We start from the raw sequence: 57,671 nt of genomic DNA, 5'->3' as shown, positions 1-57,671 counted from the left end.
TGCACTTGCGCACCCCGTAGCTGATCGCCTCGGACGGCGGCTTGGCGATGCAGGGCAGCCCGACGTGCGCGAGCGCCTCCTCGAGCTCCGCCTCCTCGGTCACCAGACGCCACCGCAGGTTGGCCGGGTCCCCGTCGAGGGCGGCGCGCAGCAGGTGCTTGTGGTTGGCGGCCCGTACGGCCTCCAGCCCCTGCGAGGGCAGGCCCAGGTGCTCGGCCGCCCGGGCCGTGGCCTCGGTGTGGTAGTCGGAGAACGACATCACGCCGTCGACCAGCGGGGCGCCGGAGCCGTCGGTGAGCGCGGCGGCGATGGCCCGCCAGTCGTGGGTGTCGACGTGCAGGACCCGGTCCACCTGCGACAGCGGGTGCTCGCCGAACGGGCGCCCGCCGGTGTACCAGTCCTCGCCCTGGACCAGCAGCCAGATCTCGGCGCCGTGGGCGCGGGCCGCCTGGATGCCGTCGTAGAAGGCGGCGTGGAGCATGGACTCCACCAGGGCCAGCCGCCTGCCCGCGAAGCCGGTGTACGCGCTCGCGCTCATGCCCGCAGCCCCTTGAAGTGCGCGGCGACGAGCGAGACCACCTCGGCGACGGGGACCTGGCCGGGGTCCTCGCCGGCGACGACGATCCGGTCGAACAGCTCCTGGACCACCAGCGTCTTGGCATTGGCCACGTCGGCCTCGCCGACCCCCGCGTCCAGCAGGAGCAGCGAGAACGCGGACGTGGTCCCGGACCCCTCGTGGACGCCCAGCTTGGGCCGGTTCACGGTCTCGGCCGGCAGCAGCTCCGCCATGGCGGCCCGCAGCACCCACTTGTCCCGGCCGTACCGGCGCTTGAGCCCGGCCTCCAGGCCGGTCAGCAGGTCCAGCACCTCGCGGTCCCAGTACGGGTGGGTGGACCAGTGCCCGGCCGCCGTCGAAAGCACCGGGCTCATCTCGTTCAGCCCGTCGAAGGTGGCCATGTCGTGGGCGACGGCCGTGTCGAGCTTCGGCAGCCGGTCCTCGCGGTGCATGCCGCCGAGCGGGATGTCGGCCCCGTACCCGGTCAGCACGCGCCGGGCCGGACCGTCCAGGCTCCGGTAGAGGGCGGTGAGCGGCAGCAGGTACTCGATCACGTCAGGGTCCAGGGACTCGGCGGCGTGGATCGTGTGCGGCAGCTGCGCCAGCAGCTCCGCCACCGGGATGGTGATCTCCCGGTGCTCCGAGCCCAGGTGGTCGGCGACCACCCTGGCCTGGGGGAACTCGTCGGAGGTGTCGGTGCCCATGGAGAGCGTGTCGAGCGGGCCGGCCACGGCCGCGTCGGCGAGGGCCGCGACCCCGGAGGAGTCGATGCCGCCGGAGAGCACCACCAGCGGGCGCTCCGTGCCGGCCAGGCGGCGCTCGACCGCCGTGCGCAGCGCGGTGCGGACCTGCTCGACGGCCGTGTCCTCGTCGACGATGCGCCGGGACACCGGCGGCACCCACGTCGGGTGGGCGAGCACCGAGCCCGAGGCGATGTCGATCTCCAGGACGGTGCCGGCCGGCACCTGGTACAGGCCGGGCAGCCGGCGGATCCGCCGGGCCCCCGAGATCGGGAAGCCGAGCTGGCCGTCGGAGGGCGCGGCGAGCACCTTGGCCTCGGTCGCGGCCAGCACGTGGCCGGGAACGGGCCGGGTGTACAGCGGTACGGAGCCGGCGTGGTCGGTGGCGAGCAGGACGCGCTGCTCCTGGCAGAGCACCGCCGCGTACCGGCCGTTGAGCAGCCGGAAGGCGTGCAGCCCGTACGTCTCGAACAGGCCCAGGACCAGTTCGGCGTCGGAGGCGTCCGCCCCGGCGGAGGAGGTGGGGACGGAGCGGATCTCGTCGCGGTTGTAGAGCTCGCCGGCGAGCCACAGGGCCGCGTCGGCGCCGTGCGCGACCGCGCCGTCGGCGGAGGCGCCCGGGTGGACCAGGGTCGCCTCGACGGTCAGGGAGCGCAGGCGCCCGGTGGTACGGGTGTGCCGGCCCCGCGTTGCGAAGGCCGCCGTGGGGCCCTGGTCCCCGCCCGTGCGGGCAGAGACCAGGAAGCCGTAGGCGGCAGGGAATGCCTGCTCAGCCATGTCAGACCTTCAGCGCCCCGAAGCCGCCGGCGCTGAAGTCGTAGTTGACCGGGACCTCGATGAGGTACGGGCGGCCCAGCTCGGCACCCTTGCGCAGGGCGGCCAGCAGCTCCTCGCGGGTCGAGGCCTTGGTCGCCTCCACGCCGTTGGCCTGCGCCAGCTGGACGAAGTCCACGCCGGTGAACTTCACGGCCGGGTCGTGGCTGCGGTGGTGGCCGATGTTCTGGTACAGCTCGATCAGGCCGTTGGTGTCGTTGTTGACGACGACCGTGACGATCGGCAGGTTCAGGCGGGCGATGGTCTCCAGGTCCGCGCTGTTGGAGTGGAAGCCGCCGTCGCCCGCGATGAGGAAGGTCGGCTGGTCCGGGCGGGCCATCTGGGCGCCGATCGCGGCCGGGATGCCGTAGCCGAAGCTGGAGCAGCCGGCCGAGGTCAGGAAGCCGAACGGCTGGTCGGCGCGGGCGAACAGCACGCCGTAGTGGCGGAAGAAGCCGATGTCGGACACGATCGTGCCCTCGCCCGGCTCGGCGATCTCGGCCATGACGGTGTTCATGGAGTCCATCACCTGGTGGACGCGCATGCCGTCCTCGTAGTGCTTGGGGTCCGCCAGGAACTCGGCGATGCGCTCGCGCAGCGGCGCGATGTCGTGGCGGTCCTTCGCGGCGAGGTCGCCGGTGGCGGCGTCCAGGTGCTGCACGAAGGCGAGGACGTCGGTGACGACGTCGACGTCCGGGCGGTAGATCCGCGGAACCGGGTTGGCGGTGGGGGAGATGCGGACGGTCTTCTTCTCGATGCCGCGCTCCCACATCGAGGGGCGCAGGTCCTCGGCGTAGTCGTAGCCGATGGTCAGGATGACGTCGGCGGGGCCGAAGAGGGTCTCCAGCGCCGGGAACGACAGGATGCCGTCCATGTAGCCGGTGACCGCGCCGTAGTTCAGCTCGTGGCCGTGCGGGAGCACGCCCTTGGCGATGTACGTGGTGATGACCGGGATGTTCAGGCGCTCGGCGAGGGCGCGGAGGGCCGGGACGGCACCGGCGCGGATGGCGGCGGCGCCGACCACGAACACCGGGTTCTTCGCGTCCTTGACCATCGCGGCGGCTTGGTCGGCGGCCGACTCCCAGCCGGGCTGCACCGCGCCGATCGGCTTCCCGGGGGTCCGGGCCGGGCCGTGGTCCTGGGTGATGTCGATGCCCTCGGAGGAGCCGAGGAGGTCGACGGGCAGGGAGATGAACGAGGGGCCGACCGGCTCCGTCATGGCGGCGAAGACCGCGGAGTCCACCAGGTCGGTGATCTCCGCCGGGCGCTCCAGCTCGACGGCGTACTTCGTCATCGGCTCGGCGATCTTCACCAGGTCGAGGCACTGGTGGGTGTCGTTCGGGAAGATGTCGTGCGACTCGGACTGGGCCGCCAGCGCGATGACGGGGGAGCGGTCCAGCATGGACGTGGCCATGCCGGTCGACAGGTTGGTCATGCCCGGGCCCAGCGTCGCCCAGCAGGCCTGCGGGCGGCCGGTGATGCGCGCCAGGACGTCGGCGGCGACACCGGCGGTGAACTCGTGGCGGGTGAGGATGAACTCCACGCCGTCCTGCTCGTCGAACAGGATGGAGGCCGCCTCGCGGCCGACGACGCCGAACACCTTCTCGACGCCGTGCTCCTTGAGGCGCTTGAGAAGAGCGTGGGCCGCGGTCGGGTGCTCGCTGGGGCCGGTGGATACGCGGGACATGTGAAACCAGTCTCCTGTCCGAATTTCGGTGGGGCGGGCCCACCTTGGGCTGCCGATCTCTTTTCGGGCTCTCGTCCCGGTATCCGGGAGCGGACGGAGAGTGACCAAAGAGCGGAGCGGACCAGGATCCATGCGTGAGAACAGATGTTGTGGTAGATGACTGGCCAACTCCCGAGCAGGCGCGGGACGTCGGCTGGGAGGCGCTGGCGGGCGCGGAGGACTTCTTCCTCACCCCGCCCTGGATGCGGGTGCTGCACGACTCGTCCGGCGCCCGGATGCGGTACCTCACCGCCCGCGCCGGCGGTGAACTGCTCGCCGGGCTCCCGCTGGTGCTGGCGACCGGGGAATCGCCCTGGTCCCTCGGCCGCACCGACCTGCTGATCGCGCACTGCGCGGCCGAGGCGATGGCGGGGGCCGCGGAGGTGTCGGCCGCCTTCGGCGACCTCGACCGGCTGATGCCCTCGATGATGCTGGGCGGCCGCCACCTGGGCCGCACCCGGCTGCTGCTCGGCCCGGGCGCCGACGCCGACACCGCCCACCTGGTGCTGGAGCGGGCCGAGCGCACCGCCGCCGCAGAGGGCTGCCGCTCCGTGTGCTTCCCGTACGTGGACTCCCGCGACACCCTCCAGCAGCAGGTCCTCGCCGAGCGCGGCTACACCTCGCACGTCTCGGGGGAGTTCGCCACGCTCACCCTGCCGGGGCGGGACTTCACCGACTACGCGATGAGCCTGCCGGCGGCCCGCTCCCGCCGGGTGCGGTCCGAGCGCCGCCGCATCGAGGCCTGCGGGGCCGAGATCACCCTCGCCCCGCTCGACCCGGCCGACATCCCCCGCCTCGCCGCGCTCGAGACGCAGCTCTTCGCCAAGTACGGCATGGCCGGCTGGGACCCGCGCCGCTCGGAGGCGGTCCTCGAGGCCGCCCACCGGCAGCTGGGCGAGCGGGCGCTGGTCTCCAAGGCCGTCCTCGACGGCGAGATCGCCGGCTTCGGGCTGATCCTGGCCCACGGCGAGGACTGGTTCGCCCACCGCGCCGGCTTCGACTACGCCGCCCAGGCCCGGGCCAGGCTGCCGCTGTACTACGAGCTCCTCTACTACACCGTCGCCGACCGGGCACCGGCGGCCGGCGTGCGCCGCGTGCACTACGGCATCGGCTCCACGCAGGCCAAGGCCTCCCGAGGCTGCGCCCTCTCCCGCCAGTACCTCTACGTCAAGGAGCTCCCCGCATGACCGGCTGGAACGCGGCGATCGGAGCGGTGGTCAACCCGTCCACCCGGCGCGGAGGGCGGCTGGAGATGGTCGCCTCCGCCGACGTCGACTCCCTCGACCCCGCCCGCACCTACTACGTGTGGTCCTGGCTGCTGCAGCGCGCCCTGAACCGCACCCTGATGGCCTTCGGCACCGACCCGGAGCGGGCGGAGGTCGTCCCCGACCTCGCCGAAGGGCCGGGCGAGGTCTCCGCCGACGGGCTGACCTGGACCTACCGGCTCAAGCGGGGCATCCGCTTCGAGACCGGCGAGGAGATCACCTCCCACGACGTCGCGTACGCCGTGGAGCGGGTCTTCGCCCAGCACGTCCTGCCCGGCGGCCCCACGTACCTCACCGACCTCCTCGACCACGGCGGCTACCGCGGGCCCTACGAGGGGCAGCGCTGCCCGGCGGTCGAGCGGCCCGACGACCACACCGTCCGCTTCCGCCTCAGGCGGCCCTTCGCCGACTTCGACTACCTGATGGCCCAGCCGAACACGGCTCCCGTCCCCGAGCACCGCGACACCCGCGAGGCGTACGGGGCGCGGCCGGTCTGCTCCGGCCCGTACCGGATCCACCGCTACGAGCCCGGCCGCCTGCTGCACCTGGTGCGCAACAGCGCCTGGGAGCGGAGCACCGACCCCGTCCGGCCCGCCCTGCCCGACGAGATGACCGTGGCCTTCGGGGTCGAGGCCAACGAGATGGACGACCGCCTCCTCGCCGGCGAGTTCCACGTGGACGTGGAGGGCCGCGGCATCCAGCACGCGGCGCGCGACCGGATCCTCGCCGACCCGGCGCTGCGGGCCCAGGCCGACAACCCGGCCACCGGCTTCCTGCAGTACATCACCGTGCAGACCGCCGTCCCGCCCTTCGACAACCTGCACGCCCGCCGCGCCGTCTTCTACGCCGCCGACAAGGCCGCACTGCTGGACGCCCGCGGCGGGGACGGCGTCGGCGGCTCCCTCGCGACCGGCCTGATCCCGCCCAACCTGCCCGCGCACAGCAGCCAGGACCGCTACCCTTCGGGGCCCCGCCTCACCGGCGACCTGGACGCGGCACGCGCCGAACTCGCCGCGGCCGGACTGCCCGACGGCTTCGAGACCGTGATCGCCACCCAGCCCGGCAAGTTCGAGCTGGTCGCCCGCACCCTCGTCACCAGCCTGGCCCGCGTCGGCATCCGGGCCCGGGTGGAGGTCCTCGACACCGCCTCCTACTACCGCACCGGCCTGGGCAGCCCGCAGACCGTCCGCAGGCTCGGCCTCGGCCTCGGCGTCACCGACTGGGGAGCCGACTACCCCACCGAGTACGGCTTCCTGGCCCCGCTGGTCGACGGCCGGCAGATCAAGCAGGGCGGCGGCAACTTCAACTTCGCCGAACTCGACGACCCGCTGGTGCGCACCCTCATCGACGAGGCCTGCACCACGACCGGGGCCGCGGCCCGCCGAGCGGTCTGGCGCCGGATCGAGAAGGCCGTGATGGACCGCGCCGTCATGCTGCCGATGGCCCACGACCGGACGCTGCACTACCGCCACCCCGCCCTGACCAACGTCTACGTCCACCCCGCCTTCGGCCTCTACGACATCCAGGCCATGGGAGTACTGCGATGAACCTCGACCTCACCCCCCTCGACCCGGCCGACCGCAGCGCCGTCGACGACGTCTTCGAGCTGCGCACCCTCGTCCACCGGGCCGACACGCCGCAGCTGCCCGCGCCCTGCTTCGCCGACTTCGGCGGCTCGCTGATGGTCCCGCCCCCGGCCACCAGGGTCGAGGAGTGGGCGGGGCGCGACGCATCCGGGCGGTGCGCGGCCTCCGTACGCCTGGAGTTCCCGCAGGAGGAGAACACCGAGGCGGTCACCGCGGCCGTCCTCGCCGTCCACCCGGCCCTGCGCCGGCAGGGCGCCGGGCGCCGCCTGGTGGAGTTCGTACGGGAGCGGGCCGAGGCGGCGCAGCGCTCGCGGATCCTCTTCACCGCCGACTCCGGCCCCGCGGGGCCGGACGGCGGCCCCGGCACCGCCCCGGCGCACCACCTGGCCGCGGCCGTCGGCGCGCGGCCGGCGTGGACCCTCGACCACCTGCGCCTCGACGTCGCACGCGCGCCGTTGCCGCAGCCGCTGCCGGAGGCGATGTCCGTCCGGTACTGGGGCAGCGAGGTCCCCGAGGACCTGGTGGAGCAGGCCGCCCGGCTCGAGGCCGCCCTCTCGGCCGCCGCCCCGACCGGCGACCCGGGATGGGAGCCGCAGCCCGCGGCGATCTCCCGCATCCGGGACTTCGAGCGGATGCGGATCACCCGCGGCCGGCGCGCCCACCAGTGCGCGATCCTCGACGACGCCACCGGGCGGATGGCCGCCTGGACGGCGCTGTCGATGACCCGCGCCAACCCGGACAACGCCCTCCAGGCGATCACCATCGTGGACCCCGCGCACCGCGGCCGCGGGCTCGGCCGCCAGGTGAAGGCCCACAACCTCGCCCGGGCCCGCGCCGCGGAGAGCGAGCTGGCCCACGTCGACACCTGGAACGCCTCCGGCAACGCGCACATGCTGCGCGTCAACGCCGACTTCGGCTTCGTGCCGGCCGGCACCCGGTGGGCCTGGGAGCTGAGCACCGCGCGATGACCCCCGAGTTCGGGCGGCTCCTCGCCGCCCACACCGCCTCCCAGTTCGGCTTCCGGATCGCGCAGACCGCCTTCCCGCTGACCGCACTGGCCGCCTGCGGGGCCTCGGCGGCCGAGGCTGCGGCGCTGATGGCGGTGCAGACCGCCGGGTTCCTGCTGGTCGGGCTGCCCGCCGGATCCTGGGTCGACCGCTGCCGCAAGGTCCGCGTCCTGCTCGCCGCGGACGCGGTGCGCTGCGCCACCGCCCTGTGCGTGGCCGTGGCCTGGGCCGCGGGCCGGCTCGAGCTGGGGCTGCTGTACGCGGCCGCGTTCACCGTCGGGGTGGCGTCGGTGTTCTTCGACGTCGCCGCCCAGTCGGCGGTGCCCGCGCTGCTGCCCGCCCGGGACCTCGTCGCGGGCAACGCCCGGCTGTCCGCGGCGGAGTCCGCCGCGGCCGTCCTCGGCCCGGTGCTCGCCGGCGCCCTGGCCTGGCGCGCCGCCCCGCTCGGCTTCGCCTTCTCCACCCTCGCCTATGTTGTGTCGGCCGCCTGCCTGCTGCCCACCATCAAGCCCCGCCCCCTCCAGCCCCGCCGGCGATTGAGGCGAGGGGGCTCCGGGGCGCAGCCCCGGGACACGGAGAAAGGGCGGGGCGGGGAGGAGCTCCGCGCAGCGGCCCCGAACCCCAACCCGGCGGCGGCACGAGCCGGAGTCCGGCGGGACGTCGCCGAAGGCCTCCGCTTCGTCGCGGCCCACCCCACCCTGCGCCGCATCGCCGCCGCGACCGGCCTGTTCAACGCGGCCTGGTCCGCGGCGGCCGCCCTGCTGCTCGCCCTGATGCTCGGCCACGGCCTGTCCCGCACGGCCGCCGGCGCGGTCATGGCCGCCCTCGGCACGGGCGGCCTGGCCGGCTCGTTCGCCGTACGCCGCCTCGCGCAGCGGCTCGGGGCCGGCCGGTCCATCACCGCCGGGCTGATGCTGCCCGCCCCCTTCGCCGTCCTCGCCGGCTTCACCGGCCGCGTCCCGGTCTGGGCCACCGCGCTCGCGCTGTTCGGCGTGGGCGCCGGAGCGGTGGTCTACAACGTGGCCCAGATCAGCCTGCGCCAGTCGGTGACCCCGCCGGAGCTGCTCGGCCGGGTCAACGCCACGATGCGCACCCTGGTGTGGGGGATGATCCCGCTCGGCGCGGCCCTGGCCTCCGCCGCCACCCGCATCGCGGACCCGGCCGATGTCGTCCTCGCGGGCGGCGGCGCGGCCGCCTGCGCCTGGGTGCTGCTGCTGCGGCTCTCCGAGAACCGGACGGAGAGTCCGGAGAGAGGAGCGGAGCCTAGCGTGGGCGGCACCGCGCAGGACGTCGTGGCGTCGTCCCCGCGGTGAGCCTCCCCGGTCCGGACCAGGACGGGGAGCAAGGCCGTCCCGGCACTTCCACAACCCCCGGTGGAGTGCCGGGACGGCCCTTTTCACGTCTCCGCTAGCGGGCGGAGGCCAGGGGCAGGGTGAGCGCCGAGGCCCCCGGGTCGAGCGTCACGCGCGTGCCCGCCGGGTACCGCAGGGTGTGGTCGCGGTCGGTCGAGGTGAGGACGATCCCGATGCGGTGGCCCGCCGGGACGATGTGCTCGGTCGGCTCCAGGTCCCAGCGGAACGTGTACGCCTTGCCCGGCTCGACCGGGCTCTGCCAGGCGGGGCTGGTGCGGTTGCGGACGTCCGTCCACCCACGGGTGATGATCTTGAACGGCCTGTCCTCGCGGCTGAACTCCTTCAGCGGACGGCACCCGGTGTTGCCCGGCGCACTGTCGCCGAAGCACCAGTTCTCCTGGCCGGCGTTCAGCTTCACCGGGTAGTTCGCCGGACCGTAGTCGACGAGGAACGCCGACAGGTACGGGGAGGGGCCGTCGACCCCGGCCCGCACGGTGATCCTCGGGGTGCCGGAGATCCGCGCGGCCTCCTTCAGCGGCTCGGTCAGGTACGCGAGCCGCGCCGGGTCCTCGCCCTCCGGGGCCGCGGCCAGCTGGTCGCCGCTGCGCGCCGGGTCGTCCGTCCAGCCGCGCGCCTGCGGGCCGTGCAGGGAGCCGAGCTTCAGCGTCCGGTCGAGCGCGCCGCGGGCGGGCCACTCGCGGTACGCGTCCCACGCCCCCGACGGGCGCTGGACCTGCACCCGCGGTTCGGCGTCGGCCCCGGAGCGCAGGCCCATCAGCTCCTGGTCGAACCACTTGTGGACCGAGTCCAGCCAGGCCTGGCGGCGGATGTCCAGCGGGTCGTCGTGCTGGCCCTGCGTGAGCCACAGCCGGGACTTCACCCCCGAGCGCTGGAGGCCCGACCACAGGTCGAGGCTCTGCTTGGGGCGCACGTTCCAGTCGTTCAGGCCGGCCACGAGGAAGACCGAGGCGCGGATCCGGTCGGTGCGCGAGCGGAAGTCGCGCTCCCGCCAGAAGGCGTTGAGGTCCCCGTTCTCGTGTCCCATGCGGGCCTGCACGTCCGCGACCGCGCGGGCGCAGGCCTCGGGCCGGTCGCGGGTCAGGACGAGCTTCACGTGCATGTCGGCGTCGTTGCCCGGGTAGCCCTTGGGGCCGACGTTCCCGCCGTTCGCGCGGTAGTAGTCGTACCAGTCGGACACCGGCAGCATCGGCACCACGGTCTTCAGGCCGCGCACGCCGGTGGTTGCGGTGGCCAGCGCCAGGGTGCCCTTGTAGCTGGTGCCGGTCATCGCGGCGGTGCCGGTGGACCAGCCGGTGGCCCTGGCCTCGGTGCCGCTGTCGTCGACGGCCGTGGTGGCGCCGGCCCGGCCGTTCAGCCAGTCCACCACCTTCGTCATCGCCTTGACCTCCTCGGGGGACACCGTGCCGGGGCAGCCGGTGGAGCCGCCGGTGCCGAGCGTGGAGACCGCGAGGGTGGCGTAGCCGCGCGAGACGAAGTAGTTGTCCCAGTACGGCGGGTACTGGTCGACGTCCTTGGCGGCCTCGCCCGGGGCCCAGGGGGCCAGCCGGGGAGTGCCGGTGACATCGGCGGGGTGGAAGTCGGCCTTGGCGAAGCCGCCGTGGTACGGGGAGGCCTCGATGATCGCCGGGACCTTGCGGGGCGTGTCCGGGCGGATCACCTGGACCCGGACCTTGTCCTTGCGGCCGTCGCCGTCGGTGTCCGTGTCCGTGGTCACGAACACGGTCTCGCGGATGGCCTTGCTGAAGTCGTGCACCGGCTGCGTTGCCTGTGCCTGCTGTGCGTACGCCATGGCCGGCGTTCCGGTGAGCAGGGAGGCAACGGCTGCGGTGAACACGACGGTACGTCGTGCGATGTGCATGGATGCGCTCTCGGTAGAGGCTGGGACGGGGGTCGCGCGGCGGAGCCGGGTCGGTCGGCCCGGCCGGGCCGCACGGGCGACCGGCCGACGAACCCCCGCACGCAGGCGGGCGGTTCGCGGTGCAGCCACCCCAACACGTTCCGCGGTACGAGATCAAGTGCCCGGCGGGCCGGGAGAGCGCCGGGAGATCGGCGAGAGAGCCCGGAGACGGCCCCTGCCTAATCTGACCGACATGTCTGATCGTGCGGTTGACCAGAACGTCCCCTCCCGCCGCAGAACGGGCCGGGGCAGGCGCGCCGGCGCGGCCGTGGCGGCCGCAGCCGTGCTCGGCGCGGGCGCGTACGCGGGCCACCGCTTCCTCTCACCGCCGGCGCAGGACGAGGACGTGGCGGCCGCTGCCGGACGGCTCCAGGAGTTCCTCGACGCGTGGGCGGCCAACCGGCCCGGGGACGCGGCAGACCTGACCGACTCGCCGGACGGCGCCCGCTCGCTGCTCGAGTCGGTGATGAAGAACACCGCGCCGGTGAAGGCCGTGATCACCGCGGACCGCGACCGCGCGTCGAAGGACGGGAAGGGCGCCGTCACGGTGCCGTTCAAGGTCTCCCTGCACACCGCGGGGGCCGGGGAACTGGCCTACGACTCGCGGGCGAGGCTCGTCGAGGACGGATCCGGCACCTGGAGGGTGCAGTTCTCCGCGCCCGTGGTGCACCCGCGGATGGAGGCCGGGCAGACCCTCGCCCTCGCGGCGAACACCGGTCGCGGCCGGATCCTCGACAAGGACGGCGCGCCGCTGGAGGCCGCCTCCCTCACCGGGGCGGTCGACGAGCACGGCAAGGGCGTCTCGGGGCTCCAGGCCCGCTACCAGAAGGAGCTGTCCGGCGGGGCCCCGTACGGCAAGTCCGTGGTCATCGCCGACCGCCGGTCGGGCGCCGTGGTCACGCCGCTGACGGGCGGCCCGTCCGGCAAGGGCGAGGACGTCCGCACGACGATCGACCAGAAGGTGCAGCGGGCCGCCTCGGACGCCCTGGAAGGCCTGGACAAGAACGCCTCGATCGTCGCGGTCGACCCGCGCACCGGCGCCGTCCTCGCCGCCGCGAACCGGCCCGGCGGGATGAACAGGGCCCTGGAGGGCCGCTATCCGCCCGGTTCGACCTTCAAGGTCGTCACGGCCGCGGCGCTGCTGAAGGCGGGCATGAAGCCGGGGGACCCGGCGGCGTGCCCCGAGTTCGCCTCCGTGGACGGGCAGCGCTTCGAGAACCAGAACCGGTTCGTCCTGCCGGAGGGCTCGCTCCTGCGGGACTCCTTCGCCAAGTCCTGCAACACCTTCTTCGTCGAGGCCCGCCGCAAGGTGGCCGGGCCGGCCCTGCCGGAGACCGCCAAGGCCTTCGGGATCGGCGGCCCCTGGGACATCGGGGCCGTCTCCTACGACGGTTCGGTCCCGCTGCCCGCCTCGGACAACGAGCTCGCCGCCGGCACCATCGGGCAGGCCCGGATCCAGGCGTCGCCGCTGGTGATGGCCTCCATGGCGGCCACGGTGAAGGAGGGCGCCTTCAAGCAGCCCGTCCTCGTGCCGGACCACGTCAGGAACCGGCACACCGCCCCGGCCCTGGAGGCGCACGTGGCCGAGGGCCTGCGGGAGATGATGCGCGCCAGCGTCACCCACGGGGCCGCGGCCGCGCTGAAGGACGTACCGGGCACGGCGCACGCCAAGACCGGCACGGCCGAGTACGGCGAGGCCGAGCCGCCGCAGACGCACGCCTGGATGATCGGCTACCTCGGCGACCGGGACGTGGCCTGGGCCGTCCTGATCGAGGACGGCGGCTCGGGCGGCAAGGACGCCGGCCCGGTCGCCGCCCGGTTCCTCGCGGCCCTGCGCTGACCGCGCCGCACGCACCCGGCGCACCCGCGCGCCGGGACGCACCCGGCGCACCCGCGCGCCGGGACGCACCCGGCGCACCCGCGCGCCGGGACGCACCCGGCGCACCCGCGCGCCGCACGCACACGCCACCGCATCGGGCCCTTGCCCGCATCCGCCAAGAACGCACTGCCCGCACCAGAGTTGGGACTGAGACCCTGTGGTTTTCGACGCCGCGTCGCACGGGACCGTGAACCCGTCGGACAGCACGGGCGGAACGCTCCGCTTCGTCCGCACCGACGACTTCGACTCCCTCGACCCCGCCGACACGTACTACGCGTACACCTGGAACTTCATCCGCCTCCTCGGCCGGCCCCTGGTGGGCTACGGGACCGGACAGGACGGCCGGCCGCAGCCGGTGCCCGACCTCGCCGTCTCGCTCGGCGAGCCGTCCGACGGCGGCCGGACCTGGACCTACCGGCTGCGCGAGGGCGTCCGCTTCGAGGACGGCACCCCCGTCACCTCGCAGGACGTCCGCTACGCCGTCCTGCGCGCCAACTTCCCCGAGGAGGTCTACCCGGGCGCGGTGGCCCGCGGGGGCCCCGCCTACTTCCGCCAGTACCTGACGGGACCGGAGGGCATCGGTACGCCGGACGAGCACACCGTGGTGTTCCGGCTGAAGGAGCCGTTCGCGGGCTTCGACTACCTGGCCGCGCTGCCCACCACGATCCCGGTGCCGCAGCGGGCCGACAGCTATCCGGAGTACCGGTGGCGGCCGGTCTCCTCGGGCCCGTACCTGATCGAGGAGTACGTGCCCGGGGACCGCCTCGCCCTGGCGCGCAACCCGCACTGGGTCCGCGAGAGCGACCCCGTCCGCACGGCGCTGCCCGACGCGGTGACCGTCAGGCTGGGGGTGTCGGGCCCCGAGGTGGACCGGATGCTGCTGGCGGGGGAGGCCGACATCGACCTGGCCGGGGTCGGCGTGCAGCCGGAGACCCAGGACCGGCTGCTGGCCGATCCGGCGGCCCGGGCGGGCGTGGACAACCCCCACACCGGGTTCGTGTGGCTGTACTGCATCAACCAGAACGTCGGGCCGCTGCGGGACGTCCACGCGCGGCGCGCGGTGCAGTACGCGACGGACAAGGCGGCGATGCGCGCGGCGTACGGCGGGGAGCCGGCCGGGGACATCGCCACCACGCTCCTGCCGCCCACGGTACCGGGCCACGAGCCCCACGACCGGTACCCGGTGGGCCGGCAGGCCACGGGCGATCTCGAGGCGGCCCGGCGGGAGTTGGAGCTGGCCGGGCTCCCGGACGGCTTCCGCACCCGGATCGCGGCGCGCGAGGACCGGCGCAAGGAGTGGAACGCTGCGCTCGCCCTGTCCCGGGGCCTGGCCCGCGTCGGCATCGAGGCGGAGGTGGTGCCGTTCGCCTCGGGCGGCTACTTCACCGAGACCGCGGGTGTTCCGGCGTACCTGAGGGAGCACGGCATCGGCATCGTGATGTTCGGCTGGGCGGCGGACTTCCCGGACGGCTTCGGCTACCTCCAGCAGATCGCGGACTCCCGTGCGATCAAGGAGGCCGGGAACCAGAACCTGGGGGAACTGGCGTCCCGGGAGATCGACGCCCTGCTCGACGAGGGGGCCCGGACCTTCGACGCGCGGGCCCGGGAGGCCCTGTGGGCGGCCGTGGACCGGGCGGCGATGGAGGCGGCCGTCATGTGCCCCTACATGTACGTCAAGTCCGTGGTGGTCAGGGGGAGTCGGACCGCCAACGTGCGCATGTCCCAGGTGTACGGAATGTACGACTATGCAGTGCTCTCGCTGGGCGGCTGATCCCCGTTTGCGAAAGAGGATCTTGAGTAATAACCTGGTCAAGTCATCCGGAAGACGACTTTTCGACCAAAAGTCGCTTGCGGGTGCGGGAATACGATGATCAGGGGGATGACATCGATACTGCGACGCGCGTGACGGTCCGGCTCCTCGGGCCCGTAACCGCCTTCAATGCAGAAGCCCGGGTTCCGGTGCAGGGCCAGCGCCAGTTGAAGTTCCTGGCCAGTCTCGCCCTGCAGGCGGGACAGATGGTGACGAAGGAGTCGATCGTCGAGGATTCGTGGGACGCGGATCCCCCGAAGACGGTCTCCGGACAGCTGCAGAACAGCGCATGGATGATTCGCACCGCCTTCGAGGGGGTGGGTGTGGGGCGGGAGATCCTCGCCTCCCACGCCCTCGGCTACCAGCTCCACGTCCCGGCGGGCCGGGTGGACGTGTACGTCTTCCGCGACATGGTCCGGGAGTCGAAGGAGGCGGCCCAGGCCGGCCGGCACCGGGAGGCCTCCGACCGCCTGGACGAGGCCCTGGCCCTGTGGAAGGGGCAGGCCCTCGCCAACATCACCTCCGCCCGGCTGCGGGCCCGCGCCGACGGGCTCGACCGGGAGCGGCTCGCCGCGCTGGAGCAGCGGGCCCGGCTGGACATCAGGCTCGGCCGGAACGAGGAGGCGATCGCCCGCCTGGACGGGCTGATCGCCGGGGATCCGCTGCGCGAGGACCTCTACGTGGCGCTCATGCACGCGTACTACGGCGCCGACCGCCAGGCCGACGCGCTGAACGTGTTCCACCAGGCCAAGCGGACGCTGATGGACGAGATCGGCATCATGCCGGGGCGCCGGCTGCGCGAGACGATGCAGTCGATCCTGGCGCAGCAGCTCCAGATCGCGGCGTAGCCGCCGCTCCGGCCCCCGGGGCCCGGCGGGCCGGTACGGACGTACCCGTACCGGCCCGCTTTTCGACCGACATTGCATAGATTTCCAAGATCACGCATACTGATGCGACTTAGGGGAATCCGCTGCGGATCCGTTCGAGGGAAGGACTGCCGTGACGCACGCACTGCCCAAGGGCTTCGTCGTCCACACCGCGCCGGTCGGGATCGCCGACGACGGCCGCGACGACCTGTGCATCATCGCCTCCGAGGTGCCCGCGAAGACCGCGGGTGTCTTCACCCGCTCCCTGTTCGCCGGGCCGTCGGTGCTGCTCTCGCGCGAGGCCGTCGCCGACGGCTCGGCCCGCGGCGTCGTGGTCGTGGCCCGCAACGCCAACGTGGCCACGGGCGCGCAGGGCGCCCGCAACGCCGCCGCGGTCCGCGACGCGGCCGCCCGGGCCGTCGGGATCGACCCCGCCGAACTCCTCATCGCCTCCACCGGGGTGATCGGCGTGCAGTACCCGCTGCCGTCGATCCTCGGCCACCTCGAAGGCCTGGCCTGGCCGCCCGGGCAGCCGGCGGCCGGGATGGACGCCGCCGCGCGGGCCATCATGACCACCGACACCCGGCCCAAGTGCGTGTCCGTACGCGTCGGCGACGCCGTGCTGACCGGCATCGCGAAGGGCGTCGGGATGATCGAGCCCGACATGGCCACCCTGCTCACCTTCTTCGTGACCGACGCCGAGCTCGACGGGGCGTGGCTGACCGCCGCCTTCAAGCGGGTGATGGACGTGACCTTCAACGCGGTGTCCATCGACACCGACACCTCCACCTCCGACAGCGCCGCCGTCTTCGCCAACGGCCTGGCCGGCCCGGTGGACCCGCAGGCCTTCGAAGCGGCCCTGCGCGAGGTCGCGCTGGCCCTGGTGAAGATGATCGCCTCGGACGGCGAGGGCGCGTCCACCCTGATCCAGGTGGAGGTCACCGGGGCCCGCGACGACGCCCAGGCCAAGCGGGTCGGCAAGGCCGTGGTCAACTCGCCCCTGGTGAAGACCGCGGTGCACGGCGCCGACCCCAACTGGGGCCGCGTCGTGATGGCCGTCGGCAAGTGCCAGGAGGACACGGACATCGCGCCCGACCGCGTCCGCGTCTCCTTCGGCGCGGTCGAGGTCTACCCGCCGGCCGGGGACGAGCAGGCCCGGCGCGCCGAGGTCGCCGACTACCTGAAGGCCGCCGACGAGGTCGTGATCGGGATCGACCTGGGCATCGCCGACGGCTCCTTCACCGTCTACGGCTGCGACCTGACCGAGGGGTACGTCCGCCTGAACGCGGAGTACACCACCTGAGCCCGGCCCGGCCGCGCGTCACCCCGGGCCGGTCAGCCGGCGGAAGCGCTCCGGCAGGGCCCGCAGCCAGGCCGCACGGTCCGCGGCGACCTCGCGCAGGCGCGCGTCGCCGCTGCGGGCCACGAGGTGGCCGAGGTAGCGCTCGTTGAACCGGGCGAACTCCTGGTGCAGGGTGCGCAGCACCGCGGCCACCTCCTCCGGCGCGGCCCCGGTGAGCCGGGCCAGCGGGACGGCGTACTGCTTCCAGCGGCCCTCCACCGCGGCGCGCAGCAGGGTGAGGAACTCCCCGTCGCGGTCGAGGATGCGGTACAGGGCGTCCGGGGCCAGGCCCAGCGCGTCGGCCAGCAGCAGGGTCTGGTGGTCCGAGCCGGGCCAGGGCCGGCCGGCCTCGGCCCGGGCGTAGTCCTCGGCCGCCATCCCGATGCGCACCGCGAGCCGCTCCCGGGTGAACTGCCGCGCCAGGCGGTGCTCGCGCAGGGTCCCGGGCCGCAGTGCCATGAGCACCGCGACCGGGCACCACAGGGCGTCGGCGAGGGCGAAGAGGTCGGTCTCCGAGGGGGCCGCCGCACCCGACTCCCAGGCCAGGACCGTCTGGGGTCCGCAGGGCAGGCCCAGTTGGGTGAGCTGCCCCGCCACCTGCTGCGGGGTCAGGCCGATGCGCTGCCGGGCGGCCCGGGCCTCGGCCGGGGAGAACGGGGGGAGGTCGGGATCCGGGTGCATGCCCGCGGTCACCGGGTCGCCGGGGCGTCCGGTTCGGCGAGGGCGTCCCAGTCGATCTCGTCGCGGGACCCGCGGGCGGTGAACCCGTGGAAGAACAGGTTGAGCAGGACGGCCGTGAGGCTGCCGAGGGTGATCCCGCTGCCGAGGACCGCCCGCAGTTCGACGGGCATCCGCTCGAAGAACGGGCCGACGACGGTCGGCAGCATGGCGGCGCCGAGGCTGACCGCCAGGATCAGGGCGTTGCGCTCCTCCTTGAGGTCGACCCGGGCGAGGATCTGGATGCCGACCGTGGCGACCATGCCGAACATCGCGACGGCCGCGCCGCCGAGCACCGGGTGCGGGATCGAGGCGACGACCGCGCCCGCCTTGGGCACGAGCCCCAGCGCGATCATGAAGATCCCCGCCGCGACCACGACGAACCGGCTGGTGACGCGGGTGATGCGGACGAGGCCGATGTTCTCGGCGAAGGCCACGTACGGGAAGGAGTTGAAAATGCCGCCCAGCACGGTCGAGACGCCGTCGGCGCGCAGGGCGCGGCTGACGGTCTCGCCGTCGACGTCCTGTCCGGTGATCTCGCCCATCGCGTACACGTCGCCGGTCGTCTCCACCGCCGTGATCATCATGACGACGACCATGGCCAGGACGGGGAAGAGCGAGAAGTGCGGCAGGCCGTAGTGGAAGGGCGTGCTGACGCCGAGCCAGTCCGCCTGGTCGACGGCCCCGAGGTCGGCGTCGCCGAGCAGCCAGGCGGCCAGGGTGCCCCCGACCAGCCCGAGCAGGACGGCGATGCTGCCGAGGAAGGGCCCGCCGAGCCGGGAGACGAGCAGGATGAACAGCAGGGTGCCGGCGGCGTACGCGAGGTGCGAGGGGTCGCCGTAGGCGGGGGTGCCGATGAGGCCGGCGCCGCCGCCGACGTCCTGGAGCGCGACGGGGATGAGGGTGACGCCGATGACGGTCAGCAGGGTGCCGGTCACGACGGGCGGGAAGTACGGGGCCAGCCGGCCGGCGAAGGGGGCCAGCAGGAAGGTCGCGATACCGGCGGTGATCACGGCGCCGTACACCACCAGCAGGCCTGCGGTGCCGCCCCCGGCGCCCTGGCCGATGGCGATCATCGGGGACACGGCCGTGAAGGTCGCGCCCTGGACGAGGGGCAGGCGGGAGCCGATCCGCCAGAAGCCCCAGGCCTGGATCACGGTGGCGATGCCGGCCGTGACCAGGTCGGCGTTGATGAGGTAGACGAGCTCCTGGCGGGAGAGCCCGAGGCTGCTGCCGAGGAGGACGGGGACGAGGACGGCTCCGGCGTAGAACGCGAGGACGTGCTGGAAGCCGTAGAGCGCGAGCCGGGGGAGCGGGAGGACCTCGTCGACGGGGTGCTCGGTCGTGCGGGGTCTGCGGCGCGAAGCCAGTGGTGCCATCTCTGCCTTGCCTTGAGGTAGGTGAATGAGAGGGCCTCGGAGGCGGGCGGGCGGCCGCGCGGATGGGGCGGGCGGAGCCGGCGGCCGACGGCACGGGATTGCCGGTGCACGGACGGTAGTCGAGGCGGAGCGGGCCGTTCCGGGCCCGGTCGGCACTGATCCTGGCGGACGCACCCACCGACACGCAAGGCCGCGGACAATGTTTTTGAAAGTAAAACCGGCGAGTAGCTTGCGATTCCACGGGTTTTCATGCGCGATCGCTGCGGATTTCGTAGCGCGCAGACCGTCGTGGGCGAGGTCGGATCAGCGCGGCCGGCGCTCGCCCTGGGCGATCTCGATGCTCGTGTGGAGGTCTCCGGCCGCGTCCACGGCCGACAGCGCCGACAGCGCCAGGCACGACAGCAGGGCACAGGCCGGGGCGAGCCCGGTCGCCCGCCGGCTGCGGGCGGAGCCCGCGGCGGACCCGTGCTCCAGCAGGGCGGCCACCCGGCGCGGGACCGGTCCCGCCGTCGCGGCCAGCGCGAGGCCGGGGCGCCCGTCGGAGCCGGGCGTACGGGCCGCCAGCGCGGCCTTGGCGATCGCACGGGCCGTCAGGTGCCGGTCCCCGACGGCGCGGGCGGCGTCCTCGTCGGCGCAGCGCTCCAGGGCGTACGCCAGCGGCTCGCGCAGCGCCCCGAGCGCCGGGTGGCACAGGGCGGCCAGCGTCATCACGGCGGTGTGGCGGTGGTGCCGTCCGCGCAGGTGCGAGCGTTCGTGGGCGAGCAGCGCCTCCCGCTCCCCGGGGGACAGGGCGCGCAGCATCCCGGCGGTCACCACGATCCGGCCCGGGCGGCCGGGCAGGGCGTACGCGTCGGGGGCCTCGTCGGGCAGGACCAGCAGCTCGCTGCGGGCGCCGGCCGCCAGCCGCTGGGCGCGCAGCAGTTGGGCGCGGTGCCGCAGCAGCCCCCGGACCAGCAGGCCCGTGCACAGCAGGAGCAGGACCAGGGCGACGCACGCGGCGGCGACCGCCGGGGCGCCGGGCGGGACCGCCGGGTGCGGGGTGAGCGGGGTGAGGAGCCGGCCGACCTCGGCGACGGCGGGCACGTGCGTGGCGCCGGGGACGACGAGCAGGGCGAGTGCGGCGGTGCTGCCCGCCGCGAGGCCGGCGGCGGTGAGGGCCAGCACCCGCACCGCCTGCCGCGGCGCGAGGCGGGAGACCAGTCGGCGGGCCGCCGGCCCCGCCAGGAACGGCAGGAGCAGGGGCAGCCACACCGTGTAGATCACGCCGGGCCGCCCTCGGCGTCCAGGAGCGCCCGCAGAATCCTTTCGTCTTCCTCGCTGAGCTTGGACACGAAGCGGCTCAGGACCGCGCCGCGGTCCTCGTTGCGCTCCAGTTCCGAGTGCATGCGGCGCGCGGTCAGGCCGGAGGCGTCCTCCGTGGGGAGGTAGGCGAAGCCCCGGCCCGAGCGGGTGCGGGTGACCGTGCCCTTGTCGTACAGGCGGGTCAGGATCGTCGTGACGGTCGTCCGCGCGTGCGAGGTGTTCAGCGCCTCCTGGACCTGGCCCGGCGTCATGGGGCCGCCGGCCGCCCAGAGGGTCGCCAGGACACTCGCCTCGAGCTCGCCCGGCGGCCGCCGATCCGCGTTCGCGTCACCCATGGGAACGATCCTCCGCACGTCGTGCATCGACAGGACTGCAGTCGACCGGGGCGCCGCTGCCCCGGTCCGCCCCTCACACTAAGGGAGCGGCACGTGATCGTCGCCACCCCGAACGGGGATGTGGCGCCGGTGCGTTCGCGGGCCGTCAGCCGTTGGTGTTGAGGAAGCCGATCACGACCGCGCCCCACCAGCACGCCTGGGATATGAGGGCGGTCGCCCCGCCCCAGGCCAGCCTGCCGCGGCCGACCTGGCCGCCGGAGGCTTCCAGGCGGCGGCCGAGCAGCCCCGCCTGGAGGCCGTTGAGGGTCAGGGCCAGGACGAGGCCCAGCTTGACCAGGGTCACGGGGGAGCCGAGGTCGGGGTGGAGCAGCATCCCGCTGGCGACGAGGCCGCCCAGCCCGGCCCAGATCGGCACGTGCAGGCGCGAGGTGGCCGCGAGGACCTCCTCGAAGGAGCAGCGGCGGGTGGCCCACAGCAGGCCGTAGTAGTCCGCGGAGAGCACGGCGCCGAAGCCCAGCACCAGCGACGCGAGGTGGACGAAGAGCGCGGCGGTGTGCAGGGACTGGTCGGTCTGGACGTGGCTGGAGCACCACAGGGCGCCGGTCAGCACGACCACCGCCACCAGGGCCGCGGCCGACACCGTCCACCAGGAGTCGTACAGGCGGACGGGCCGCGACGACGGCAGGGCGCGGGTGGCCCGGCCCGGGGCGGGGCTGGAAGCGACCGGGGACAGCATGGCAGGAGGGCTCCGGAGACGAAACGGGCGGGAGCGGGGTCCGAAGCGGAATCCCGCGGCAGCAGTGAGCGAGGTAAGGCTTACCTAAAAATTCCCGCAGGTCAATGTCAGGGCCGGAGCGCGAGACGGGTCCCTCGTTGCCACGCGGCGGTAGCCACCGGCTCCGTCCCGTCGCGGGCGGCCGGCGGGTCCGTGGCGCCGCAGGAGCAGGCCGGCCGTTGCGGCGAGAGCCCGGCCGGCGGCCCCGGCCAGATCCGGGAGGCCCCCGAGGCCCGCCGCCCGGAACGGCACCCGGGCGGCGGGCCGCTGGGTACAGGGCGAGGAACGACAGCAGTGCGCGCTGAGGCGGCGGCGCCGATGATGCGGCCAGGCCCGGCCGGGCCAGCCCATGTGCCGCGGACCGGCGCGCAGTTGAGGCCCGCCTTGACGGCGGGGGAGGCGTCCTGGCCCAGCCGGTCCAGGCCTGGCCGCGGCCCGGGGTGTGAAAGCGGAACGGGAATCACAAATTCCGGATCCGGGCGCGGAAGCGGAACCGGAACGGGGGCCGATGCCGGGGCCGCCCCCGGGCCGGGAACCCGATCCGGTGCCGCGGCCCGGCCCCGGCCCGACTCGGGCCGGGGCCGCGCTGCGTTCGGCCCGGGCCGCCGCCGTGGCGATGCGGTTGCCGACGGAGGTGATCAGGCCCACGCCCATCGGGCGCACCTGGGCGGCGCCCGGCGGGCGGCTCACCGGGTTCCGCGCAGGCGGAGCTTGGCGAGCAGCTCCTCCGCGGTCCCGCGCTCGTCGCGTCCTGCGCCGACGACACCGTCCGCCTGGCCCCGCCCGCCCCCGCAGGCGCACCGCAGCGGGACCCGCTCCGGCGTCCGGTCCCGCGGGGCCTGCGCCTCGAACGGGGGTCGGCCACCGTGATCGTCACCCACCGGGAACCGGCTCACCTCGTACGACCGGCGAACCGCCCGCATCCCGCGCACCCGCCGCCCGCCGGGGAGGCGACCGCAGCGCGCGCCGGCCGGCGAAAGGCCGAACGCGGGACCGCCTCCGCTACCGGCGGCGCGGCCGGATCACACGGGAAGACCGGTCGGCCCCTTGATCCGCTTCATGATGATCTGCGAGTTGACCTCGGTGACCCCCGACAGTGCGGTCAGCTTCTCGATCCACAGCCGCTCGTACGCGCGCAGGTCGGCGACGGCGATGCGCAGCAGGCAGCCGGGGCTGCCGAACAGCCGGTAGGCCTCGATGACGTCGGGGATGTCCTGGAGGGCCGCCTCGAAGGCCTCGACGGCCTCGCGGTCGCGGCGCACCTCGACGGAGACCAGCACCTCGAAGCTGCGGCCCACGGCGTCGGGGTCGATCACCGCCCGGTAGCCCTGGATCACCCCGTCCTGCTCCAGCTGGCGCACGCGGCGCATGCAGGGGGAGGGGGTGAGGCCCACCCGCTGGGCGAGCTCCTGGTTGCTGAGTCGGCCGTCGGCTTGAAGCTCGCGCAAGATTTCGCGATCGATGGCATCCATGACGCAATCATCCACCACGGAACGGGCCGGAATCCGTCAAACCGGCAATCGAATTGCGCGTGGAAGTCCCTATCATTGCTGACTTCAGCACATCAGTACATCTGTACGAGGTATCACCCGTACGTGAGGAAGGGCGGCCATGGGGCGGATCGTCGTCATCAGCACCGGCGGCACGATTGCCAGCCGCTGGCAGGGCAACGGCTTCGCGGCCGACGCCGACGGACGCGAGGTCATGGCCACCGCGCCGCTGCCCGAGGGCACCACCGTCGAGGTGGTCGACCTGTTCCGGGTCAACAGCCCCCGGCTGACCACCGCCCACCAGCTGACCCTGCTGCGCACCGTGCACGAGGTGCTCGCCGACCCCGGCGTCGACGGCATCGTCGTCACCCACGGCACCGACACCCTGGAGGAGTCGGCCTTCCTGGTCGACCTCCACCACCACGACGAGCGCAGCGTCGTCTTCACCGGCGCCCAGCTGCCCATGGGCACCGCCGAGGGCGACGGTCCGGGCAACCTGTACGACGCCCTGCTCACCGCGGCCACCACCCGCGGCCTCGGCGTCCTGATCAGCTTCGCCGGGCGCGTGCACGCGGCCCGCGGCACCGTCAAGACCCAGGCCGTCGCCCTGGACGCCTTCGCCGACCCCTCCCGCGAACTCCTCGGCAAGATCGGCTTCGGCAAGGTCACCCTGCTGCGCACGCCCCGGCGCCCCCAGCCGCTGCCGGTGCCGGCGATGCCGGAGGTGCCGCCGCGGGTCGACATGGTGATGCACCACGCCGACGGCGACGCGGTGCTCTTCGAGGCCGCGGTGGCGGCAGGGGCCCGCGGCATCGTCCTGATCGGCACCGGGGCGGGCAACGCCACCCCGGAGATCGTGGACGCGGTCCGCGCGGCGGTGGAGCGCGGCGTCCTGGTGGCCCTCACCACCCGGGTCGCGGCCGGCCCGGTCACCGAGATCTACACGCACGGCGGTGCGGTGGACCTGGTCGCGGCGGGCGCCGTCCCGACGGGCACCCTGCGCGCCGGCCAGGCCCGCATCGCGGTCCTGTCGGCCCTGCTGGCCACCGACGACACCGCGGAGCGCCTCCGCATCCTGCGGGAGTCCCTCACCCCGGCGGAACGGGAAGCCCTGGTCGAGGCGTAGCGGCCTGGGCCAAAGCCCGGCGGAGCCGGACCCGGGCGCCTAGGATCCCCGCAACGGACTCGACGTTGCGGGGGGATGCATGGAGCCCGGGATCATAGGAACCCGATTGGCCTCGGCGGCCATCGGACCCCTGGTCAAGAGGCTGTTCATGGCCGAGGGCAGCGGAGCCGGCCTGGTCGACAAGCCGATCCGGATCTCGGGCCACGTCTCCTTCAGGGGCGAGAAGCGGTCCCTGTCGGAGTCCGACCTGAGCACCCTGTCCGCCAAGCTGGTCCGCCAGGCGCTCCGCACGGGCGGCGAGCAGCCCATCGCCGCGGACGAGCAACAGGCGGTCGCCGACGCCCTCGCCCACACCCTCCACGCCCTCGGCGACCTGACGCTGACGGACCTGGAGGGCGTACGGCTCGGCGCCACAGCCTTCGCCAAGGAGCTGAGGCGGGCCGCCGGCCGCCCCGAGCGCCACCTGAGCGCCGACGCCACCCACTTCTACGAGCGCCTCCTCGACGCCGCCTGCCTGCACATCCTGCACTTCTTCACGCAGCGCTCGACGTTCGTCGCCCACACGCTGGTCCAGCAGACGCGCGACCTCGCCGAACTGACCGCCAGGGTCGACGAGCTGATCCGCCGCAACCCCCTGCCCGGCACCGAGGACGCCGCCTTCGAGCAGCAGTACCTGCCGTACATGACCCAGAAGCACGGCAAGCTGACGATCTACGGGATCGACCTCGGCAATTCGCCGAAGCGGTGGCCGCTGGACGTGGCCTACCTGAGCCTCGAGGCGACGTCGACCCGGCTCACGTGGGACGACCGGGCGTCCCGGCAGCTGCTGAAGAAACGCCTCCAGAAGGTGCAGCCGTTCCTGGACGGGTCCGAGCCGCAGTACGAGGTCAAGGACCAGGTGCCATGGATGACCGAGGAGCCGTGGGTGCTCCGGGTTCTGCCGCAGTCGGCCGATCAGGCCCTGGCCGGACATCCCCGCGTCCTGCTGCGCGGCGAGGCCGGCTCGGGCAAGACCACACTCGTGCAGTGGCTCGCCGTCTCCGCCGCCCGCCAGGACCTCACCCCGCAGATGGCGTACCTGGAGGACCGCATCCCGTTCGTCCTGCCGCTGCGCACCCTGACCCGCCACGGCGAACGGCTCCCCGGACCGCGGGACTTCCTGACCGCAGCGGGCTGCGCGCTCGGCGGGGCCCAGCCGGACGGCTGGGCCCACCGCGTCCTCGCCGCCGGACGGGGCCTGGTCCTCGTGGACGGCATCGACGAGATCCCCGACCGGGAGCGGGAACGGGCCCGCAGCTGGCTGCGGGACCTGATGGACACGTACGGCGGCGACAACCGCTGGCTCGTCACCTCCCGCCCCTCCGCCGTCGGAGCGGACTGGCTCACCGAGGACGGCTTCACCGAGCTGACGCTCTCCGCCATGGGGCCCGCCGAGATCGCCACGTTCATCAGGCGCTGGCACGAGGCGGCGCGCACCGGCGCGGAGGACGACGCCGACCTCCAGGCCTACGAGGCCCAGCTGCTCGCCGCCGTACGCACCAAGCCCGACCTCGGCCGGCTGGCCACCAACCCCCTGATGTGCGGGCTGATCTGCGCCCTGCACCGGGACCGCCGCGGCTACCTCCCGCACGGCCGCAAGGACCTCTACGAGGCCGCGCTCTCCATGCTGCTCAGCCGCCGCGACCGCGAGCGCGACATGCGCGGCCCGGACCTCAGGGAGGAACCGCAGCTCGAACTGCTCCAGCGGCTCGCGTACTGGCTGATCCGGAACGGCCGGACGGAGATGGACCGCTCCCGGGCGCAGGACATCATCGCCCGGGCCCTACCCGCTGTTCCCGAAGCAGCGGCTCTGGGCGAAGCGCCGGCGGTCTTCGACCACTTCCTCCAGCGCAGCGGCCTCCTCCGTGAACCGGCGCCCGACACCGTGGACTTCATCCACCGCACCTTCCAGGACTACCTGGGAGCCCGGGCTGCTGTGGAGGAGGGCGACTTCGGGCTGCTCACGGACCACGCCGCCGACGACCAGTGGGAGGACGTGATCCGGATGGCGGTCGCGCTCGCCCGGCCCGGTGAGCGCGTCCGGCTCTTCCGCGACCTGCTCGCCCAGGGGGACCGGTCCACCGACCGGCGCACACAGGTGCGCATCTACCTCCTGGCCGCGGCCTGCCTGGAACACGCCACCACCCTCGACCCCGAGGTGCGGTCTGCCGTGGAGGAGCGCACCACCACCCTTGTCCCGCCGCGGAACGAGCAGGAGGCGCGCGCCCTGGCGGAGGTCGGCCCGCTGATCCTGGGCCTCCTCCCCGGCCCGGAGGAGCTCGACGACGAGGCCGCGTACCACGTGGTGATCGCGGCCTCGCACGTCAAGTCGGAAGCCGCGGTCACCTTCCTCGCCCGGTTCGTCGGGCATCCCTTCCTGCCGGTCCGCTCCCAGCTCATGTGGGCCTGGTCCCGGTTCGACCGCGCGGACTACGCCGACGAGGTCATCGCACGCCTGGACCCGACCGATCTCCGTTACACCGTCGGTTCCGACGAACAGCTCCGCCACCTGGAGCGCCTGGAACTCCGACCGGACTGCCTGGACGTCAGGAGCGGAGTTTCGGGGCAGGCGCTGGAGGCGTTCCTCGGCAGGTACAGCCTCAAGGAGGTCGATCTCACGCGTGCCACCTTGTCCGATCTGAGCTTTCTGGCGGGGCAGTCCGCCTTGGAGTCCCTGACCGTCAGCGACTGCGCGAGCCTGACGGATCTTTCCGCGATCAGCAGCCTGCCGATCCGATGGCTGGTCATCACGCACCCCGGCCCGAATCTCGATCTGCGTCCCGTCACACGGATGCCGGAGCTGCGATCCCTCGTCCTCCACGGTCCCGCCGCCGTGCGCTGGTCCGCGGAGAACCTTCCCCTGGGTGCCCCCCTGACCGAACTGGTGGTCTCGGGCGAGGTGCGTCCCGCGCATGCGCTCAAGGGTCTCGGAAAGCTGGCCGACCTTGGTGTCCTGGACCTCAACCCTGCATCGAGTCCGGCCTCGGCCGCCGACTGGCTTGAGATCCTGGCCCTGCCCCTCTTCGAGCTCAGGGTGTCCGCCTCCTCGATCGAGACGCTTCCGGCCGAGGTGGTGCTGCCCGGTGTCGAGAGGCTGGCCCTCTGGGGCGGAGAAGGGGAACGGGCGATCCAGGCGGCCGTCCGCCGCCTGCCCTCGGCCTTCCTCGCACTGCAGGAGCTCCACTTGGCCGGGGACTTCAGCGCCGACGGGAACATCGACCTTGCACCGCTTGCCGGGCTGACCGGACTTCGGACGATCCAAGTCGAGACCGGCCCCGACCGCATCCGCGGTGCCGACGCACTCCCGCCGCAGGTGCGTGTGTACGCCGGGCCAGGCAAATCCAGCCCGCGCGGCGCTTGAGCGCACCGGGCGCGCAGCGCCCGGGCCTTACGGCCCCCACCGGGGGCATCCCAGCCCCACCGGCGCCATCCCAGCCCCGCCGGGGGGCATCCCAGCCCCGCCGGCGTTTGAGGCGAACGGGGTCCGGGGCGGAGCCCCGATCTTTGAGCCCCGCCGGCGATTGAGGCGGAGCGGGGCCCGGGGCCGCAGGCCACGGTTTCGGGAAGGGGCGGGGTGGGGAAACGGCTCCGCGCAGCGGCACACAGGCCGCCGGCCGGGCTCAGCGGCAGGCCCGGCGCGGAAGGCACGGCCGGAGCGGCACAAGGCCACCCCGGCCGGGGCATCCGCTAAGCCCGGCCGAACGCGGCCAGTATGTGGTCCGCCGCGAGGGTCGGGGTCAGGGAGCCCTCCCTGACGCGGGCCTCCAGGGCCGGGGCCAGGTCCCGTACCGCCGGATCCGCCCGCAGCCGCTCCAGCAGCTCGTCGCGGACCATCGACCAGGTCCACTCCACCTGCTGCGCAGCCCGCTTCGCGGCGAGCCGGCCGCCCGCCTCCAGCAGCCGGCGGTGTTGCTCCAGCCGGTTCCACACCTCGTCCAGGCCGCTGGACTCCCGCGCGCTGCACGTCAGCACCGGCGGCGTCCACGCGGCGTCCACGGGGTGCATCAGCCGCAGCGCGCCCGACAGTTCGCGGGCGGCGGCCTTGGCGTCGCGCTCGTGCGGGCCGTCGGCCTTGTTCACGGCCAGGACGTCCGCCAGTTCCAGGACGCCCTTCTTGATGCCCTGGAGCTGGTCGCCCGTACGCGCGAGGGACAGCAGCAGGAAGGAGTCCACCATCCCGGCCACCGTCGTCTCCGACTGCCCGACGCCGACCGTCTCGACGAGGACGACGTCGTAGCCCGCCGCCTCCATCACGATCATCGACTCGCGGGTGGCCTTGGCGACCCCGCCCAGCGTCCCCGCCGAAGGGGAGGGCCGTACGAACGCGGCCGGGTCCACCGACAGCCGCTCCATCCGCGTCTTGTCGCCGAGGATGGAGCCGCCCGTACGGGTCGAGGACGGGTCCACGGCGAGGACCGCCACCCGGTGCCCCAACCCGGTCAGCATGGTGCCGAAGGCGTCGATGAACGTGGACTTGCCCACGCCCGGCACCCCGCTGATCCCGATCCGCCGGGCCCGCCCGGCGTGCGGGAGCAGCTCCGTCAGCAGGGTCTGCGCCAGCGACCGGTGTGCGGGCAGGGTGGACTCGACGAGCGTGATCGCACGCGCGATGAACGCGCGCTTCCCGTCGAGCACCCCCTTCGCATAGGCCTCGATGTCGATCTTCGGCACCGGCCCCCGCCTACAGCTCGTGGCCCAGATCCGCGGCCAGCCGCGTCACCAGGTCGTGGGCCGCGTCGGGGATGACCGTGCCGGGCGGGAACACCGCCGCCGCGCCCATCTCCAGCAGGGTGGGGACATCGGCCGGCGGGATGACACCGCCCACCACGATCATGATGTCCTCACGGCCCTCCTCCGCGAGCTGCTCGCGCAGCGCGGGGACGAGGGTCAGGTGGCCGGCCGCCAGCGACGACACGCCCACCACGTGGACGTCCGCCTCGACGGCCTGGCGGGCCACCTCCGCCGGGGTCTGGAACAGCGGGCCGACGTCGACGTCGAAGCCCAGGTCGGCGAAGGCCGTGGCGATCACCTTCTGGCCGCGGTCGTGGCCGTCCTGGCCCATCTTGGCGACCAGCACGCGCGGACGGCGGCCCTCCGCCTCCTCGAACCGGTCGACCAGCGCACGGGTGCGCTCCACGGACGGGGACTCGCCTGCTTCGGTGCGGTACACACCGGAGATCGTACGGATCTGGCTCGCGTGCCGCCCGTACACCTTCTCCAGTGCGTCGGAGATCTCACCGACGGTGGCCTTGGCCCGGGCCGCGTCCACCGCGAGGGCGAGCAGGTTGCCCTCCAGGCCCCGGCCCGCGCCGCGCTCGGCGGCGTTCGTCAGCGCCCGCAGCGCGTCCTGGCAGACCGCCTCGTCGCGCTCCTCGCGCAGCCGCCGCAGCTTGTCGATCTGCTGCGCGCGCACCGCCGAGTTGTCGACCTTCAGGACCTCGATCTGCTCGTCGCTGTCCACGCGGTACTTGTTCACTCCGATCACCGGCTGGCGCCCGGAGTCGATCCGCGCCTGCGTACGGGCCGCGGCCTCCTCCACGCGCAGCTTGGGGATGCCCGCGTCGATGGCCTGCGCCATGCCGCCGGCCGCCTCGACCTCCTGGATGTGCTGCCAGGCCCGGCGCGCCAGGTCGTACGTCAGCTTCTCGACGTACGCGCTGCCGCCCCACGGGTCGATCGACCGGCAGGTCCCCGACTCCTGCTGGAGCAGCAGCTGGGTGTTGCGGGCGATGCGCGCGGAGAAGTCCGTCGGCAGGGCGAGGGCCTCGTCGAGGGCGTTGGTGTGCAGCGACTGGGTGTGGCCCTGGGTCGCGGCCATCGCCTCGATGCAGGTGCGCGTGACGTTGTTGAAGACGTCCTGGGCGGTCAGCGACCAGCCGGAGGTCTGCGAGTGCGTGCGCAGCGACAGCGACTTGGTGTTCTTCGGGTCGAACTGCTTGACGAGCTTCGCCCACAGCAGGCGCGCGGCGCGCAGCTTGGCGACCTCCATGAAGAAGTTCATGCCGATCGCCCAGAAGAAGGACAGGCGCGGCGCGAACGCGTCCACGTCCAGGCCCGCTTCCTGCCCCGCCCGCAGGTACTCCACGCCGTCGGCGAGGGTGTACGCCAGCTCCAGGTCGGCCGTGGCCCCGGCCTCCTGGATGTGGTAGCCGGAGATGGAGATGGAGTTGTACCGCGGCATCTTCTGCGAGGTGAAGGAGAAGATGTCCGAGATGATCCGCATCGACGGCTTCGGCGGGTAGATGTAGGTGTTGCGGACCATGAACTCCTTGAGGATGTCGTTCTGGATGGTCCCGGCGAGCTTGTCGGGGGAGACGCCCTGCTCCTCCGCCGCCACGATGTAGAGGGCGAGGACCGGCAGCACCGCGCCGTTCATCGTCATCGACACCGACATCCTGTCCAGCGGGATGCCGTCGAACAGCTGGCGCATGTCGTAGATCGAGTCGATCGCCACGCCCGCCATGCCGACGTCGCCGGTGACGCGCGGGTGGTCGCTGTCGTAGCCGCGGTGCGTCGGCAGGTCGAAGGCGACCGACAGGCCCTTCTGGCCGGCCGCGAGGTTGCGCCGGTAGAAGGCGTTCGACTCCTCGGCCGTGGAGAAGCCCGCGTACTGGCGGATCGTCCAGGGCTGGTTGACGTACATGGTCGGGTACGGGCCGCGCAGGTACGGGGCCACGCCCGGGTACGTCTGCAGGAAGTCCAGGCCCTCCAGGTCCCGCCCCGTGTACAGCGGCTGCACGCCGATGCCCTCGGGCGTCTCCCACACCAGGTCCCCGGCGGCCGTGCCGGTGGACTCCTTGACGGCGCTGCGCCACTGGTCCTCGGAGGCGGCCGCCGCGGCGCCGCGCAGCGGGAGGGCGGAGAAATCGGGGATTGCGGGGACTGCGGTGCCGCTCACTGCGCGACTCCCATCCGGTCGAGGACGTTGGACAGCACCGCGACCGCGTCGCAGCCGGCGAAGACGTACTCGTCGGCGGCGCCGGCCGCCGTGCCGGGCCTGCCCGCCAGGAAGACGGTGGTCGCACCCGCCGAGCGCAGCGCCGCGGCGACCGCCTCGGCCTGCTCCTCGTACAGGGTGTCGCTGGAGCACAGCACGGCCATGCCGTCCGCGCCGCTCGCCGCGTACGCCGCGGCGGCCGTGTCGGCGTCCACGGACACCGGGTCGTGGACCGGCTGGATGCCGCCCGCCTGGAACAGGTTCGCGGCGAAGGTGGCGCGCGCGGTGTGCGCGGCGGCCGTGCCGAGTGCCGCGAGGAAGATCCGCGGGCGTGCCCCGGTGGCCTCCAGGTGGCGGTCGCTGCGGGCGCGCAGCGCCTCGTACGCCTCGTCGCGCCGTACGCGCGGCAGCCCGCCGGAGGGCGCGGCCGGGGCGGCCTCGCGCTCGGGCAGCTGCTCGGTCAGCAGCGGGAACTCGCTCACGCCGGTGATGGGTTCGCGGCGCTTGGCCAGCTTCGCGGAGCGCTCGGCCCAGGTGGCGGCGAGCCGCTCGGCGACCAGGCCCGAGCGCAGGGCGGCGGGCAGGCCGCCGGCTCCTTCGAGGGTCTGGAAGAACGCCCAGGCGGCCTCGGCCAGTTCGGAGGTGAGCCGCTCCACGTAGTAGGAGCCGCCGGCCGGGTCGATGACGCGGGCCAGGTGCGACTCCTCCAGCAGGATCGAGGAGGTGTTGCGGGCGATGCGGCGCGAGAACGCGTCCGGCAGGCCCAGCTCGTGGTCGAAGGGGAGCACGGTGACCGCGTCCGCCCCGCCCACGCCCGCCGCCATGCAGGCGACGGTGGTGCGCAGCATGTTCACCCACGGGTCGCGGCGGGTCATCATCACCGGCGAGGTGACGGCGTGCTGGCGCTGGGCGCCCGCGGCGGGTGCTCCGCAGGCCTCGGCGACGCGGGCCCACAGCAGCCGGGCGGCGCGCAGCTTGGCGATGGTCAGGAACTGGTCGGCGGTCGCCGCGTAGCGGAACTCCAGCTGCCCGAGGGCGGCTTCGATGCCGAGCCCGGCCGCGGTCAGGGCGCGCAGGTAGGCGACGCCGGTGGCCAGCGACAGGCCGAGCTCCTCGGCGGCCGAGCCGCCCGCCTCGTGGTACGGCAGCGCGTCCACGGACAGGGCGCGCACGCCCGGCCAGTGGGCGGCCGCTTCCTGCGCGAGGGCGACGGCGGCTTCGAGTCCGCCGTCGGGGTCGGTGCCGGCTCCGGCTTCGGCGGCCCGGCCCGTGCGGGCCTCGTGGCCCAGCGGGTCGGCGCCCAGGACGGCGCGGGCCTCCTCGGGGGCCACGCCCCGCTCGGCGTACAGGGCCAGCAGGGCGCGGCCGGCTGCCGCGAACTCGGCTCCGGCGTCGAGGGCGAGGGGGGCGAGGTCGAGGTAGACGCCGTCCAGGGCCTTCGACAGGGCCTCGACGGGCAGCCCGCCCGGGCCCAGGGCCAGCCACAGGGAGGTGACGCCGTTCTCCAGGTCGGCGAGGACGGCCTCGTTCACCCGCGCGGGGTCGGTGCCGAGGTGTCGCTGGCGCACGTCCCAGCCGGCGGCGGAGGTGCCGGCGGGCGTGCCGCCCCGTACGAACGGGGCGAACCCGGGGAATCCGGTGTCGGCGGGCGTTTCGGGCGTGGTGTACAGCGGGCGGGTGATGAGCCCGTCCTCGAGCTTCGTGGACAACGCGTCTTCCGCGGCCTCGCCGGATGCGTCCTTGCCGGACTTGCGCAGTACGCCCTCTACCAGGCGCTGCCACTGCTCATGCGTCGCGTCAGGGAACTCGGCGGCCAGGGAGAGCCCGTCATCAGGCAGGACCGTCATGGCTCGAATGCTAGGGGGGTCACCTTGTGAACGACCATAAGCACCGCATGTGATCTCGCCCTCTCATGTGAGACCGGAGGGGGCACGGACGAGCGGGGCCGGGACGCGTCGAACAGCCGGTCGAGGAACTGCCGCCGCTGCCCGGCCGGGACTCCTGCCGCCTCGCGGATCCGCACCGCACACGAGGGGCCCGGAACGGGCGCGCAGCCGGGGCGGCGAAGGGCGGCGAGGGGCGGTGCGTGGCGGGCCCGTTGCGAGGGCATGAAATCCGGCCACGGTTTCCAGCCGCTCGCGGTGGCTGCGCGGGCGGCCGGGTGGGCTCGAAAAGGGCAGGTCAGAGGGGGTGCGGGGCGTCCCGGGGAAGTCCGGGCGAGGGGCGGCCGAGCCGGTGGCGCGGGGATTGACCGGCGGCGGGGGCGCTGACAGGCTCCGGGGCATGTCCGCGAACGAGCTTTCCGCCTCGCGGCTCCACACCCCCGGCCGCTCCTGTACGGCGCCGGGTACGTGTCCGGGCCGCTGTCCGGCCCCGCGCCGCGCCTGAGCCCTTCCCGCGCGCCCCTTCCCCGGCCCCGGGTACGCCGGTTCGCCGGTCGCCGGTCGCCGGTCGCCGGTTGCCGGTCGCCGGTCGCCGGTCGTCCGGCGCCGGTCCGCCGGTCCGCCGGTCGTCGGCGCCGGTGTCCGGTCCGCCGGTCCGTCGGCTCCCGGTCTCCGTTCCGCCGTCCTCCGTTCCCGGTCCGCCGGCCGGGGCTCCGGTGCCTCGGCCTCCGTTCCCGCGGCGTCCTGGCGTCCCCGGCCTCCCGGCCTCCCGGCGCCGCCCGGCCGACCGGGTGATCCCGTCCCCCGGCTTCTTCGGGGACGCCCGCAGCCGTCCCCGCATCCCCGATCCCGCATCCCCGATCCCGCACCCCGGGCGTCCTCGGCGTGAGCTCCGGCGTCGCCGTCCGCCGCCGCCCGGCCCGATTCCCCGTACGCCCCTCTCGTCCATGTACTCCATCTCCTCCACGTCCTCCATGTCCTGCGCTGCCGAAACCGGCCCGCCCGCCCCCGCACTGACGTACTGACCAGGGAGTCCCCATGACCACCTCCACCGCCCCCGCTGCCGCCGCCACCGTCGTGACGAGGATCGGCGGCCGGATCGGCGCCGAGATCTCCGGCGTGCGCCTCGGCGGCGACCTCGCCCCCGAGACCGTCGCCGAGATCCGCGCCGCGCTGCTCGCCCACAAGGTCGTCTTCTTCCGCGGACAGGAGCACCTCGACGAGGCCGCCCACGAGGCCTTCGCCGAGCTCCTCGGCACGCCGGTCGCGCACCCCACCGTGCCCTCCGCCGACGGGCGCTACGCCCTCGGCATCGACTCCGAGCACGGCGCCCGCGCCAACCAGTGGCACACGGACGTCACCTTCGTGCCGGCCTACCCCGCCTTCTCGATCCTCAGGGCCGTCACCATCCCCCCGTACGGCGGCAACACCCTCTGGGCCAACACCGCCGCCGCCTACGCCGGCCTGCCCGCACCGCTGCGGGCGCTCGCCGACGGCCTGCGCGCCGTCCACTCCAACGCCTACGACTACGCCGCGCTCAAGCCTGACGCCCTGCCCGAGGCGCTCGCCCAGTTCCGCGAGGTGTTCACCTCGACCGCCTTCCTCACCGAGCACCCCGTGGTACGCGTCCACCCCGAGACCGGCGAACGCACCCTCCTGCTCGGCAACTTCGTCCAGCGCATCGCCGGCCTCACCGGCCGCGACTCCCGGGCACTGGTCGACCTGTTCCAGGCGCACATCGAGAGCCCCGAGAACACCGTCCGCTGGCAGTGGCGGGTGGGCGACGTCGCGATCTGGGACAACCGCGCCACCCAGCACTACGGGGTCGACGACTCCGACGACCACGAGCGCACGCTGCGCCGGGTCACCGTCGACGGCGACGTCCCGGTCGGTCCGGACGGCGTCCCGTCGCGGCTGCTGAGCCCCGAGACCATCCCGGCCCCGTCCTTCGGGATCCCCTCGGGCGCCTCCACGGCCACCGTCTGATCAAGGAGCCTTTCCGTGCCCACCCTTCTCGCCGTCTCCGGCAGCCCCTCTGCGCACTCCCGCACCGCCGTCGTCGCCGACCACGTGCTGCGCCGGCTCTCCCACGCCGGCTTCGACACCGCCCACCTCGCCGTCCGCGAGCTGCCCGCCGCCGATCTGCTCGCCGCCCGGCGCGGCGAGCCCGAGCTGCGCCGGGCCCTGGAGGCGGTGGCCCAGGCGGACGGGGTCATCGTCGCGACCCCGGTCTACAAGGCCTCGTACACCGGTCTGCTGAAGGCCTTCCTCGACGTGCTGCCCCAGGACGGGCTGGCCGGGAAGACGGTTCTGCCCCTGGCCACCGGCGGCAGCCTCGCCCACGTCCTGACCCTCGACTACGCCCTGCGCCCGGTCCTCGCCGCCCTCGGCGCCCGGCACGTCACCGCCGGGCGGTTCGTCCTCGACTCCTCCGTCGAGCGCGGCTCCGGCCCGGACCGGCTGCGGCCCGAGGCGGAGCTCGACCTCTTCCACGCCGTCGACGAGTTCGCCGCAGCAGTCCGCGCCGCCGCCGCGCCCGAGCCCGTCCCCGCCCTCGCCCCGTAACGAACGACAAGGAACAGCAGCCATGTCCGCAGTCCTCACGCCCCCGTCCCGACGCCAGTTCCTGACCCTCCTCGGCATCTCGGCGGCCGCGGTGAGCTGCGGCACGGCCACCGCCGGTTCCGGATCCGGCCCCTCCGGCAGCCAGGTCACCACACTCAAGTACCAGGGCAGCGTCGGGGCGGTCACCCTCCCCGAACTTGCCGCCGACCTCGGCTACCTCGGCGACCTGAAGCTGGAGTGGGTCGGCAACACCATCAGCGGGCCCCAGGACATCCAGTCCGCCGCCACCGGCCAGATCCACTTCGGCGGCGCCTTCAACGGCGCCATCATCAAACTCGCCGCCGGCAAGGCCCCCATCAAGGCCGTCATCTCCTACTACGGCGTCGACGAGTACGCGTACAGCGGCTACTACGTGCTGGAGGACAGCCCGATCCGCTCCGCCCGCGACCTGCTCGGCAAGAAGGTCGGCATGAACACCCTGGGCGCGCACTCCCAGGCCCTCCTGGACATCTACCTCGGCCGGGGCGGCCTCTCCAAGGCCGACGCCGCCAAGGTCGAGGCCCTCGTCGTACCGCCCGTCAACACCGAGCAGGTGCTGCGCCAGAAGCAGATCGACGTGGGCGTGCTCGGCGGCGTCCTGCGCGACAAGGCGCTCGCCGCCGGCGGGATACGCCCCCTGTTCAGCGACTACGACCTGCTCGGCCGGTTCAGCGCCGGCTCGTACGTCATGACCCAGCGGTTCATCAAGGAGAACCCGGACACCGTCCGCACCTTCACCACCGGGGTCGCCAAGGCCATCGAATGGTCGCGCAGCACCCCGCGCGAGGAGGTGATCGCCCGCATGACCGAGATCATCAAGAAGCGCGGCCGCAACGAGGACACCGCGACCCTCCAGTACTGGCGCTCGTACGGGGTCGGCGAGACGGGCGGCCGGATCCAGGACAAGGAGTTCCAGCTCTGGCTGGACTGGCTCGCCGACCGCGGGGAGCTCAAGCCCGGCCGGCTGAAGGCCGCCGACCTCTACACGAACGAGTTCAACGGCTACGGGAAGGGCTGAACCGGCATGGCGAAGATCGAGTTCCGATCGGTGACGAAGACCTTCCCCACCAAGGACAGGAAGCAGGGGGAGTTCACCGCACTCGACGGGATCGACCTGGAGATCGAGGCGGGGGAGTTCCTCGTGGTCGTGGGCCCCAGCGGCTGCGGCAAGTCCACCCTCCTCGACCTGCTGGCCGGGCTGACGCGGCCGACGTCCGGCCGGATCCTGCTCGACGGCACGCCCGTCACCGGGCCGGGGACGGACCGCGGGATCGTCTTCCAGCAGTACGCCCTGCTCCCGTGGCGGACGGCGCTCGGCAACGTGGAGTTCGGGCTGGAGGCCACGGGGGTGCCGCGCAGGCAGCGCGCGGAACGGGCCAGGGAGTTCCTGGACCTGGTCGGCCTGGCCGGCTTCGAGGACCGGCACCCGCACGAGCTCTCCGGCGGCATGCGCCAGCGGGTCGCCATCGCGCGCTCGCTGGCGTACGACCCGGACGTCCTGCTGATGGACGAGCCGTTCGCGGCGCTCGACGCGCAGACCCGGGAGTCCCTGCAGGACGAGCTGCGCCGGATCTGGCAGCGCACGGGCAAGACCGTCGTCTTCATCACGCACGGCATCGAGGAGGCCGTGTACCTCGGCGGACGGGTGGCCGTCATGACCTCCCGCCCCGGCCGGGTCAAGGAGGTCGTCCCCGTCTCCCTCGGCAGCCGCGGGGACGGGGCGGGGGCCCTGGCCGGGGCGCAGGGGGAGGAGCTGCGCTCCAGCCCCGAGTTCGCCCGCTACCGGCACGAGATCTGGACCCTGCTGCACGACGAAGTGGCGCGCGCCCGCCAACTGGAGAAGGAGGAGGCCGTCGCATGAGCACCACCACCCACACCCACACCGTCCCCGCCACCGACACCCACACCGGCACCGACGCGCGCACCCACACGGACGCCGACACCGGCACCGATGCGCACACCGGCACGCACACCGGCACGCGCACCGGCACCGCCACCGACACCGGCACCGACACCCGAACCGACACCCGAACCGGCGCCGTCACCGACACGCGCACCGGCACGCGCACCGGCACCGGCACCTGGACCCGCCCCGGCAGCACCCCTGAACCCGCCCCGGCAGCCCCCGCCACGGTGCGGGCCCCCGAGGAACCGGCCCCCGGCGCGGTGCCGGACGCCCCGCGCCCGGCCGGGGCCGAAGCCGGTGCCAAGGCCGCGTCCCGGGTCGGGGCCCGGGCCAGGGCCCGGGCCCTGGCGGTCGCCCGGTGGGCCCGCGCCGCGATCTGGCGGTCGGTGGCCCTCCTGGCGCTGCTCGCGCTCTGGGAGGCCGCGCCCCGCACCGGGCTCGCCGACCCCACCTTCCTCCCGCCGGTCAGCGAGGTCGCCACCGCCTGGTGGCAGCTGCTGGCCGACGGGCAGCTCGGCGAGCACACCCGGGCCAGCCTGGTCCGCTCCTTCGGCGGCTTCGGCATCGCCGTCCTCGTCGCCGTCCCCCTCGGCCTGCTCATCGGCTGGTACCGACCGGTCGCGGCCCTGCTCGGCCCGCTGCTGGAGGTGTTCCGCAACACGGCGGCCCTCGCCCTGCTGCCGGTCTTCGTGCTGCTGCTCGGCATCGGCGAGACCTCCAAGGTCTCGATCGTCGTCTACGCCTGCGTCTGGCCGATCCTCCTGAACACCATCAGCGCCGTCGGCAACGCCGACCCGACCCTGGTCAAACTGGCGCGCTCCATGGACCTGTCCACGCCGCGGCTGTTCCAGAAGGTGATCCTCCCGGCCTCGGTCCCGGCCGTCTTCACCGGCATCCGGCTGGCCGGAGCCGTCTCGATCCTGGTCCTCGTCGCCGCCGAGATGATCGGCGCCAAGGCGGGCCTCGGCTACCTGATCAATGCCTCGCAGTTCAATTTCGCGATCCCCCAGATGTACGCGGGGATCATCACGATCTCCGCGATCGGCGTGGCGTTCAACCAGCTGCTGGTCACGATCGAGCGCCGCCTCAGCCTCTGGCGCGTCCCCACCGCCTGACACCGCCCGCTCGCCGGGCCCCCTGCCCGCCGGCCCCGCTGCCGACCCCCCCCCGCCCGCTGCCCCCCGAGGAGACGTACCACCGTGACCGCAGCAGCCCGCACGCTCCACCTGAACGCCTTCCTGATGAACGCCGGCCACCATGACGCCGCCTGGCGCCACCCCGGCAGCAGCCCCGAACGGGTCACCGACCTGCGCTACTTCCAGGAGCTCGCCCTGACCGCCGAGCGCGGGCGGCTCGACTCGATCTTCCTGGCCGACGGCCTCGCCCTGTGGGGCAAGGCCCGCTACAACGCCCTCGGCGGCTTCGAGCCGCTCACCCTGCTGTCCGCGATCGCCGCCGTCACCGAGCACATCGGGCTGATCGCCACCGTCTCCACCACCTTCAACGAGCCGTTCCACCTGGCCCGCAAGTTCGCCTCCCTCGACCACATCAGCAACGGCCGCGCCGGCTGGAACATCGTCACCTCCGGCAGCCTCGACGAGGCGCGCAACTTCGGCCTGGACGAGCACCTGGAGCACGGCCTGCGCTACGACCGCGCCCGCGAGTTCCTCGACGTGGCCACCAAGCTGTGGGACAGCTGGGAGGACGACGCGATCGTCCTCGACAAGGAGCGCGGCGTCTACGCCGACACCGACAAGCTCCACCCGGCCGCCCACCGCGGCGAGCACTTCGCCGTCGCCGGGCCGCTCAACGTGCCGCGCTCCCCGCAGGGGTACCCGCTCCTGGTCCAGGCCGGCTCCTCCGAGGACGGCAAGGAGTTCGCCGCCCGGTACGCCGAGGCCGTCTTCACCGCCCAGCAGACCCTCGCCGACGCGCAGACCTTCTACAAGGACCTCAAGTCCCGCCTGCCCCGGTACGGCCGCAGCGAGGCCGACCTGCTCGTCCTGCCGGGCATCGCCCCCGTCATCGGCTCCACCGAGGCCGAGGCCAAGGCGCTGGAGCAGCAGCTCACCGACCTCCAGGTGCCCGAGTACGGGCTCGCCCAGCTGTCCGGGATGCTCGGCGTCGACCTGACCGGGCTCCCGCTGGACGGGCCGCTGCCGGACCTCCCCGAGGAGCGGGACATCAACGGCAACAAGAGCCGCTTCACGCTCGTCGCCGAGCTGGCCCGCCGCGACGGGCTCACCCTGCGCGAGCTGATCGCCCGCCTCGGGGCGGGGCGCGGCCACCGGGTGTACGCCGGTACGCCGGAGCAGATCGCCGACCAGCTGGAGGAGTGGTTCACGCAGGGAGCCGCGGACGGCTTCAACATCATGGCGCCGGTCCTGCCGACCGGGCTCACCGACTTCGTCGACCACGTCGTGCCGATCCTCCAGCGCCGCGGCCTGTTCCGCACGGAGTACACCGGCACCACCCTGCGCGACACCTACGGCCTGCCGCGCCCGGCCAACCGCCACGTCGCAGACCGGCCGTAGACCTGCCTGCCGGACCTGCCGGACTGCCGGATCCGCCCGCCGTCGCCTTCAGGCCGGAAGGGTGTTGGGGTGCGAGCGGCGGCGGGCCGCGCTGAACAGGGCCTGGATCTGCACGCCCGACTGCTCGACGTCGTCCAGCGGCGAGGGGAAGGGGAGCCGGACGTCGCGGTGCCCCCGGCGCTCCTCCAGCCGGAGGGTGAGGCCGTAGCGGTCCATGGCCAACGGCAGCGCGCGCAGCAGGACCGTGCCGGGCCGCGGTGCGACCAGGCGGAGCAGCAGCGTGACGAGCTCGGCGTGGTCGTCGAGGAGGTGCGTGAGCATGCCCGCCTCGTACGGGGCGAGCGGGTCGGGGCGGGCCGCTTCGAGCTCGTCGAGGCCGATGCACGTGCGGCCCTCCGCGGTCTCCAGGACGGCCCGTTCGAACTCCATGCAGGTGGAGGCGGGGCCGTCGGGGCCGTCACCGTACGGGGTGAGGAGGCGGCCGAGGACCGTGACCCTGGCGCGCACCCGGTCCCGTACGGGCGTGGGGGCGACGTCGGTGAACTCCAGCCGGACCGCGGGCCGGTGCCCGGCGTGGCCGCCCGGCTCGGCGGGGTGCAGGTGCAGCCGGCCCAGGGGGTCGGTGCCGTCGAGGTGGCGGACCTCGCTGCGGAGCCCGTCGGTGACCACGGTCATGGAGTGGGCGGCGGCCAGGACCGACCGCACCCGCTCGGCGTCGGTGGGCCGGCGGACGGCGTCCGGGGTGTCGGGGGCACCGGGCATGCGCATGCGGATCTCTCCAGGGTCGTGGCGGGACAGGGGACCGGCCGGCTCACTTGCTCACTTAGGTTTGCCTAACCTAACCCATCTCTCCTCGCCTCGGCACCCCGCGTGCCCCGACGCCGCTCGTGTCGTTGTTGGGCTGAACGGGTGAAACACGAGAGGATGGGGGGATGCACATGAAGCGCACGGCCGAGGCGGCCCGGTGAGCAGGTACGACGTCACGGACGAACAGTGGGAGGGGCTCGCGCAGGTGGTTCCCCTGCGCAGTCGCAACGAGTGGCCCTCCCGGGTGGACCACCGCACGATCCCCACGGCCCCCGAGGCGGCGGCCGCGGAGCAGCGGCGCTTCGTCGTCATCCGAGTCCAGGTCTTCGCCGACGCGCGGGAGGTGGCCGAGTACCTGATCGCGCAGATCCCGGTGCTGCTCGACCTCACCGGCGCCGACACCGAAGTGGCCAAGCGGATCCTCGACTTCAGCAGCGGAGTCGTCTTCGGGCTGGGCAGCGGGATGCACCGCGTGGACCGGAACGTCTTCCTGCTCGCGCCCGTCGGGACCGAGGTCGAGGGGATCGCGGCCGCCGCCGTCCCCCGATCGTAGGAAGCTCGCCGCGGTGGAACGGTTCGCCGGGCCCGCCCGGGCCCCGGCGGCCCGTACCGTCCGGCGCATGGACGCCACGTCGGCCGCCGCCTTACGGGCGGCCCCTCCGCCCCGCCCCGCCGAGCCCTCCGAGCCCTCCGAGCCCGCCGAGCCGTACCGGCGGCCCGTCGTGACCGAGTTGCGCCTGTCCGCGTTCGGGGTGCACCGCGGGGCCGTGCTGCCGCTCGCGCCCGTCAGCCTCCTGGCCGGGCCCAGCGGCAGCGGCAAGTCCCAGGCCCTCGCGGCCTACGGGGCCCTCGCCGCCCTCGGCTCCGGCGCCACCCTGGACGAGGCCTTCCCGGACGCGGCGACCCGCATCCCCGAGCGGGCCCCCGCCGACGCACAGGGGCGGCGCGGCTTCCGCATCGGCTGCACCGTCGACGGCCCGGTCGGCCCCGTCCGCCTCGACCTCGCCGTCCAGGCCGACCCCGGCCTGCGGATCGCCGGGGAACGCCTCACCGTCGGCGGCGAGGTCCTGCTCGCCACCGCACTCCGCGACCCCGGCCGCCGCTGCGTCCAGGCGGCCTGGCCGAGCGGACGCCCCGCCGGCCGAACCCGGGCCCCGCTGCCCGACGACCGCCTCGGCACCGCCCTGCTGCCGCTCCGGGTGGCCGGAGCCACAGCCGCCCAGCGGCAGGTGCTCGCCGCCGCCGAGCAGGTCGTGGTGGCGCTGCGCGCGGTGTTCGCCTGCGACCCGCGCCCCGAGGCGATGCGGGCCCCCGTCCCGCCGGGGGAGGGCCGGCTGCGCGGCGACTGCGCCAACCTGGCCGACGTACTGCGCCGGACCCGCCACGAATGCGGCACCCGCCACGCCCTGCTGACCGCCGCCGCCCGCACCGCCTGCGCCGGTCCGGTGCACGGCCTCGGCGTACGGGCCCCGGCGGGCGGGGCCGTCACGGCCGTGCTGGACCGCGGCCCCGGCCGGCCCCCGACCGAGCTGGCCCGGCTCGGCGCCGGCGAGCTGCGCTTCCTCGCCCTGGCGCTGGTCCTGCTCACCGGCCCCGGCGTGCTCGCCATGGAACCCGCCGCCGAACTGCCGCCCGCCCGGCAGGCGCTCACCGTCCTCGCCGACGGCTTCGACGCCGCCATGGACCGCCGGCAGAACGCCGAGCTACTGCGCCTGGCGCTGCTGTCGTGCGCGCGGGGACACGTCCGCCTGGTCGCCGCGGTCGGGCAGGAGGCCGCGGCGGCCGCCCGCGGGGTCCCCGGGGTCGCGGTGGTAGACCTGGGGGCATGAGCGAGACCCACGAGACGAACGAACAGCAGCGGCAGCCGGAACCGGAGCCGGAGCCGGAGCCGGAGCCTGTGCCGCGGCGGCCGTCGGAGCGGCCGTCGGAGCCGCGGCCTGCCGGGCCCGAGGAGCGGCTGCACCGACTGCAGCGGCGGCTCGCCGACTTCGCGGCGGCGCGCGGCTGGGAGCCGTACCACACGCCCAAGAACCTGGCCGTGGCGCTGAGCGTGGAAGCGGCCGAACTGGTCGAAATCTTCCAGTGGCTGACCCCGGAGCAGTCGGCGGCGGTCATGGAGAAGGAGGAAACCGCGCACCGGGTGACCGACGAGGTGGCCGATGTGCTCGCGTATCTGCTGCAGTTCTGTGAGGTTCTCGGGGTGGATGTGCTGGATGCGCTCGCCGCGAAGATCGAGAGGAACGAGCTCCGCTTCCCGGTGGCGGGGGCTCCGACCTCAGATCGTCACTCTTCGGAGTGACGGCGTCATCCACAACCATGTTTGTGTCCACAGATTTCCGAATACCCCTGGCTTTACTGGCCCATTGCCTTCACTCTGGGTAGTGAGAACGGCGGATGTCGTGCGGACGGGGGACGGCATATGGATGCGGTACGGCTCATCGCGGTCGGCCGGTACGCGCTGGCACGGAGCGGGGCGGCGATGGACATCGTGGGCGAGGCCTGGCAGGCCCAGGCGCTCACGCAGGGGATGGGCAACTGGCTGGCGGTCAGCGGGCCGCGCGACCTGAGATCGGAGGCACGGGGGCTGGGGGAAGCGGGAGGCAGAGGCTGCGGGGTGATCGACAGAGCCGCCCTGGGCGAGGGGGAGCGTGCACCGGAGGGCCCGCCGAGAGCGGTGCAGCTGACGGGGATCGCGGATGTCCGGCAGGCCATGCTCGGCCTCCAGGCCCTGCTCGGCGAGGTGGGCATCGCCCTGGTGGGGGTGGCGTGCGGGACGGACGACGAGAGCCTGTACTGGCAGTGCATCGAGTCCATAGACGCGGCCGACGAATCGAGTGACCGGGTCCGCGCGATCCTGCGCCGGATCGTGATCCGGGAGCGGGGGTCCGCCTCGGGTGCGGCCTGACCGGGAGCGGCCGACGGGGCCCCGTCGGCCGAGCAGAGCGGTCGCGTCCGGTCAGGCCTGGTCGAGCCCGGGCAGCCTCGTTCAGGTGCGGTCTGGCTCGTTCAGAACGGACGGGGGGCGGGCCGCTCGTCCCCGGGGGTGCGGCTGCCCGGGGTGAGCGGTGTGCCGGGGGCGCGGTCCGCGGAGGACTGAAGGTCGGCGTCGAGCTGTGACAGGTCGGCGTTGAGGGCGGCCATCAGCTCTTCCATCTGCTCCAGCAGGCCCTTCGGCGCGCCGCCGGCGGGGGCTGCCGCGGCCTCCTGGCGTACGTGGTCGTGTGCTGCCTGTCCGGTCTGTCCGGGATGCTCGGGCGCGGACTCGTAGGACATGGCGGCCTCCTCGGCCCTGGCCCCTCCGTGGCGGAAGGGTGCGGTGGACGTACCGGCGGAAGGCCGCCGGCGCGCGGGCCGGGCGGTCCGGCTCCGTCCGAGCCAACGATCCCGCTCCGGGCCTGGTCACTGGCCCGGCGCGGGCCGCACGCCGGGTTGACGCAGATTCACCCTGCCGGGGTGGAGCGCGGGCGCCTCGCGGCGGCCGCCGGGCGAGGCAGGATGGAAGCCATGGACCTCCGGATTTTCACCGAGCCCCAGCAGGGCGCCGACTACGACACGCTCCTGGCGGTGGCCAGGGCCACCGAGGAGCTCGGGTTCGATGCGTTCTTCCGCTCCGACCACTATCTGAGGATGGGCGCGGTGGACGGACTGCCCGGACCCACCGACGCCTGGATCACCCTCGCCGGGCTGGCCCGCGAGACCGAGCGGATCCGCCTCGGCACGCTGATGACCGCGGGCACCTTCCGGCTGCCCGGAGTCCTCGCCATCCAGGTCGCGCAGGTCGACCGGATGTCCGGCGGGCGCGTCGAACTCGGCCTGGGCGCCGGTTGGTTCGAGGAGGAGCACAAGGCGTACGGGATCCCGTTCCCGGCCGAGCGCATGGCCCGGCTCGAGGAGCAGCTGGCCATCATCACGGGCTTGTGGGCCACCGAGCCGGGGGACACCTTCGACTACACCGGCACCCACTACCGGCTGGAGGCCTCGCCCGCACTGCCCAAGCCCGCCCAGGCCAAGGTGCCCGTGCTCATCGGCGGCCACGGCGCCAAGCGCACCCCGCGCCTGGCCGCCCGGTACGCGGACGAGTTCAACATGCCGTTCGCCTCGATCGCCGACAGTGCGCGGCAGTTCGGCCGCGTGCGCCGGGCCGCGGAGGAAGCCGGGCGCAAGCCCGAGGACCTCGTCTACTCCAACGCCCTCGTCGTCTGCGTCGGCCGGAACGACGCCGAGGTCGCCCGCCGCGCCGCCGCCATCGGCCGGGAGGTGGACGAGCTGAAGGCCAACGGCCTGGCCGGCTCGCCCGCCGAGGTCCTCGACAAGATCGGCGCCTACGAGGCCATCGGCTGCTCCCGCATCTACCTGCAGGTGCTGGACCTCGACGACCTGGACCACCTGGAGCTGATCTCGGCCCAGGTCCTGTCCCGGCTCGGCTGAGGGAGGAGGACCCGTGCCCCGCGCATCCGGCCCGCTCGCCGAGGCCCTCTCCCGCCGGGTGGTCGTCCTGGACGGCGGGCTGAGCAACCAGCTCGCCGACCAGGGCTGCGACCTGTCCGGCGGACTGTGGTCGGGCCGGGTGCTCGCCGAGCGGCCGGACCAGGTCCTGGCCGCGCACACCGCGTACGCACGGGCCGGCGCCGAAGTGCTGATCACCGCGAGCTACCAGGTGGGGTACGCGTCCTTCGCCGCGCACGGCTACGGCGGGGCCGAGACCACCGCCCTGCTGCACCGCAGCGTCGAGCTCGCCGCCCGCGCCGCCGAGGCCGCCGACCACGAGGTCTGGGTCGCCGCCTCCGTCGGCCCGTACGGGGCGGTCCTCGCCGACGGCTCCGAGTACCGCGGCCGCTACGGCCTGGGCCGGCGGGAGCTCGCCGCCTTCCACCGGCCCCGCGTCGAGGCCCTGCTGGAGGCCGGCCCGGACGTGCTGGCGGTGGAGACCATCCCCGACGCCGACGAGGCCGAAGTGCTGACCGCCGTCCTGGCCGAGACCGGGGCCACCGCCTGGGTCAGCTACACGGTCGCCGCCGGCCGGACCCGCGCCGGCGGGCCCCTCGCCGAGGCCTTCGCCGTCGCCGCCGCCTCCCCGCAGGTGGTGGCGACCGGCGTCAACTGCTGCGACCCCCAGGACGTGCTGCCCGCCCTGGAGGCCGCCGCCTCCGTCACCGGAAAGCCGCTGCTGGCCTACCCCAACGACGGCTCCGTCTGGGACGGGGCCACCGGCACCTGGCAGTACCCCTCCGCCTCCGCCCCCTGGCCCACCGCCGCCTGGCAGCGCACCGGCGCCCGCCTCATCGGCGGCTGCTGCCGCATCGGCCCCGACCGGATCGCCGCACTGGCCGCCGAACGGTGACCCGGTCACCGGGCCGTCGAGCCCGATACGCGCCCCCGAGGTCCCAGCGCTCGCCGAGCACCCCGCCGCCCGACGCGACGAGGGCGGCCATCTCCGCCTCGACGGCGGCGAGTTCCCCGGGCTGCCCCGCCACGGCCAGCTGTTCGCGGTAGTGGACCAGCGAGGTGAGGAGCAGCTGTGTCCGCCCGGGCTCCAGCGCGCACATCCGGCGGGCGGCGGCCACGGATTCGGCGCGCAGGGCGAGGGCTGTCGCGGGCCGGTGGGCGAACTCCTGACGGCTGTACCTGAACAACGCGACCGCCAGCAGGGGCAGATAGGCCAACGGGCTCACCTGGACCAGAACGCGATAGGCGGGGACCTGCCGGGCGACCGGCAGGGTCCCCGATGCGAGGAGCGCGACCCGGGCCCGCAGCACGGCGTCGTGATTGATCTTCTCCGTGGGATTCATGGGGGAGATTCTGAAAGCCGCACAGAGGCCCAAACAAGGGCAATCGGCTGTGCCCTTCGTCCTACGAAAACCGCCTCTGACCTGTCATGATGGATACGTCTTCACCCCTGCGCCCCGGATCCCGGAGGCCGGCCCGCCGCGGCAGCGCCCGCGAGCCGGCCCGCGCGCACAAAACCCGTTGGTCCGACCCGTGGCGCGAGCACATACTCAGGCGCATGTTCCTGACGATCACCGCCATCGGCAACGCCGCGGACCCGGCGACTGACCTGGGCTTTCTGCTGCACAAGCACCCCGGGAAGGCGCAGGCGTTCGCCACTTCCCACGGCAGCGCCCACGTGTTCTACCCCGAGGCCACGGCCGAGCGCTGCACGGCGGCGCTGCTGCTGGAGGTGGACCCCGTCGCCCTCGTGCGGCGCGGGCAGGCCACAGGACGCGGCGGTGCGCCCGACGCCGCACTCGCGCAGTACGTCAACGACCGGCCGTATGCGGCCTCCTCACTGCTCGCCGTGGCGCTCGGCAAAGTCTTCCGCAGTGCGCTGAACGGCAGGTGCGCCGCCCGCCCCGAGCTCGTGGACCGGGTCCGCCCGCTGCGGATCGAGATACCGGCCCTGCCCGCGCGCGGCGGCCCGGAGCTGGTGCACCGGTTGTTCGACCCGCTCGGCTGGGACCTCGTACGCCCGGAACCGGTCCCCCTCGACGAGCAGTTCCCCGAGTGGGGGGACTCCCGGTACGTGCGGCTCGTCCTGGAGGGCGAGCTGCGGCTCACCGACGCGCTGCGCCAGCTGTACGTCCTGCTGCCCGTGCTCGACGACGCCAAGCACTACTGGGTCGCCCCGGACGAGGTGGACAAGCTGCTGCGGGCCGGCGACGGCTGGCTCGCGTCCCACCCCGAGGGCGCTCTGATCACCTCCCGCTACCTCGCCCGGCACAAGGGGCTCACCCGCAGCGCCCTGGAGCGCCTGGAGCTGGCCCGCCTCGCCCAGGCCGACGGCATCGAGGCCGAGGAGCTCGACAACGCCGTCGACGAGACCACCGACACCGAGGAGCGGCCGGTCCCGCTGGCGGTGCGGCGCCGCGAGGCCGTCCTCGCCGCGCTGCGCTCGGCCGGCGCCGCGCGCGTCCTCGACCTCGGCTGCGGGCAGGGCCAGCTGGTCCAGGAGCTGCTGAAGGACGCCTCCTTCACCGAGGTCGTCGGCGTCGACGTGTCCATGCGGGCCCTGGGCACCGCCGCGCGGCGGCTGCGGCTGGAGCGCATGGGGGAGAAGCAGGCCCGGCGCGTCCGGCTGCTGCAGGGCTCCCTGGCCTACACCGACAAGCGGCTGGCCGGCTACGACGCGGCCGTGCTCAGCGAGGTCATCGAGCACCTGGACCTGCCGCGGCTGCCGGCCCTGGAGTACGCGGTGTTCGGCTCGGCCCGCCCGCGCACGGTCCTGGTGACCACCCCGAACGCGGAGTACAACGTCCGCTGGGAGACCCTGCCCGCCGGACACGTCCGGCACGCCGACCACCGCTTCGAGTGGACGCGCGCCGAGTTCCGCGACTGGGCCGGCGACGTCGCCGTACGGCACGGGTACACCGTGGAGTTCGTGCCCGTCGGGGACGAGGACCCCGAGATCGGACCGCCCACGCAGATGGCCGTCTTCACCCTGGCCGGCGGCGACCCGGCCTACCCGGCCCACACCGGCGGCACCGACACCCCGAAGGAGGGCGAGGCGGCATGACCACCACCGACACCAGCCCGGCCGGCACCACCGGCACCCACCGCGTGCTGCCCGTCACCGACCTGTCCCTGGTCGTCCTCGTCGGGGCCACCGGCTCGGGCAAGTCCACCTTCGCCCGCAGGCACTTCAAGCCGACCGAGGTCCTCTCCTCCGACCACTGCCGCGGCCTGGTCAGCGACGACGAGAACGACCAGGGCGCCAGCAAGGACGCCTTCGACGTCCTGCACTACATCGCCGGCAAGCGCCTGGCCGCGGGCCGCCTCACCGTCATCGACGCCACCAGCGTCCAGCAGGAGGCCCGCCGGCAGCTCGTCCGCCTCGCCCGCGAGCACGACGTGCTGCCCATCGCCATCGTCCTCGACCTGCCCGAGGCGGTCTGCGCCGAGCGCAACGCCGCCCGCCCCGACCGGGCCCACCTGCCCCGCCACGTCATCCAGCGCCACCGCCGCGAGCTGCGCCGCTCGCTGCGCGGCCTGGAGCGCGAGGGCTTCCGCAAGGTGCACGTCCTGCGTTCCGTCGAGGAGGTGGAGAGCGCCGAGATCGTACGGGAGAAGCGCTTCAACGACCTCACCCACCTCACCGGCCCCTTCGACATCATCGGCGACATCCACGGCTGCTCCTCCGAGCTGGAGACCCTCCTCGCCAAGCTCGGCTACGCCGACGGCGCCCACCCCGAGGGCCGCACCGCCGTCTTCGTCGGCGACCTCGTCGACCGCGGCCCGGACAGCCCCGGCGTGCTGCGGCGCGTCATGGGCATGGTCGCGACCGGCAACGCCCTGTGCGTGCCCGGCAACCACGAGAACAAGCTCGGCCGCTACCTGAAGGGCTCCAAGGTCCAGCTCACGCACGGCCTCGCGGAGACCGTCGAGCAGCTCGCCCGCGAGCCCGAGGAGTTCGTTTCCGAGGTGCGCACCTTCATCGCGGGCCTGGTCAGCCACTACGTCCTCGACGGCGGCCGGCTCGTGGTCTGCCACGCCGGCCTGCCCGAGAAGTACCACGGCCGCACCTCCGGCCGGGTCCGCGCCCACGCCCTGTACGGGGAGACCACCGGCGAGACGGACGAGTTCGGGCTGCCCGTGCGCTACCCGTGGGCGGAGGACTACCGCGGCAAGGCGGCCGTGGTCTACGGCCACACCCCCGTCCCGGACACCTCCTGGATCAACAACACCATCTGTCTCGACACCGGGGCCGTGTTCGGCGGCCGCATGACCGCGCTGCGCTGGCCGGAGCGCGAGCTCGTCGACGTCCCGGCCGAGAAGGTCTGGTACGAGCCGGTCAAGCCGCTCGCCGCAGCCGTGGCCGGCGGCCGCGAGGGCCGCCCCCTCGACCTGGCCGACGTGCACGGCCGGCGCACGGTGGAGACCCGGCACCTGGGCAACGTCGCCGTCCGCGAGGAGAACGCGGCGGCCGCCCTGGAGGTCATGAGCCGCTTCGCGGTGGACCCGCGGCTGGTGCCGTACCTGCCGCCCACCATGGCCCCGGCCGCGACCGCCGCTGCCGGCGGCTTCCTGGAGCACCCGGCGGAGGCGTTCGCCCAGTACCGGGCCGACGGCATCGCCCAGGTGGTCTGCGAGGAGAAGCACATGGGCTCCCGTGCCACCGTCCTGCTCTGCCGGGACGCCGAGACGGCCCGGACCCGCTTCGGCACCGACGGCGCCGCCACCGGCTCCGTCTACACCCGCACCGGCCGGCCCTTCTTCGCCGAACCCGCCGCCACCGAGCAGGTCCTCGACCGGATCCGCTCGGCGGTCACCGCCGCGGGCCTGTGGGAGGAGCTGGCCACCGACTGGCTGCTGCTCGACGGGGAGCTGCTGCCCTGGTCGCTGAAGTCCACCGGCCTGCTGCGCCACCAGTACGCGGCCGTCGGCGCGGCCTCCCGCGCGGTCTTCCCGCCGGCCCTCGCCGCCCTGGAGGCGGCCGCCGCCCGCGGGGTGGACACCGGCGGGCTGGCGGCCCGCCAGCGGGAGCGGGCCGCCGACACCGCGCGGTTCACCGACGCCTACCGGCGCTACTGCTGGAGCACCGACGGGCTGGACGGCGTCCGGTTCGCGCCGTTCCAGCTGCTGGCCGCGGCCGGCCGGTCGCTGGCCGCGGTGCCCCACGACGAGCAGCTGTTCTGGCTGGACCGGCTGGTCGCCGCCGACGAGGCCGCCGGGATCGGACTGCTGCGGCGCACCGGCCGCATCCTGGTCGACCCTGCCGACGAGGACTCCGTACGGGCGGGCACCGACTGGTGGCTGGAGCTGACGGCCGCGGGCGGCGAGGGCATGGTGGTCAAGCCGCTCCAGGCGTACGCCCGGGACGGCAGGGGGCGCCTGGTCCAGCCGGGCATCAAGGTGCGCGGCCGCGAGTACCTGCGGATCGTCTACGGCCCGGAGTACACGCGCCCGGAGCAGTTGGAGCGGCTGCGCGGGCGGTTCCTCGGGCACAAGCGGTCCCTGGCGCTGCGCGAGTACGCGCTCGGACTGGAGGCCCTGGACCGGCTGGCGGCCGGGGAGCCGCTGTGGCGGGTCCACGAGCCGGTGTTCGCGGTGCTGGCCCTGGAGTCGGAGCCGGTCGACCCGCGGCTGTGACCGCGGGCGCCGCGGCGTAAAGCGGCTGCCCCCGTACGGCCGCGCATTAGGTCTTATGGGGGAACTTTCCCCGGGAACGCCGGGAAAACCGCGGGCGGGATCGTTCATCCAGGGCAGCGGAATGTCCGCGACCCTGGAAGGACGGAACGTCACCTATGAAGATGACCGCGCGCGGAAGCCTTGCGGCGCTCATGACCTGTATGGCCGCGGCGGGTGCGGCCACCCCGGCCGCGGCCGACGCCGTGCCGGTGTCGGTCCCGCTGGACGCCGTGAAGACCACCCTGGGCGTGGACACCCCGCGCGTGGGCACCGGCGTGCCGGTACCGGTCGTCGGCGCCCCGGAGATCCGCCACCACACGGGCGACCTGCTCCCCACCTCACTCCTGCCCGTGGTGCCGGTCGGCGCCGACCTCGGCAGCACCCTGGTCAGCACCCCCGTGCCGAACCTGCTCGGCGACCCGTCGACCGACGCAGAGGGCGGCCTCGACGCACCGGCCACCCCCCTGCGCGCCAAGACCCCCGGCCTCGTGCTCGGCGGCCTGCTGACGGCGCCGGACGCCTCCAACGCGGGTGTCCCGAACCTGGCCGCGCCGGAACTGGGCGTGATCGCCCCGGAGCTGATCGGGGCGCCGTCGGCGCTCCTCGGGCTGCACTGACCCCGGCCGGCGCGGCCCGCCGGGACCTCTGTCCGAACTGGTCGAACGCCACGTCAAAAAGCCGTCCGGTCTGCGAACGTGTACGCCATGGGATTCCATGTCGACTCCGAGGCCGGGCGGCTTCGCCGCGTCATCCTCCACCGGCCCGATCTGGAGCTGAAGCGGCTCACTCCGAGCAACAAGGACGCACTGCTCTTCGACGACGTGCTGTGGGTGCGCCGGGCCCGCCAGGAGCACGACGGGTTCGCCGACGTGCTGCGGGACCGGGGCGTGGAGGTGCACCTCTTCGGCGACCTGCTGCGCGAGGCCCTGGACATCCCCGAGGCCAGGCACCTGGTCCTGGACCGGGTCTTCGACGAGAAGGAGTACGGGCCGCTCGCCACCGACCACCTGCGGGCGGTGTTCGACGGGCTGGCGCCGGCCGATCTCGCCGAGGCCCTGGTCGGAGGGATGACCAAGCGCGAATACCTGGAGCGGCACGCCGAGCCGGTGTCGGTCCGCTTCCACGCCATGGAGCTCGACGACTTCCTCCTCGGCCCGCTGCCCAACCACCTCTTCACCCGCGACACCTCGGCCTGGATCTACGACGGCGTGTCCATCAACGCCATGCGCTGGCCGGCCCGGCAGCGCGAGACCGTGCACTTCGAGGCCATCTACAAGCACCACCCGCTGTTCACCTCCTCCGGCGCCTTCCACTACTGGTCGCAGGGCCAGGCCGACTACCCCTCGACCATCGAGGGCGGGGACGTCCTCGTCATCGGCAACGGCGCCGTGCTGATCGGGATGAGCGAGCGGACCACGCCGCAGGCGGTGGAGATGCTCGCGCGGGGCCTGTTCGCGGCCGGTTCCGCGACCACGATCGTGGCCCTCGACATGCCGAAGCGGCGCGCCTTCATGCACCTGGACACCGTGATGACGATGGTCGACGCGGACACGTTCACCCAGTACGCGGGCCTGGGCATGCTGCGCTCGTACACCATCGAGCCGGGCGCCGGGCTGCAGGAGCTGAAGGTGACCGACCACCCGCCGGAGCACATGCACCGGGCCATCGCGGCGGCCCTCGGGCTGGACGCGGTCCGGGTGCTGACCGCGACGCAGGACGTGCACGCGGCGGAGCGCGAGCAGTGGGACGACGGCTGCAACGTCCTCGCCGTGGAGCCGGGGGTGGTCGTGGCGTACGAGCGGAACGTGACCACCAACACGCACCTGCGCAAGCAGGGCATCGAGGTCATCGAGATCCCCGGCAGCGAGCTCGGGCGGGGCAGGGGAGGCCCGCGCTGCATGAGCTGTCCGGTGGAGCGCGACGCGGTCTGAGGCGGCGGGGCGGCGCCGGGCGGGGCATGATCGGTGGGGAACCGCGCGGACGAGAAGAGGGGGCGCGGAGGCGAGGCGAGGAACACAGCGGGCGGGGCTGTATATGAATACAGATGTTCGTATAGACTTCCAGGCACTCCCTGCCGCCCTACCCTGGAGCACGCCCATGGCCACCGACCTCGTCGGCCGCAGTTTCCTCAAGGAGCTCGATTTCACCGCCGCCGAGTTCCGCGCCCTGGTCGAACTGGCCGCCGAGCTGAAGGCCGCCAAGCGGGCCGGCGCCGAGCAGCGGCGCCTCCGGGGCAGGAACATCGCGCTGATCTTCGAGAAGACCTCGACGCGCACCCGCTGCGCGTTCGAGGTCGCCGCCGCCGACCAGGGCGCCCGCACCACCTACCTCGACCCGGCGGGCTCCCAGATGGGCCACAAGGAGTCCGTCAAGGACACCGCCCGCGTGCTGGGCCGGATGTTCGACGGGATCGAGTACCGCGGCGACAGCCAGGAGGCCGTCGAGGCACTCGCCGAGCACGCCGGGGTCCCCGTCTACAACGGGCTCACCGACGACTGGCACCCCACCCAGATGCTCGCCGACGTCCTGACCATGACGGAGCACTGCGCCAAGCCGCTGGAGCGGATCGTCTTCGCCTACCTCGGCGACGCCCGCTTCAACATGGGCAACTCCTACCTGGTCACCGGGGCCCTGCTCGGCATGGACGTGCGCATCGTCGCGCCCAAGGCCTACTGGCCGGCCGAGGAGGTCGTGACCCGGGCGAACGAGCTCGCCGCCGCCAGCGGGGCCCGGATCACCCTGACCGAGGAGGTCGCCGAGGGCGTCGACCGGGCCGATTTCATCGCCACCGACGTCTGGGTCTCCATGGGCGAGCCCAAGGAGGTCTGGGACGAGCGGATCGCCGCCCTGGCCCCGTACGCCGTGACCATGGACGTGCTGCGCGCCACCGGCAACCCGGACGTGAAGTTCCTGCACTGCCTGCCGGCCTTCCATGACCTGGGCACCGCGGTCGGCCGGGAGATCCACGAACGGCACGGGCTGGAGTCGCTGGAGGTCACGGACGAGGTGTTCGAATCCGCGCACTCCGTCGTCTTCGACGAGGCCGAGAACCGGCTGCACACCATCAAGGCCGTGCTCGTGGCCACCCTCGCGGGCCCCACGCCCGCCTGACGGCCGCTTGGCCGCCCGCCTGCCGCCCCCCTGGCGGCCCGACCACCGCAGCCGGACCGCGGCACGGATCGCAGCGGCCGCCGCATAGTCATGCGGGCGCCTCCGCAGCGGGGCCGCCGCGGCGTCGGCCGATCGGCCTATCGCGTTTCTGTGACGGAAGTCATGACCCGGTGATACCGTCGATGCCGTGAGCCCCTTCATCGGTTCCACACCAGCGACCGAACGGTGGCGCCACCTGCGGGTGAGCCGGCAGGACGGCGTGGCCACCGTCACCCTCGACCGCCCCGAGAAACTCAACGCCCTCACCTTCGGCGCGTACGCGGACCTGCGCGACCTGCTCGCCGAATACTCCCGCGAACGCTCCGTGCGCGCCCTCGTCCTCGGCGGCGAGGGCCGCGGCTTCTGCTCCGGCGGCGACGTCGACGAGATCATCGGCGCCACCCTCGCCATGGACACCGCCCAGCTGCTGGACTTCAACCGGATGACCGGCCAGGTCGTGCGCGCCGTCCGCGAATGCCCCTTCCCGGTGATCGCCGCCGTGCACGGGGTCGCCGCCGGCGCGGGCGCCGTCCTCGCCCTCGCCGCCGACTTCCGCATCGCCGACCCCACCGCCCGCTTCGCGTTCCTCTTCACCCGCGTCGGCCTCTCCGGCGGGGACATGGGCGCCGCGTACCTGCTGCCGCGCGTCGTCGGCCTCGGCCACGCCACCCGGCTGCTGATGCTCGGAGAGCCCGTACGCGCCCCCGAGGCCGAGCGGATCGGGCTGCTCAGCGAGCTCACCGAGGAGGGCAAGGCCGACGCCCGCGCCGCCGAACTGGCCGCGCACCTCGCCGCCGGACCCGCCCTCGCCTACGCGCAGACCAAGGCCCTGCTGACCGCCGAACTCGACATGCCGCTCGGCGCCTCCGTGGAGCTGGACGCCAACACCCAGGCCCTGCTGATGAACGGCCAGGACTACGCCGAGTTCCATGCCGCCTTCACCGCGAAGCGGCCCCCGGAGTGGAAGGGCAGGTAGCGCCATGCCCGTCGCGCGCACGCTGAGGATCGCGGTGATCGGCGGGGGGCCGGGCGGGCTGTACGCCGCTGCGCTGCTCGCCCGCCAGGGGCACACGGTCCAGGTCTGGGAGCGCGGCGCCCCCGACGACACCTTCGGCTTCGGCGTGGTCCTCTCCGACGAGACCCTCGGCGGCATCGAACGGGCCGACACCGACGTCTACGCCGCCCTGAGCGCCGAGTTCGTGCGCTGGGACGACATCGACATCGTCCACCGCGGCCGCATGCTGACCTCCGGGGGTCACGGCTTCGCCGCCCTCGGCCGGCGCCGGCTCCTGGAGATCCTCCACGCCCGCTGCGCCGACCTCGGCGTCCGCCTGCACCTGCGCACGCCCGCACCCGCCGCCGACGCACTGGCCGCCTCGTACGACCTGGTCGTCGCCGCCGACGGCGTGCACAGCGCGACCCGGCGCAGCGGCGCCGCCCACTTCCGGCCGACGGTCACGGGCGGGCGCTGCCGGTACATCTGGCTCGCCTCCGACTTCGCCTTCGACGCGTTCCGCTTCGAGATCGCCGAGACCGAGCACGGCGTCATGCAGCTGCACGCCTACCCCTACGCCCGGGACTCCTCCACCGTCATCGTGGAAATGCGCGAGGAGGTCTGGCGGGCGGCCGCCTTCGACCTGTGCGACGAGGCCGAATCGGCGGCCCGCTGCGCCAAGGTCTTCGGCGAGGCCCTGCACGGGCGGCCGCTGCGCGGCAACCGCTCCGCCTGGACCGCGTTCCGCACCGTCGTCAACGAGCGCTGGTCCCACGGCAACGTGGTGCTCCTCGGCGACGCCGCGCACACCGCGCACTTCTCCATCGGCTCGGGCACCAAACTGGCCGTGGAGGACGCCCTCGCCCTCGCCGAGGCCGTCGCCGCCGAGCCCGGCGTGCCCGCCGCCCTCGCCGCCTACGAGGCGGCCCGCCGGCCCGCGGTGGCCTCCACCCAGCGCGCCGCGGCCGCCAGCATGCGGTGGTTCGAGGAGCTCGCCGGGTACGTGGACCAGCCCGAGCGGCAGTTCGCCTTCAACCTGCTCACCCGCAGCCGCCGGGTCACCCACGGCAACCTGAAGGTGCGCGACGAGCGCTTCACCCGGGCGGTGGAGCGGGACTTCGGCTGCCCCGACGAGGCGACCCCGCCCATGTTCACCCCGCTGCGGCTGCGCGGGCTGACCCTGCGCAACCGGGTCGTGGTCTCCCCGATGGACATGTACTCCGCGGCCGACGGGGACGGCATGCCCGGCGACTTCCACCTCGTCCACCTCGGCGCCCGCGCGCTCGGCGGGGCCGCCCTGGTCATGACCGAGATGGTCTGCGTGTCCCGGGAGGGCCGCATCACCCCCGGCTGCACCGGCCTGTACACCGATGCGCAGGCCGCCGCCTGGACCCGCATCGCCGACTTCGTGCACGCCTCCGCGCCCGGCACGGCCCTCGGGGTCCAGCTCGGCCACTCCGGCCGCAAGGGCTCGACCCGCCTGATGTGGGAGGGCATGGACGACCCGCTCCCCGAGGGCAACTGGCCGGTGGTGGCCGCCTCGGCCCTGCCGTACCGGCCCGGCGTCTCGGCCGTCCCGCGCGCCCTGACCCGCGCCGACCTCGCGTCGATCCGCGCCGAGTTCGCGGCCGCCGCCGCGCGGGCCGCGGGGTGCGGCTTCGACCTGCTCGAACTGCACTGCGCCCACGGCTACCTGCTGTCCGGCTTCCTGTCCCCGCTGGCCAACCGGCGCACCGACGCCTACGGGGGGCCGCTGACCCACCGGCTCCGCTTCCCGCTGGAGGTCTTCGACGCCGTCCGCGAGGTGTGGCCCGAGGACCGGCCCATGACGGTGCGGCTCTCCGCCACCGACTGGGCGCCCGGCGGCACCTCGGCCGAGGACGCCGTGGCCATCGCGGCCGCCTTCGCCGCGCACGGCGCCGACGCCATCGACGTCTCCACCGGGCAGGTCGTCTCCGACGAGGCCCCCGAGTTCGGGCGCTCGTACCAGACCCCGTACGCCGACCGGATCCGCAACGCGCTCGGGGTCCCCGTCATCGCCGTCGGCGCGATCTCCTCCTGGGACGACGTCAACTCCCTGCTGCTGGCGGGGCGGGCCGACCTGTGCGCGATCGGGCGCCCCCACCTGTACGACCCGCACTGGACCCTGCACGCCGCCGCCGACCAGTCCTACGAGGGCCCGGCCGCCCCGTGGCCCGCCCCCTACCGCGCCGGCAGCCGCAAACCCCCGACGGGCAAGGGCTGACCCGCCGGGGCTGCCGCTGCCGCTGCCGCTGCGCGGAGCCTTTTCCCCACCCCGCCCCTTCCCGCTGTGCCGGACATGCGGCTCCGCCGCGTGAGGGGCTCCGCCCGGACCCCGCGCGCTTCGCGCCGGGTGCGCTCAAACGCCGCGCGGGCTGGATTGTGCCGCTGCGCGGCAATTCCAGCTCCGCCCGGCGGGAAATCCAGCCTCGCCGGCGTTTGAGGCGCTGGGGGTACCCCCAGCGGTAGCTGGGGGAGGGTGCGGGGCGCAGCCCCGCGGCGGGGGCCGGGGCCGCAGGACCCGGTTTCGGGAAGGGGCGGGGTGGGGGAAGGGATCCGCCCCCGGACCCCCGCGGCCTCAAACGCCGGCGGGGCTGGACAAGCCCGGCCCGCGCGCCGTGTGAGCGCACGGAACCGGGCCCGGTCCGCTCAGGCGGCGGACGAGGCCAGGCATTCGTGGCACAGGCAGG

47 protein-coding genes (2 of these 47 cut by a window edge) are annotated in these 57,671 nt (G+C 73.9%); 29 read left to right on the top strand and 18 right to left on the bottom strand.

Features of this window, described 5'->3' with window-relative positions; translation table 11 throughout:
- The 3 genes in view from AB0953_RS28575 to AB0953_RS28565 are tightly spaced (at most 1 nt apart) and all read right to left on the bottom strand, a layout consistent with a single transcriptional unit that may run on beyond the window.
- Nucleotides 1–538: the beginning of an ATP-grasp domain-containing protein gene (locus AB0953_RS28575; protein ID WP_366862452.1), read on the bottom strand. Its footprint begins 749 nt before the window's first position; the window shows 538 of its 1,287 coding nt (coding positions 1–538); it begins with the start codon at nucleotides 536–538; its stop codon lies off the left edge, out of view.
- The gene (locus AB0953_RS28570) at nucleotides 535–2,073 is read right to left on the bottom strand and encodes an asparagine synthase-related protein (RefSeq protein WP_366862451.1); all 1,539 of its coding nucleotides are present in this window, start codon (nucleotides 2,071–2,073) and stop codon (nucleotides 535–537) included. Before AB0953_RS28570 ends, AB0953_RS28575 begins: the two co-directional genes overlap by 4 nt.
- A 1-nt stretch (nucleotide 2,074) precedes the next feature.
- Nucleotides 2,075–3,796, bottom strand: a complete 1,722-nt coding sequence (locus tag AB0953_RS28565) for a thiamine pyrophosphate-binding protein (protein WP_366862450.1) — start codon at nucleotides 3,794–3,796, stop codon at nucleotides 2,075–2,077.
- Nucleotides 3,797–3,930: 134 nt separating this feature from the next.
- Here AB0953_RS28565 and AB0953_RS28560 point away from each other — a divergent pair, with 134 nt between their 5' ends.
- Genes AB0953_RS28560 through AB0953_RS28545 form a run of 4 tightly spaced genes read left to right on the top strand, consistent with a single transcriptional unit; the run spans nucleotide 3,931 to nucleotide 9,006 of the window.
- A complete protein-coding gene (locus AB0953_RS28560) occupies nucleotides 3,931–5,022 on the top strand; it encodes a GNAT family N-acetyltransferase (RefSeq protein WP_366862449.1) in 1,092 nt (363 codons plus the stop codon).
- Nucleotides 5,019–6,647: an ABC transporter substrate-binding protein gene (locus tag AB0953_RS28555; protein ID WP_366862448.1), complete on the top strand. Its 1,629-nt coding sequence runs from the start codon at nucleotides 5,019–5,021 to the stop codon at nucleotides 6,645–6,647. The genes AB0953_RS28560 and AB0953_RS28555 overlap by 4 nt, the downstream gene beginning before the upstream one ends.
- On the top strand, nucleotides 6,644–7,654 hold the full coding sequence (locus AB0953_RS28550; protein ID WP_366862447.1) for a GNAT family N-acetyltransferase: 1,011 nt from the start codon (nucleotides 6,644–6,646) through the stop codon (nucleotides 7,652–7,654). Before AB0953_RS28555 ends, AB0953_RS28550 begins: the two co-directional genes overlap by 4 nt.
- Nucleotides 7,651–9,006, top strand: coding sequence for an MFS transporter (locus AB0953_RS28545; protein WP_366862446.1), 1,356 nt, complete (start codon nucleotides 7,651–7,653; stop codon nucleotides 9,004–9,006). The genes AB0953_RS28550 and AB0953_RS28545 overlap by 4 nt, the downstream gene beginning before the upstream one ends.
- A 94-nt stretch (nucleotides 9,007–9,100) precedes the next feature.
- Here the strand turns inward: AB0953_RS28545 and AB0953_RS28540 are convergent, their stop codons facing one another.
- A complete protein-coding gene (locus tag AB0953_RS28540; RefSeq protein ID WP_366862445.1) occupies nucleotides 9,101–10,924 on the bottom strand; it encodes a CocE/NonD family hydrolase in 1,824 nt (607 codons plus the stop codon).
- Between the two features lie 232 nt (nucleotides 10,925–11,156).
- Between AB0953_RS28540 and AB0953_RS28535 the strand changes: the two genes are divergently transcribed.
- From AB0953_RS28535 to argJ, 4 genes are all read left to right on the top strand, one after another.
- Nucleotides 11,157–12,803, top strand: a complete 1,647-nt coding sequence (locus AB0953_RS28535) for a penicillin-binding transpeptidase domain-containing protein (protein ID WP_366862444.1) — start codon at nucleotides 11,157–11,159, stop codon at nucleotides 12,801–12,803.
- 226 nt (nucleotides 12,804–13,029) lie between these two features.
- Complete coding sequence (locus AB0953_RS28530) at nucleotides 13,030–14,613, top strand: ABC transporter substrate-binding protein (protein ID WP_366862443.1); 1,584 nt, start codon at nucleotides 13,030–13,032, stop codon at nucleotides 14,611–14,613.
- A 188-nt stretch (nucleotides 14,614–14,801) separates the two neighbouring features.
- Nucleotides 14,802–15,500, top strand: a complete 699-nt coding sequence (locus AB0953_RS28525; protein WP_366862442.1) for an AfsR/SARP family transcriptional regulator — start codon at nucleotides 14,802–14,804, stop codon at nucleotides 15,498–15,500.
- 151 nt (nucleotides 15,501–15,651) lie between these two features.
- Nucleotides 15,652–16,821 (top strand): bifunctional glutamate N-acetyltransferase/amino-acid acetyltransferase ArgJ, encoded by a 1,170-nt coding sequence (argJ, locus tag AB0953_RS28520; RefSeq protein ID WP_366862441.1) that lies wholly within the window; start codon nucleotides 15,652–15,654, stop codon nucleotides 16,819–16,821.
- A gap of 18 nt (nucleotides 16,822–16,839) precedes the next feature.
- On the opposite strand, the gene AB0953_RS28515 is transcribed toward argJ, so the two are convergent.
- From AB0953_RS28515 to AB0953_RS28485, 7 genes are all read right to left on the bottom strand, one after another.
- Nucleotides 16,840–17,541 (bottom strand): helix-turn-helix transcriptional regulator, encoded by a 702-nt coding sequence (locus AB0953_RS28515; RefSeq protein ID WP_366862440.1) that lies wholly within the window; start codon nucleotides 17,539–17,541, stop codon nucleotides 16,840–16,842.
- An 8-nt stretch (nucleotides 17,542–17,549) separates the two neighbouring features.
- Complete coding sequence (locus tag AB0953_RS28510; protein ID WP_366862439.1) at nucleotides 17,550–18,956, bottom strand: nucleobase:cation symporter-2 family protein; 1,407 nt, start codon at nucleotides 18,954–18,956, stop codon at nucleotides 17,550–17,552.
- Between the two features lie 303 nt (nucleotides 18,957–19,259).
- Nucleotides 19,260–20,219: a M56 family metallopeptidase gene (locus tag AB0953_RS28505; protein WP_366862438.1), complete on the bottom strand. Its 960-nt coding sequence runs from the start codon at nucleotides 20,217–20,219 to the stop codon at nucleotides 19,260–19,262.
- A complete protein-coding gene (locus tag AB0953_RS28500; RefSeq protein ID WP_366862437.1) occupies nucleotides 20,216–20,593 on the bottom strand; it encodes a BlaI/MecI/CopY family transcriptional regulator in 378 nt (125 codons plus the stop codon). Before AB0953_RS28500 ends, AB0953_RS28505 begins: the two co-directional genes overlap by 4 nt.
- 145 nt (nucleotides 20,594–20,738) lie before the next feature.
- Entirely contained in the window at nucleotides 20,739–21,329 is a 591-nt protein-coding gene (locus AB0953_RS28495; protein WP_366862436.1) for a hypothetical protein, read from the bottom strand.
- A 725-nt stretch (nucleotides 21,330–22,054) separates the two neighbouring features.
- Nucleotides 22,055–22,249 (bottom strand): hypothetical protein, encoded by a 195-nt coding sequence (locus AB0953_RS28490; RefSeq protein WP_366862435.1) that lies wholly within the window; start codon nucleotides 22,247–22,249, stop codon nucleotides 22,055–22,057.
- A 141-nt stretch (nucleotides 22,250–22,390) separates the two neighbouring features.
- Nucleotides 22,391–22,840 (bottom strand): Lrp/AsnC family transcriptional regulator, encoded by a 450-nt coding sequence (locus tag AB0953_RS28485; protein WP_361902725.1) that lies wholly within the window; start codon nucleotides 22,838–22,840, stop codon nucleotides 22,391–22,393.
- A 139-nt stretch (nucleotides 22,841–22,979) separates the two neighbouring features.
- On the opposite strand from AB0953_RS28485, the gene AB0953_RS28480 reads away from it, so the two are divergent.
- Nucleotides 22,980–23,984: an asparaginase gene (locus AB0953_RS28480; protein ID WP_366862434.1), complete on the top strand. Its 1,005-nt coding sequence runs from the start codon at nucleotides 22,980–22,982 to the stop codon at nucleotides 23,982–23,984.
- A gap of 106 nt (nucleotides 23,985–24,090) precedes the next feature.
- Nucleotides 24,091–27,384, top strand: coding sequence for an NACHT domain-containing protein (locus AB0953_RS28475; protein WP_366862433.1), 3,294 nt, complete (start codon nucleotides 24,091–24,093; stop codon nucleotides 27,382–27,384).
- 326 nt (nucleotides 27,385–27,710) lie between these two features.
- Here the strand turns inward: AB0953_RS28475 and meaB are convergent, their stop codons facing one another.
- From meaB to AB0953_RS28460, 3 genes are read right to left on the bottom strand one after another with little or no spacing between them, the layout of a single operon-like run.
- Nucleotides 27,711–28,694: a methylmalonyl Co-A mutase-associated GTPase MeaB gene (gene meaB, locus AB0953_RS28470; protein WP_361902717.1), complete on the bottom strand. Its 984-nt coding sequence runs from the start codon at nucleotides 28,692–28,694 to the stop codon at nucleotides 27,711–27,713.
- 10 nt (nucleotides 28,695–28,704) lie between these two features.
- Nucleotides 28,705–30,897, bottom strand: coding sequence for a methylmalonyl-CoA mutase (gene scpA, locus AB0953_RS28465; RefSeq protein ID WP_366862465.1), 2,193 nt, complete (start codon nucleotides 30,895–30,897; stop codon nucleotides 28,705–28,707).
- A gap of 20 nt (nucleotides 30,898–30,917) precedes the next feature.
- Complete coding sequence (locus AB0953_RS28460) at nucleotides 30,918–32,807, bottom strand: methylmalonyl-CoA mutase subunit beta (protein WP_366862432.1); 1,890 nt, start codon at nucleotides 32,805–32,807, stop codon at nucleotides 30,918–30,920.
- 1,074 nt (nucleotides 32,808–33,881) lie between these two features.
- Here AB0953_RS28460 and AB0953_RS28455 point away from each other — a divergent pair.
- The 6 genes from AB0953_RS28455 to AB0953_RS28430 all read left to right on the top strand — a co-directional run bounded on the left by AB0953_RS28455 (nucleotide 33,882) and on the right by AB0953_RS28430 (nucleotide 39,887).
- Nucleotides 33,882–34,829, top strand: a complete 948-nt coding sequence (locus AB0953_RS28455; protein ID WP_366862431.1) for a TauD/TfdA family dioxygenase — start codon at nucleotides 33,882–33,884, stop codon at nucleotides 34,827–34,829.
- A 15-nt stretch (nucleotides 34,830–34,844) separates the two neighbouring features.
- Nucleotides 34,845–35,408, top strand: coding sequence for an NADPH-dependent FMN reductase (gene ssuE, locus AB0953_RS28450; RefSeq protein WP_366862430.1), 564 nt, complete (start codon nucleotides 34,845–34,847; stop codon nucleotides 35,406–35,408).
- A 22-nt stretch (nucleotides 35,409–35,430) separates the two neighbouring features.
- Complete coding sequence (locus AB0953_RS28445) at nucleotides 35,431–36,465, top strand: ABC transporter substrate-binding protein (protein WP_366862429.1); 1,035 nt, start codon at nucleotides 35,431–35,433, stop codon at nucleotides 36,463–36,465.
- 6 nt (nucleotides 36,466–36,471) lie between these two features.
- Complete coding sequence (locus AB0953_RS28440; RefSeq protein ID WP_366862428.1) at nucleotides 36,472–37,308, top strand: ABC transporter ATP-binding protein; 837 nt, start codon at nucleotides 36,472–36,474, stop codon at nucleotides 37,306–37,308.
- Nucleotides 37,305–38,468, top strand: coding sequence for an ABC transporter permease (locus tag AB0953_RS28435; RefSeq protein ID WP_366862427.1), 1,164 nt, complete (start codon nucleotides 37,305–37,307; stop codon nucleotides 38,466–38,468). Before AB0953_RS28440 ends, AB0953_RS28435 begins: the two co-directional genes overlap by 4 nt.
- Before the next feature lie 84 nt (nucleotides 38,469–38,552).
- Nucleotides 38,553–39,887: an LLM class flavin-dependent oxidoreductase gene (locus tag AB0953_RS28430; protein ID WP_366862426.1), complete on the top strand. Its 1,335-nt coding sequence runs from the start codon at nucleotides 38,553–38,555 to the stop codon at nucleotides 39,885–39,887.
- A gap of 48 nt (nucleotides 39,888–39,935) precedes the next feature.
- Here the strand turns inward: AB0953_RS28430 and AB0953_RS28425 are convergent, their stop codons facing one another.
- Nucleotides 39,936–40,655, bottom strand: coding sequence for a DUF2470 domain-containing protein (locus AB0953_RS28425; protein ID WP_366862425.1), 720 nt, complete (start codon nucleotides 40,653–40,655; stop codon nucleotides 39,936–39,938).
- A gap of 196 nt (nucleotides 40,656–40,851) precedes the next feature.
- On the opposite strand from AB0953_RS28425, the gene AB0953_RS28420 reads away from it, so the two are divergent.
- From AB0953_RS28420 to AB0953_RS28405, 4 genes are all read left to right on the top strand, one after another.
- The gene (locus AB0953_RS28420; protein WP_361902684.1) at nucleotides 40,852–41,247 is read left to right on the top strand and encodes a cell division protein SepF; all 396 of its coding nucleotides are present in this window, start codon (nucleotides 40,852–40,854) and stop codon (nucleotides 41,245–41,247) included.
- A gap of 67 nt (nucleotides 41,248–41,314) precedes the next feature.
- Complete coding sequence (locus AB0953_RS28415) at nucleotides 41,315–42,523, top strand: ATP-binding protein (protein WP_366862424.1); 1,209 nt, start codon at nucleotides 41,315–41,317, stop codon at nucleotides 42,521–42,523.
- 128 nt (nucleotides 42,524–42,651) lie between these two features.
- Entirely contained in the window at nucleotides 42,652–42,993 is a 342-nt protein-coding gene (locus AB0953_RS28410; RefSeq protein ID WP_366862464.1) for a nucleotide pyrophosphohydrolase, read from the top strand.
- Nucleotides 42,994–43,113: 120 nt separating this feature from the next.
- Nucleotides 43,114–43,599 (top strand): DUF6099 family protein, encoded by a 486-nt coding sequence (locus AB0953_RS28405; protein ID WP_366862423.1) that lies wholly within the window; start codon nucleotides 43,114–43,116, stop codon nucleotides 43,597–43,599.
- Nucleotides 43,600–43,700: 101 nt separating this feature from the next.
- Here AB0953_RS28405 and AB0953_RS28400 read toward each other — a convergent pair whose 3' ends face one another.
- Nucleotides 43,701–43,967 (bottom strand): hypothetical protein, encoded by a 267-nt coding sequence (locus AB0953_RS28400; RefSeq protein WP_366862466.1) that lies wholly within the window; start codon nucleotides 43,965–43,967, stop codon nucleotides 43,701–43,703.
- Between the two features lie 231 nt (nucleotides 43,968–44,198).
- On the opposite strand from AB0953_RS28400, the gene AB0953_RS28395 reads away from it, so the two are divergent.
- A complete protein-coding gene (locus tag AB0953_RS28395) occupies nucleotides 44,199–45,122 on the top strand; it encodes an LLM class F420-dependent oxidoreductase (RefSeq protein ID WP_366862422.1) in 924 nt (307 codons plus the stop codon).
- Between the two features lie 13 nt (nucleotides 45,123–45,135).
- The gene (mmuM, locus tag AB0953_RS28390; RefSeq protein WP_366862421.1) at nucleotides 45,136–46,035 is read left to right on the top strand and encodes a homocysteine S-methyltransferase; all 900 of its coding nucleotides are present in this window, start codon (nucleotides 45,136–45,138) and stop codon (nucleotides 46,033–46,035) included.
- On the opposite strand, the gene AB0953_RS28385 is transcribed toward mmuM, so the two are convergent.
- A complete protein-coding gene (locus AB0953_RS28385) occupies nucleotides 45,974–46,483 on the bottom strand; it encodes a hypothetical protein (protein ID WP_366862420.1) in 510 nt (169 codons plus the stop codon). The two genes, mmuM and AB0953_RS28385, sit on opposite strands and share 62 nt — an antisense overlap.
- A gap of 215 nt (nucleotides 46,484–46,698) precedes the next feature.
- On the opposite strand from AB0953_RS28385, the gene AB0953_RS28380 reads away from it, so the two are divergent.
- From AB0953_RS28380 to AB0953_RS28350, 7 genes are all read left to right on the top strand, one after another.
- Nucleotides 46,699–48,204, top strand: a complete 1,506-nt coding sequence (locus AB0953_RS28380) for a 3' terminal RNA ribose 2'-O-methyltransferase Hen1 (protein ID WP_366862419.1) — start codon at nucleotides 46,699–46,701, stop codon at nucleotides 48,202–48,204.
- The gene (locus tag AB0953_RS28375; protein WP_366862418.1) at nucleotides 48,201–50,777 is read left to right on the top strand and encodes a polynucleotide kinase-phosphatase; all 2,577 of its coding nucleotides are present in this window, start codon (nucleotides 48,201–48,203) and stop codon (nucleotides 50,775–50,777) included. Before AB0953_RS28380 ends, AB0953_RS28375 begins: the two co-directional genes overlap by 4 nt.
- Nucleotides 50,778–50,932: 155 nt before the next feature.
- Nucleotides 50,933–51,433: a hypothetical protein gene (locus tag AB0953_RS28370; RefSeq protein ID WP_366862417.1), complete on the top strand. Its 501-nt coding sequence runs from the start codon at nucleotides 50,933–50,935 to the stop codon at nucleotides 51,431–51,433.
- Nucleotides 51,434–51,520: 87 nt separating this feature from the next.
- On the top strand, nucleotides 51,521–52,747 hold the full coding sequence (locus AB0953_RS28365; protein ID WP_366862416.1) for an arginine deiminase: 1,227 nt from the start codon (nucleotides 51,521–51,523) through the stop codon (nucleotides 52,745–52,747).
- Between the two features lie 166 nt (nucleotides 52,748–52,913).
- The gene (gene argF, locus AB0953_RS28360; RefSeq protein ID WP_366862415.1) at nucleotides 52,914–53,927 is read left to right on the top strand and encodes an ornithine carbamoyltransferase; all 1,014 of its coding nucleotides are present in this window, start codon (nucleotides 52,914–52,916) and stop codon (nucleotides 53,925–53,927) included.
- Between the two features lie 187 nt (nucleotides 53,928–54,114).
- Nucleotides 54,115–54,942: an enoyl-CoA hydratase family protein gene (locus AB0953_RS28355; protein ID WP_366862414.1), complete on the top strand. Its 828-nt coding sequence runs from the start codon at nucleotides 54,115–54,117 to the stop codon at nucleotides 54,940–54,942.
- A 4-nt stretch (nucleotides 54,943–54,946) separates the two neighbouring features.
- Entirely contained in the window at nucleotides 54,947–57,205 is a 2,259-nt protein-coding gene (locus tag AB0953_RS28350) for a bifunctional salicylyl-CoA 5-hydroxylase/oxidoreductase (RefSeq protein WP_366862413.1), read from the top strand.
- Between the two features lie 425 nt (nucleotides 57,206–57,630).
- On the opposite strand, the gene AB0953_RS28345 is transcribed toward AB0953_RS28350, so the two are convergent.
- Nucleotides 57,631–57,671 carry the end of a hypothetical protein gene (locus AB0953_RS28345; RefSeq protein WP_366862412.1) on the bottom strand. 418 nt of this gene lie beyond the right edge of the window, so 41 of the gene's 459 nt are visible here — the last part of the coding sequence; its start codon lies beyond the right edge, outside the window; the stop codon is at nucleotides 57,631–57,633.

Source organism: Streptomyces sp. NPDC046866, assembly GCF_040704625.1.
Classification (GTDB): Bacteria; Actinomycetota; Actinomycetes; order Streptomycetales; family Streptomycetaceae; genus Streptomyces.
Note: the sequence above shows the minus strand (reverse complement) of the source record. Positions and strands in the feature narration are given on the sequence as shown.

Coding starts and splice junctions, on each gene's coding strand:
- AB0953_RS28570 (WP_366862451.1), bottom strand. CDS start 2,073: ATGGCTGAGCAGGCATTCCCTGCCGCCTACGGCTTCCTGGTCTCTGCC.
- AB0953_RS28565 (WP_366862450.1), bottom strand. CDS start 3,796: ATGTCCCGCGTATCCACCGGCCCCAGCGAGCACCCGACCGCGGCCCAC.
- AB0953_RS28555 (WP_366862448.1), top strand. CDS start 5,019: ATGACCGGCTGGAACGCGGCGATCGGAGCGGTGGTCAACCCGTCCACC.
- AB0953_RS28550 (WP_366862447.1), top strand. CDS start 6,644: ATGAACCTCGACCTCACCCCCCTCGACCCGGCCGACCGCAGCGCCGTC.
- AB0953_RS28545 (WP_366862446.1), top strand. CDS start 7,651: ATGACCCCCGAGTTCGGGCGGCTCCTCGCCGCCCACACCGCCTCCCAG.
- AB0953_RS28540 (WP_366862445.1), bottom strand. CDS start 10,924: ATGCACATCGCACGACGTACCGTCGTGTTCACCGCAGCCGTTGCCTCC.
- AB0953_RS28535 (WP_366862444.1), top strand. CDS start 11,157: ATGTCTGATCGTGCGGTTGACCAGAACGTCCCCTCCCGCCGCAGAACG.
- AB0953_RS28515 (WP_366862440.1), bottom strand. CDS start 17,541: ATGCACCCGGATCCCGACCTCCCCCCGTTCTCCCCGGCCGAGGCCCGG.
- AB0953_RS28510 (WP_366862439.1), bottom strand. CDS start 18,956: ATGGCACCACTGGCTTCGCGCCGCAGACCCCGCACGACCGAGCACCCC.
- AB0953_RS28500 (WP_366862437.1), bottom strand. CDS start 20,593: ATGGGTGACGCGAACGCGGATCGGCGGCCGCCGGGCGAGCTCGAGGCG.
- AB0953_RS28495 (WP_366862436.1), bottom strand. CDS start 21,329: ATGCTGTCCCCGGTCGCTTCCAGCCCCGCCCCGGGCCGGGCCACCCGC.
- AB0953_RS28485 (WP_361902725.1), bottom strand. CDS start 22,840: ATGGATGCCATCGATCGCGAAATCTTGCGCGAGCTTCAAGCCGACGGC.
- AB0953_RS28480 (WP_366862434.1), top strand. CDS start 22,980: ATGGGGCGGATCGTCGTCATCAGCACCGGCGGCACGATTGCCAGCCGC.
- AB0953_RS28460 (WP_366862432.1), bottom strand. CDS start 32,807: ATGACGGTCCTGCCTGATGACGGGCTCTCCCTGGCCGCCGAGTTCCCT.
- AB0953_RS28455 (WP_366862431.1), top strand. CDS start 33,882: ATGACCACCTCCACCGCCCCCGCTGCCGCCGCCACCGTCGTGACGAGG.
- AB0953_RS28445 (WP_366862429.1), top strand. CDS start 35,431: ATGTCCGCAGTCCTCACGCCCCCGTCCCGACGCCAGTTCCTGACCCTC.
- AB0953_RS28440 (WP_366862428.1), top strand. CDS start 36,472: ATGGCGAAGATCGAGTTCCGATCGGTGACGAAGACCTTCCCCACCAAG.
- AB0953_RS28435 (WP_366862427.1), top strand. CDS start 37,305: ATGAGCACCACCACCCACACCCACACCGTCCCCGCCACCGACACCCAC.
- AB0953_RS28425 (WP_366862425.1), bottom strand. CDS start 40,655: ATGCGCATGCCCGGTGCCCCCGACACCCCGGACGCCGTCCGCCGGCCC.
- AB0953_RS28415 (WP_366862424.1), top strand. CDS start 41,315: ATGGACGCCACGTCGGCCGCCGCCTTACGGGCGGCCCCTCCGCCCCGC.
- AB0953_RS28405 (WP_366862423.1), top strand. CDS start 43,114: ATGGATGCGGTACGGCTCATCGCGGTCGGCCGGTACGCGCTGGCACGG.
- AB0953_RS28400 (WP_366862466.1), bottom strand. CDS start 43,967: ATGTCCTACGAGTCCGCGCCCGAGCATCCCGGACAGACCGGACAGGCA.
- AB0953_RS28395 (WP_366862422.1), top strand. CDS start 44,199: ATGGACCTCCGGATTTTCACCGAGCCCCAGCAGGGCGCCGACTACGAC.
- AB0953_RS28385 (WP_366862420.1), bottom strand. CDS start 46,483: ATGAATCCCACGGAGAAGATCAATCACGACGCCGTGCTGCGGGCCCGG.
- AB0953_RS28380 (WP_366862419.1), top strand. CDS start 46,699: ATGTTCCTGACGATCACCGCCATCGGCAACGCCGCGGACCCGGCGACT.
- AB0953_RS28375 (WP_366862418.1), top strand. CDS start 48,201: ATGACCACCACCGACACCAGCCCGGCCGGCACCACCGGCACCCACCGC.
- AB0953_RS28370 (WP_366862417.1), top strand. CDS start 50,933: ATGAAGATGACCGCGCGCGGAAGCCTTGCGGCGCTCATGACCTGTATG.
- AB0953_RS28365 (WP_366862416.1), top strand. CDS start 51,521: ATGGGATTCCATGTCGACTCCGAGGCCGGGCGGCTTCGCCGCGTCATC.
- argF (WP_366862415.1), top strand. CDS start 52,914: ATGGCCACCGACCTCGTCGGCCGCAGTTTCCTCAAGGAGCTCGATTTC.
- AB0953_RS28350 (WP_366862413.1), top strand. CDS start 54,947: ATGCCCGTCGCGCGCACGCTGAGGATCGCGGTGATCGGCGGGGGGCCG.